This is a genomic window from Arthrobacter sp. P4_H3 (genome assembly GCF_056400885.1).
Genome location: NZ_JBFUKK010000014.1, coordinates 57,672 through 115,342, shown reverse-complemented (window position 1 = coordinate 115,342; position 57,671 = coordinate 57,672). Strand labels below are relative to the sequence as shown.

General features: G+C 64.2%; 46 protein-coding genes and 3 pseudogenes. 30 read left to right on the top strand and 19 right to left on the bottom strand.

Going from position 1 to position 57,671, the window contains the following annotated elements:
* Positions 1–642: 642 nt before the first annotated feature.
* Complete coding sequence (locus AC1DRE_RS17940; RefSeq protein WP_476985868.1) at positions 643–1,113, top strand: pyridoxamine 5'-phosphate oxidase family protein; 471 nt, start codon at positions 643–645, stop codon at positions 1,111–1,113.
* A gap of 530 nt (positions 1,114–1,643) precedes the next feature.
* Here the strand turns inward: AC1DRE_RS17940 and AC1DRE_RS17935 are convergent.
* Together AC1DRE_RS17935 and AC1DRE_RS17930 are read right to left on the bottom strand one after the other, a co-directional pair.
* Complete coding sequence (locus tag AC1DRE_RS17935; protein WP_476985867.1) at positions 1,644–2,006, bottom strand: hypothetical protein; 363 nt, start codon at positions 2,004–2,006, stop codon at positions 1,644–1,646.
* 45 nt (positions 2,007–2,051) lie between these two features.
* The gene (locus AC1DRE_RS17930) at positions 2,052–3,215 is read right to left on the bottom strand and encodes a cytochrome b N-terminal domain-containing protein (protein WP_476985866.1); all 1,164 of its coding nucleotides are present in this window, start codon (positions 3,213–3,215) and stop codon (positions 2,052–2,054) included.
* A 1,494-nt stretch (positions 3,216–4,709) separates the two neighbouring features.
* Between AC1DRE_RS17930 and AC1DRE_RS17925 the strand changes: the two genes are divergently transcribed.
* From AC1DRE_RS17925 to AC1DRE_RS17915, 3 genes are read left to right on the top strand one after another with little or no spacing between them, the layout of a single operon-like run.
* Positions 4,710–5,453 carry a glycosyltransferase family 2 protein gene (locus AC1DRE_RS17925; RefSeq protein WP_476985865.1) on the top strand — a complete coding sequence of 248 codons (744 nt, stop codon included), beginning with the start codon at positions 4,710–4,712 and terminating at the stop codon, positions 5,451–5,453.
* Positions 5,450–6,136, top strand: coding sequence for a TIGR04282 family arsenosugar biosynthesis glycosyltransferase (locus AC1DRE_RS17920; protein ID WP_476985864.1), 687 nt, complete (start codon positions 5,450–5,452; stop codon positions 6,134–6,136). Before AC1DRE_RS17925 ends, AC1DRE_RS17920 begins: the two co-directional genes overlap by 4 nt.
* Complete coding sequence (locus AC1DRE_RS17915) at positions 6,133–6,870, top strand: methyltransferase domain-containing protein (RefSeq protein WP_476985863.1); 738 nt, start codon at positions 6,133–6,135, stop codon at positions 6,868–6,870. Before AC1DRE_RS17920 ends, AC1DRE_RS17915 begins: the two co-directional genes overlap by 4 nt.
* Here AC1DRE_RS17915 and AC1DRE_RS17910 read toward each other — a convergent pair.
* Complete coding sequence (locus tag AC1DRE_RS17910; protein ID WP_476985862.1) at positions 6,810–7,283, bottom strand: hypothetical protein; 474 nt, start codon at positions 7,281–7,283, stop codon at positions 6,810–6,812. The two genes, AC1DRE_RS17915 and AC1DRE_RS17910, sit on opposite strands and share 61 nt — an antisense overlap.
* Entirely contained in the window at positions 7,280–8,452 is a 1,173-nt protein-coding gene (locus tag AC1DRE_RS17905) for a molybdopterin-dependent oxidoreductase (protein ID WP_476985861.1), read from the bottom strand. The genes AC1DRE_RS17910 and AC1DRE_RS17905 overlap by 4 nt, the downstream gene beginning before the upstream one ends.
* Positions 8,453–8,563: 111 nt before the next feature.
* On the opposite strand from AC1DRE_RS17905, the gene AC1DRE_RS17900 reads away from it, so the two are divergent.
* The 4 genes from AC1DRE_RS17900 (at position 8,564) to AC1DRE_RS17885 (ending at position 13,466) form a co-directional block, all read left to right on the top strand.
* Positions 8,564–10,045, top strand: a complete 1,482-nt coding sequence (locus tag AC1DRE_RS17900; protein WP_476985860.1) for a glycosyltransferase 87 family protein — start codon at positions 8,564–8,566, stop codon at positions 10,043–10,045.
* A 35-nt stretch (positions 10,046–10,080) separates the two neighbouring features.
* On the top strand, positions 10,081–10,962 hold the full coding sequence (locus tag AC1DRE_RS17895; protein ID WP_476985859.1) for an MTAP family purine nucleoside phosphorylase: 882 nt from the start codon (positions 10,081–10,083) through the stop codon (positions 10,960–10,962).
* Positions 10,959–12,020 carry an NAD-dependent epimerase/dehydratase family protein gene (locus tag AC1DRE_RS17890; RefSeq protein ID WP_476985858.1) on the top strand — a complete coding sequence of 354 codons (1,062 nt, stop codon included), beginning with the start codon at positions 10,959–10,961 and terminating at the stop codon, positions 12,018–12,020. Before AC1DRE_RS17895 ends, AC1DRE_RS17890 begins: the two co-directional genes overlap by 4 nt.
* 978 nt (positions 12,021–12,998) lie before the next feature.
* Positions 12,999–13,466: a hypothetical protein gene (locus AC1DRE_RS17885; protein ID WP_476985857.1), complete on the top strand. Its 468-nt coding sequence runs from the start codon at positions 12,999–13,001 to the stop codon at positions 13,464–13,466.
* 392 nt (positions 13,467–13,858) lie between these two features.
* Here the strand turns inward: AC1DRE_RS17885 and AC1DRE_RS17880 are convergent, their stop codons facing one another.
* Positions 13,859–15,520, bottom strand: a complete 1,662-nt coding sequence (locus tag AC1DRE_RS17880) for a CocE/NonD family hydrolase (RefSeq protein WP_476985856.1) — start codon at positions 15,518–15,520, stop codon at positions 13,859–13,861.
* A gap of 169 nt (positions 15,521–15,689) precedes the next feature.
* The gene (locus AC1DRE_RS17875; protein ID WP_476985855.1) at positions 15,690–16,118 is read right to left on the bottom strand and encodes a hypothetical protein; all 429 of its coding nucleotides are present in this window, start codon (positions 16,116–16,118) and stop codon (positions 15,690–15,692) included.
* A 418-nt stretch (positions 16,119–16,536) separates the two neighbouring features.
* Here AC1DRE_RS17875 and AC1DRE_RS17870 point away from each other — a divergent pair.
* Positions 16,537–16,804: pseudogene (locus tag AC1DRE_RS17870) on the top strand (ParB N-terminal domain-containing protein); the annotation flags it as partial.
* Between the two features lie 495 nt (positions 16,805–17,299).
* Positions 17,300–18,484, top strand: a complete 1,185-nt coding sequence (locus AC1DRE_RS17865) for an FAD-binding domain (protein ID WP_476985854.1) — start codon at positions 17,300–17,302, stop codon at positions 18,482–18,484.
* Positions 18,485–18,784: 300 nt separating this feature from the next.
* On the opposite strand, the gene AC1DRE_RS17860 is transcribed toward AC1DRE_RS17865, so the two are convergent.
* Both AC1DRE_RS17860 and AC1DRE_RS17855 read right to left on the bottom strand, forming a co-directional pair.
* On the bottom strand, positions 18,785–19,141 hold the full coding sequence (locus AC1DRE_RS17860; protein WP_476985853.1) for a DUF1254 domain-containing protein: 357 nt from the start codon (positions 19,139–19,141) through the stop codon (positions 18,785–18,787).
* Positions 19,142–19,432: 291 nt separating this feature from the next.
* Positions 19,433–20,035 carry a DUF1214 domain-containing protein gene (locus AC1DRE_RS17855; RefSeq protein WP_476985852.1) on the bottom strand — a complete coding sequence of 201 codons (603 nt, stop codon included), beginning with the start codon at positions 20,033–20,035 and terminating at the stop codon, positions 19,433–19,435.
* 354 nt (positions 20,036–20,389) lie between these two features.
* Between AC1DRE_RS17855 and AC1DRE_RS17850 the strand changes: the two genes are divergently transcribed.
* Complete coding sequence (locus AC1DRE_RS17850) at positions 20,390–21,526, top strand: FAD-dependent oxidoreductase (protein WP_476985851.1); 1,137 nt, start codon at positions 20,390–20,392, stop codon at positions 21,524–21,526.
* A gap of 627 nt (positions 21,527–22,153) precedes the next feature.
* Here the strand turns inward: AC1DRE_RS17850 and AC1DRE_RS17845 are convergent.
* Complete coding sequence (locus AC1DRE_RS17845; RefSeq protein ID WP_476985850.1) at positions 22,154–24,130, bottom strand: APC family permease; 1,977 nt, start codon at positions 24,128–24,130, stop codon at positions 22,154–22,156.
* A 433-nt stretch (positions 24,131–24,563) separates the two neighbouring features.
* Between AC1DRE_RS17845 and AC1DRE_RS17840 the strand changes: the two genes are divergently transcribed.
* From AC1DRE_RS17840 to AC1DRE_RS17805, 8 genes are all read left to right on the top strand, one after another.
* Positions 24,564–24,662, top strand: coding sequence for a potassium-transporting ATPase subunit F (locus tag AC1DRE_RS17840; protein ID WP_476985849.1), 99 nt, complete (start codon positions 24,564–24,566; stop codon positions 24,660–24,662).
* A gap of 7 nt (positions 24,663–24,669) precedes the next feature.
* On the top strand, positions 24,670–26,337 hold the full coding sequence (gene kdpA / locus AC1DRE_RS17835; RefSeq protein ID WP_476985848.1) for a potassium-transporting ATPase subunit KdpA: 1,668 nt from the start codon (positions 24,670–24,672) through the stop codon (positions 26,335–26,337).
* Entirely contained in the window at positions 26,334–28,469 is a 2,136-nt protein-coding gene (gene kdpB, locus AC1DRE_RS17830; protein ID WP_476985847.1) for a potassium-transporting ATPase subunit KdpB, read from the top strand. Before kdpA ends, kdpB begins: the two co-directional genes overlap by 4 nt.
* 10 nt (positions 28,470–28,479) lie before the next feature.
* On the top strand, positions 28,480–29,091 hold the full coding sequence (gene kdpC, locus AC1DRE_RS17825) for a K(+)-transporting ATPase subunit C (RefSeq protein WP_476985846.1): 612 nt from the start codon (positions 28,480–28,482) through the stop codon (positions 29,089–29,091).
* A 12-nt stretch (positions 29,092–29,103) separates the two neighbouring features.
* Positions 29,104–31,728 (top strand): DUF4118 domain-containing protein, encoded by a 2,625-nt coding sequence (locus tag AC1DRE_RS17820; RefSeq protein WP_476985845.1) that lies wholly within the window; start codon positions 29,104–29,106, stop codon positions 31,726–31,728.
* Positions 31,725–32,399, top strand: coding sequence for a response regulator (locus tag AC1DRE_RS17815; RefSeq protein WP_476985844.1), 675 nt, complete (start codon positions 31,725–31,727; stop codon positions 32,397–32,399). Before AC1DRE_RS17820 ends, AC1DRE_RS17815 begins: the two co-directional genes overlap by 4 nt.
* Before the next feature lie 442 nt (positions 32,400–32,841).
* Positions 32,842–34,134, top strand: a complete 1,293-nt coding sequence (locus AC1DRE_RS17810) for an APC family permease (RefSeq protein WP_476985843.1) — start codon at positions 32,842–32,844, stop codon at positions 34,132–34,134.
* A gap of 65 nt (positions 34,135–34,199) precedes the next feature.
* A complete protein-coding gene (locus AC1DRE_RS17805) occupies positions 34,200–35,564 on the top strand; it encodes a TrkH family potassium uptake protein (protein ID WP_476985875.1) in 1,365 nt (454 codons plus the stop codon).
* A gap of 150 nt (positions 35,565–35,714) precedes the next feature.
* Here the strand turns inward: AC1DRE_RS17805 and AC1DRE_RS17800 are convergent, their stop codons facing one another.
* The 3 genes from AC1DRE_RS17800 to AC1DRE_RS17790 all read right to left on the bottom strand — a co-directional run bounded on the left by AC1DRE_RS17800 (position 35,715) and on the right by AC1DRE_RS17790 (position 38,124).
* Positions 35,715–36,383, bottom strand: coding sequence for a DUF998 domain-containing protein (locus AC1DRE_RS17800; protein ID WP_476985842.1), 669 nt, complete (start codon positions 36,381–36,383; stop codon positions 35,715–35,717).
* Positions 36,384–36,470: 87 nt separating this feature from the next.
* Positions 36,471–37,733: a glycosyltransferase gene (locus AC1DRE_RS17795; RefSeq protein WP_476985841.1), complete on the bottom strand. Its 1,263-nt coding sequence runs from the start codon at positions 37,731–37,733 to the stop codon at positions 36,471–36,473.
* 100 nt (positions 37,734–37,833) lie between these two features.
* A complete protein-coding gene (locus AC1DRE_RS17790; protein WP_476985840.1) occupies positions 37,834–38,124 on the bottom strand; it encodes a DUF3040 domain-containing protein in 291 nt (96 codons plus the stop codon).
* 438 nt (positions 38,125–38,562) lie between these two features.
* Here AC1DRE_RS17790 and AC1DRE_RS17785 point away from each other — a divergent pair.
* A pseudogene (locus tag AC1DRE_RS17785) lies at positions 38,563–38,721 on the top strand (IS256 family transposase); the annotation flags it as partial.
* Between the two features lie 69 nt (positions 38,722–38,790).
* On the opposite strand, the gene AC1DRE_RS17780 reads toward AC1DRE_RS17785, so the two are convergent.
* Positions 38,791–40,059, bottom strand: coding sequence for an integrase core domain-containing protein (locus AC1DRE_RS17780; protein ID WP_476985839.1), 1,269 nt, complete (start codon positions 40,057–40,059; stop codon positions 38,791–38,793).
* A gap of 264 nt (positions 40,060–40,323) precedes the next feature.
* Between AC1DRE_RS17780 and AC1DRE_RS17775 the strand changes: the two genes are divergently transcribed.
* The 3 genes from AC1DRE_RS17775 to AC1DRE_RS17765 all read left to right on the top strand — a co-directional run bounded on the left by AC1DRE_RS17775 (position 40,324) and on the right by AC1DRE_RS17765 (position 42,171).
* On the top strand, positions 40,324–40,818 hold the full coding sequence (locus tag AC1DRE_RS17775; RefSeq protein WP_476985838.1) for a MarR family winged helix-turn-helix transcriptional regulator: 495 nt from the start codon (positions 40,324–40,326) through the stop codon (positions 40,816–40,818).
* Positions 40,819–40,939: 121 nt separating this feature from the next.
* Positions 40,940–41,746, top strand: coding sequence for an MBL fold metallo-hydrolase (locus tag AC1DRE_RS17770; RefSeq protein ID WP_476985837.1), 807 nt, complete (start codon positions 40,940–40,942; stop codon positions 41,744–41,746).
* Positions 41,737–42,171, top strand: a complete 435-nt coding sequence (locus AC1DRE_RS17765) for a nuclear transport factor 2 family protein (RefSeq protein ID WP_476985836.1) — start codon at positions 41,737–41,739, stop codon at positions 42,169–42,171. The genes AC1DRE_RS17770 and AC1DRE_RS17765 overlap by 10 nt, the downstream gene beginning before the upstream one ends.
* A gap of 509 nt (positions 42,172–42,680) precedes the next feature.
* On the opposite strand, the gene AC1DRE_RS17760 is transcribed toward AC1DRE_RS17765, so the two are convergent.
* The 5 genes from AC1DRE_RS17760 to AC1DRE_RS17740 form a co-directional block, all read right to left on the bottom strand.
* A complete protein-coding gene (locus tag AC1DRE_RS17760; RefSeq protein WP_476985835.1) occupies positions 42,681–42,986 on the bottom strand; it encodes a helix-turn-helix domain containing protein in 306 nt (101 codons plus the stop codon).
* 245 nt (positions 42,987–43,231) lie between these two features.
* Positions 43,232–43,375, bottom strand: a complete 144-nt coding sequence (locus tag AC1DRE_RS17755) for a hypothetical protein (RefSeq protein WP_476985834.1) — start codon at positions 43,373–43,375, stop codon at positions 43,232–43,234.
* Positions 43,376–43,510: 135 nt separating this feature from the next.
* Entirely contained in the window at positions 43,511–45,040 is a 1,530-nt protein-coding gene (locus tag AC1DRE_RS17750) for a glycoside hydrolase family 32 protein (protein WP_476985833.1), read from the bottom strand.
* Between the two features lie 207 nt (positions 45,041–45,247).
* The gene (locus AC1DRE_RS17745) at positions 45,248–46,297 is read right to left on the bottom strand and encodes a LacI family DNA-binding transcriptional regulator (protein WP_476985832.1); all 1,050 of its coding nucleotides are present in this window, start codon (positions 46,295–46,297) and stop codon (positions 45,248–45,250) included.
* A 12-nt stretch (positions 46,298–46,309) separates the two neighbouring features.
* Entirely contained in the window at positions 46,310–47,542 is a 1,233-nt protein-coding gene (locus tag AC1DRE_RS17740; RefSeq protein WP_476985831.1) for a Gfo/Idh/MocA family protein, read from the bottom strand.
* Between the two features lie 154 nt (positions 47,543–47,696).
* Between AC1DRE_RS17740 and AC1DRE_RS17735 the strand changes: the two genes are divergently transcribed.
* The 7 genes and pseudogenes from AC1DRE_RS17735 (at position 47,697) to AC1DRE_RS17705 (ending at position 55,051) form a co-directional block, all read left to right on the top strand.
* Positions 47,697–48,641 carry a carbohydrate ABC transporter permease gene (locus AC1DRE_RS17735; RefSeq protein WP_476985830.1) on the top strand — a complete coding sequence of 315 codons (945 nt, stop codon included), beginning with the start codon at positions 47,697–47,699 and terminating at the stop codon, positions 48,639–48,641.
* 12 nt (positions 48,642–48,653) lie between these two features.
* Entirely contained in the window at positions 48,654–49,559 is a 906-nt protein-coding gene (locus AC1DRE_RS17730) for a carbohydrate ABC transporter permease (RefSeq protein WP_476985829.1), read from the top strand.
* Positions 49,560–49,633: 74 nt separating this feature from the next.
* The gene (locus tag AC1DRE_RS17725; RefSeq protein ID WP_476985828.1) at positions 49,634–50,974 is read left to right on the top strand and encodes an ABC transporter substrate-binding protein; all 1,341 of its coding nucleotides are present in this window, start codon (positions 49,634–49,636) and stop codon (positions 50,972–50,974) included.
* Positions 50,975–51,067: 93 nt separating this feature from the next.
* A complete protein-coding gene (locus AC1DRE_RS17720; RefSeq protein WP_476985827.1) occupies positions 51,068–53,257 on the top strand; it encodes an alpha-galactosidase in 2,190 nt (729 codons plus the stop codon).
* Positions 53,258–53,388: 131 nt separating this feature from the next.
* Complete coding sequence (gene galE, locus AC1DRE_RS17715; protein ID WP_476985874.1) at positions 53,389–54,369, top strand: UDP-glucose 4-epimerase GalE; 981 nt, start codon at positions 53,389–53,391, stop codon at positions 54,367–54,369.
* Between the two features lie 13 nt (positions 54,370–54,382).
* A pseudogene (locus AC1DRE_RS17710) lies at positions 54,383–54,625 on the top strand (LacI family DNA-binding transcriptional regulator); the annotation flags it as partial.
* A gap of 141 nt (positions 54,626–54,766) precedes the next feature.
* Positions 54,767–55,051 carry a type II 3-dehydroquinate dehydratase gene (locus AC1DRE_RS17705; protein WP_476985873.1) on the top strand — a complete coding sequence of 95 codons (285 nt, stop codon included), beginning with the start codon at positions 54,767–54,769 and terminating at the stop codon, positions 55,049–55,051.
* 2,200 nt (positions 55,052–57,251) lie between these two features.
* Here AC1DRE_RS17705 and AC1DRE_RS17700 read toward each other — a convergent pair.
* Positions 57,252–57,557, bottom strand: coding sequence for a DMT family transporter (locus AC1DRE_RS17700; protein WP_476985872.1), 306 nt, complete (start codon positions 57,555–57,557; stop codon positions 57,252–57,254).
* Between the last annotated feature and the right edge of the window lie 114 nt (positions 57,558–57,671).

Below are 57,671 nucleotides of genomic sequence, written 5' to 3'. Positions count from 1 at the left end.
TCTTGCCAGTGAATGTTAGAACGTGAGGTGGGTTGGTTCAGGCCCCTGTTTCCCCTGTTCAGGCGCGGTTCTCGGCCTTCAATGGGCCCCTGGCACGGCGATCAAGTCGATCGGGCCGAGCTTGACCGGAGGACGATAGCGACCTTGCGAGAGACCATCTGAGAGGAGCTTCATTGACGAACGTTCAAGGACGAGGTGGGTCGGCATATGCCCAGGTCGCATCGTTCTCGCTCGACCAACCAGCTCCGACTGACGGACGAGGAATCGGGCGCATGGTTGGTCCACTCGTGGAACGCGGGCTCGAGTTCGGTCACGATTACCCGTGTCCGGCGGAGGCCGCCGTCAACAAGTGCGCCGCCAATTGTCTCCCGAAATGCTGTCGCTCGGGAGTCCGAGTGGACAGACTCGAAATGGTCACCGCGGCGCGGCGGCGTCGCGATCGGGCGAAGTTCTCCGCCCCACCGATCGTGCATCGTCTTGCCTACTCCCGGAGGAGTGTGTATCGGCCCGAGTGCCGGAAAGAGTGACTTTCGGCCCACATCAGTGTGAGTGCCTGAGTGGACTCATGCTGGGAGGGGTCTTCTTAGGAGCGCTGTCTTTGGGCCCTGTTTGTGGCGAGCAACCCCACCGTAGGATTGCTACATGACCGACAAGAACATAGTGCCTGAGGCAGAGATTCTCGATCCGGACGATTGTTGGAGGCTACTTGGTGAAACGACCGTGGGACGGCTCGCGGTCATCGTCGACGGCCATCCCGACGTCTTCCCGGTGAACTTCACAGTGGACAACCAGACACTCGTCTTCCGCACCGGCAGCGGAACCAAGCAGCAGGCGATTGAAGCCGACGCCGTCGTTGCCGTGGAGGCGGATGCTGTGAGCGCCGAATTCGGCTTGGCCTGGAGTGTTGTGGTCAAGGGCCGGGCCGAGGAGACAACGCCCACCGGGCCAGCCAAGGACGAAATCCGTCGCGCACTTTTTCCTTGGCAGGGAGTTGGACAAGACCATCTGTTCCGGGTCGTTCCCCAGTCGGTAACAGGCAGGCGCTTCAGCGTCACCGCTCCCATGATGTGGCGCACATCCTTGGACGACGTCACCCGCGCGGGACTGGAGTAGCACAGCGGGACTCCAATTGATCAGCCGAATGCGGCAGAACCTGGGCCGGTCCGTCGGTTACAACACCGTCCCCCTTCCTATCGCCACGAGTGTTTTCTCCTTCGCCGTGCTCGTCCTAAGCCCGAAATCTGTGCATGTCGGGGTTCAAGCTTCCTGACGGCGGTCAATGCTCTGCCGCTCAAATGGCTCCGTCTTCCCCACCCCGGGACATCCGAGCCCACAGCACCGGCGCCGTACGTCTCGTCGCTGCCACGATCCAGCCGCCGTGAATCGTCGCACGAGACGCAGCGGCCTTGGCAATGGCGATGCCGAACCCAAACGCACACGAAGCGGTGCTAGTTGCCTCGACATCGTCAATAGGCGGACCTAGATGTGCGCGACGGGGCTGGACTTCGCAGCAGACATTCCAGGCTGAGGGAAGCATTCATGATCTTGGGGGGAAGGGGCATAGGCGAACATGTCCAAGAACCGCCCAGCAGGGGTGCCGATCTGAAGGACGCCGGTTATCGACAGCATTACTCTGATGTCAGTCAGCCTGTTGCAAACAGTCGAAGAAGAATGACCGATCCGAGCATCCCGCTGGCGCACGTGGTTAGGGCGCGGTTTCGGATGCTCCATTTGCTGGCGATGGTGTCCGCAGTTACCACGGTGCCGAACGCGAGAAACGCATACATCAGGTGCAGCCACTGATGGGGCTGGCTACCTGTGACGAGGAGCGCCTGTCCTGCCGCGGCTGTGACTCCAATCAGGAGCAACATGGCATTCACTCCCCGTGCGGCCCATTTGCCGGGCGCTCTTGCTCGAACGGCGCGGATGCCTCCCTCGAGGGTGACCAAAGCCATTGCTACCACGCTCAGATAGGCGAGTGCGAGGTGGAGGTCAATTGCGAACATGGCGCAGCCTGGACTTGCTGCCTCTGTCCCAAAGCACTGGTCTGATCATCCGACCGGTGTCACCTGGTTGACGATGATCCCGGTGATCATGGTTGCCCAGAATACGGCGATCAGCAGAAAGGCCCAGCCACGGGTCCGTAGATCGAACGCCGCTTTCCAGCTTCGCGGCTCGGTGCGTGGACGGTCAACGAGCGGAATGAGGAGAAGCGCCAGCGTCATGACCGCCATGGCTATCACGGTGCCCCAGATGTCCGGCTCCATGTTGAAGAAGATGCTGACAAACCGGTTCATCCCGTGCGTCCAGCTGATCGGAAATGTTGAGGTCACTCCCAGGCCACCCGGTCCGTGCTCAGCGCCGTAGTAAGGGGAGATCGGAAGGTTCTGGGGTGCGGGTCCAGGATCACGGTTCCAGACGAACGCCAACACCACGACGGCGCCGATAATTGGGACACCGTACATTGCCCAAGCCTTCATATGGCTGCTGAAGGGATCCTTCCGACCGCTGATCTTGTGCCAGAAAGGCAGGGAGATCCCCTTCTTCTTGATGAGGTAGTAGTGGAGAACGACGAGCATCAAGAGCAGCGCCGGCAAGATCAAGATGTGGAGCGCATACAGCTGGATCAGCTTGGGGGTGGCAAAGGCGACATCCAGCAGGCTCTTGTGGTTATAGTCAAATACGCTGGCCAATCCGATGGCTTCGAAGAACTCCCCGACATGCCACGGAACTGCGAATCCACGCTCATCCCAGTGCAGGGTCTCGCCCGTGACACTGAGTGCGAAGACGACCCCCGCCAGCGCAACCCCGATGGTCCAGAGACCCTTTTTCGCACCACGATAGGCAGCGCTGATGAAGACGCGCATCATGTGGATCATCACCAGTCCGAAAATCAGGTAGCTGTTGTAGAAGTGGAAGTTTAGGATGGGCGCCCACCAACCACTTTCCAGCAGCGACTTGGTCGTCTGATACGCGGTGGCCGCGTCAGGCGTGTACGCGAACAGCAGGATGGCCCCCGTGACCAGTTCCAGCGCAAGAGAAATGCCGAGAACGCCGCCGAGCGCGTACCAGAAGGTGTTGGTTTCGTGCGGTATCAGGTATTTACGGACCATCGTGTTGAGCAGCGAGGTGATACCAAACTGTTCACCCCAGCCGCGGCCAGAGTCGGCAGAGGCACGGCTGTCGGCAGGGCGGGAAGGCGATTCTTCGCTCATGATGGCAACATAGCTCATCCCTTCCCCTGCGTCGATGGCCAAGCCAATTGATGCCGCGGATGGTGCTTCCGGCGTCGGGCCCATGCCGGGGGTCCAGCCCAGTCCGAAGACGAAACCAACAAGGTTTAGGAACAGGCTCTAAGAAATGAGACAGACCGGGACGCAACCAACGTGCCTTGCCTTGAAATCCTGGGCCCACCTGCTCAAACGCCGCTAGAGGGCAGATAATCCGGCTCGGATCCTCCACCTCGGCGCTGCGGACCTTCGAGTTGCGACGCGACCCGTTGTCGGAGAAGTGGCAGCTGCAGTCCATCACTGACAATTGAACGGTGGGGCCAGGGGATTCATCTGGCGTTCCCTGCCCCTTCGTCTAGTCGATGTTCACTGCACGGCGGCTGTAGCGTGGCGTGCTGAAGGCCTGCCGGTCCCCCATCGGTGGGCCTTCTTTTTCCCTCGCTGCGTGGCACGATAGGCAAATTCTTGGCCGAAGTCGACCCCTGAAGTCGCTACTAGGCTGACGAAACAACCGCTGGATATCAGTCTCCAAGGGTGCGGAGCTTGGCGGCGCTGAATCCCTCGTCAGAGAGTGCGCCCTTTGCATGGAGCTCTGCAAAGAGAGCCGGTTCTGCTGCCAAGGCCCTACTGCCCCGCGTTTTGCCAACCGGTCAGCAGAAGTACGCGGCCGATTGAAGTCTCATCGGCGCATCGAATACCTCAAATTGAACATTGGTGGCCACAAACAATTAGCCTGAGATGGGTAGTAAAAATGGCCTTGAGCTGCAGAAATACGCGAAATTGCCCTGTTTTGAACCCATATAAAATTGCAGATTTTCGTGCCAGTTAATGATGAGTTAAGAGGTGGGTACTTCTTAGGCAGAATCTCCCTTGCTTGCCTAGTCCCAGCCGTACGTGGTTCAAGGTATCGTCCCGCGATGTGCTTGTACTGAATTGGCCGGTCCTCACACCCGCTGGGTCCGCTCTTCGAGACTATTCTGGAGCATGGGTCCGCTTCCCGTTGCCCATGGCCAAGTCACTTCCGAAGCCACCTCGAGTTCCTGGGCCTCCACATCAAGTCGGTACCGCAGCGTCCAAGCCACCATAATGCCCTGGAGCGGGTTACGCCTGGCACCGGGTCGCCCTGGAGGGTCTGAGCAGCTAACGTGCCAGCCGGGTCTCCTCCTCCAAGTGGCCGAGCTTGTCCGGGTTCCGCATGGCGAAGATCCGTGCGATCCTGCCGTCCTCCACCATCAGGCTGATGACCCGGCAATCCGCACTGTGCCCGGATGGAGGATGCGCGAATTGCAGTCAGCTCTCCCGGTTGGTCCTTGTCGTGCCAATGTCGGCATGGAATATCGGATGATTCGAGCCACGATACCGCGATCATTCGGGGGACATGGTCGTGTGGTCCGGCAGGGCGCAATGGCTCCTTCGCCTGTCCGTATATCGTAAGGAAATTCCGGTGTTCTTGCCGACGGTAATACGTAGCTTGGAAGGGTGAATGAACTGACCGCCGCCGTGGATGTTGTCCTGCCGTGCCTGAACGAACGGGGCGCCATCCCCTGGGTGTTGTCCCGGATGCCGGAATCGTACCGGGCCATCGTGGTGGACAACGGCTCTACCGACGGTTCCGCCGAGCTCGCCCGGGATCTTGGGGCCGTGGTGGTCCGCGAGGAACGCCGCGGCTTCGGAGCGGCTGCGCATGCTGGCCTACTCGCCGCCACGGCAGACTTTGTGGCCTTTTGTGATTGCGACGGATCCCTGGACCCGGCCGAACTGCCTGCGCTGCTGGCCCCGGTCATTGCAGGGAAAGCGGACCTCGTGCTGGGCAGCCGCCGTCCCCAGCGCGGATCCTGGCCGCTGCATGCCCGCATCGCCAACATTGTGCTGGCCCGGCGACTGCGCCGCCTGACGGGCCAAACCCTCACTGATCTTGGGCCGATGCGCGTGGCCCGGCGTTCAGGACTGCTGGCATTGGATCTCCGGGACCGGCGCAGCGGATACCCGTTGGAAATGTTCCTCAAGGCGAGCCTGTCCGGCTGGAAAATCAGCGAAATGCCTGTGGCCTACGCTCCGCGGACCGGCAAATCCAAGGTCACCGGGACTGTCAGGGGAACGCTGACCGCCATCCATGACATGTCAGCGCAGTTGCAGTGGGCGGCCGCTGAGCTCCGGGTCGCTCCCGTCCCCGGTCCCGGTGAACCGGTCCGCGGCAACGTCGATGGGGAACAACAGACATGAGGAACATTATGGGACTGACGGTGGTGGTCATCGCCAAGGAGTGCCTGCCCGGACGGGTCAAGACACGGATGTCTCCCCCGCTGACGCCTGCACAGGCGTCCGGCATCGCCCAGCTGAGCCTGTCGCGGACGTTGGAGACTGTGCGGCACTGGCCGGTCTCGGACCGGATCCTCGTCATGGAGGGGACCCCGCTCGCCCGCGATGCCGCAGGATTCAGGCTGCTCCCCCAGGCGGGCGGTTCGCTGGATGAGCGCCTGGCCGCCATCTGCGACAACGTCTCCGGTCCGTTACTGATCATCGGCATGGACACGCCGCAGGTATCAGCCAGCCACCTGGCACCGCTTTTCACCGACTGGGCATCCGCGGGCAGCACACACGATGCCTGGCTGGGTCCGGCATCCGACGGCGGCTTCTGGGCGCTGGCCCTGCGCAACCCCAAGGGCTCTCTTATCCGCGGCGTCCGCATGTCCAGGGACACCACCGGTGCCGAGCAGCTGGCCCGCCTGGCCGGAGAGGGACTGTCCACAGGCCTGCTGCCGGTGCTGCGGGACATGGACTATTTCGCAGACGCCGTTGAGATCGCCGCCGTCATTCCCCGGACGGACTTTGCCGCCTCAGTGACGGCAGCCCTCACGCAGGAGCCCGAGTATTCAGAGCAGCGACCTGCCGGAGCATCACGGTGACGGGCCCGGCCAGCGCGCCCGCGGACGTCTTCGGGCAGGGCCTAACTGAACCGTACGCGCGGGCACTCCGGACGGGCCGCGGCCGGCTAACGTTGCGCCCGCACGACGCAGGCAGTCCCGACGCCGATATGCCCGGCAGCGCCGCTGCCGGCTGCGAGGTGACCTACGACGTCCTCAGCTGGTGTGCCGAGGCCAGCCCGCTGGAACGGCAGCTGCTGCAGAATGTGAACGGGCCGCTCCTGGACATCGGCTGCGGCCCCGGCCGGATGCTGTCCGCGGCCCGGGCAGCGGGCCTGGCGGCCATCGGCGTCGACACGAGCCGCGAAGCAGTCAGCCGGGCATTGGCGCGGGGAGCCCGCGCCCTGCACCAGTCCGTTTTCGCTGCGGTTCCGCACCCCGGCCGGTGGCAGTCAATCCTCCTGCTGGACGGGAACATTGGCATCGGCGGAAACATCCCGGTGCTGCTGCGCCGGTGCCGGCAGCTGATCGCCGATTCCGGAACGCTGCTGGTGGAACTCGAGCAGGAGGACGACGTTGACACGGCCTACGTGGCGGTTCTGGAAGACGGCGACGGAAACTGCAGCGACCCGTTCCCGTGGGCCAGGATCGGACTGTCCGGACTGGAATCGCGGACGCGGGCTGCCGGGTGGACAGTGACCCAGTCCCAACACCTTCAGGGCCGGGTATTCTGCCGTTTGTCCCCGCTTCCGGGGCCCGCCCGTTCAGCACTGTAAATCACTATGGCGGCCAGGAGGGCGAGAACGGCCCAAAACCACGCAAGGTTGGCCGCGTAGTCGGCTTCCAGGACACTGGTGTTCCGGGCCTCGGACTGTGCCTTGAGCAGGACTCCGGCAACTAGCGAGACGACGGCACCGGTCATCAGGGCGCCGCGCAACACGGCGGCGGAGACCGGACGGAGCCTGGACCCAAAGCGGGTCAGGCCCGCACCGGCGAGGGTGGACAGCGGAACAACGACGCCGTCATGGAGCAGGATGGCAATGGCCATCCACGTTAGGAGCCCCACCAACTGGGCCACCCCCAGCTGGGTTGGCAGGCCCAGGATGCCGTAGGCGGCGATGCCGGCGCCCAGGGCGCCGAGGCCTATCCTGGCTGATCGCATTGGCGTGAACTTTGCTTCCGGTTTCACAGTACCTCCACGGTCTTGAGCCACTTGGTTTGTAGGACGCCCGGGCGCCCCGGCGCGATGATCCTCGCCGGGAAGCCGTGGTCCAGGTCAAGGACGTCGCCGTTGAGCTCCAAAGCCACCAGTGTTTGGTCATCACGGACGTAGTCGGCAGGCATGGTCATGATCCTGTACGCACCCTCGGGCTCCAGGCTGGTCACCCGCACTGCGGCATCGTACGGGCCGCCCACAGCGCCCACCAGGTCCCGCATCCGGACGCCCCGCCAGCGGGCCAGCTGGCTCCAGCCCTCAACACACGCGATGGGGAGCTCGTGCTCGAACTGGGGCAAGGCCTTCAACTCCGCCAGGCTGAAGGCCCGGCTGGTTCCACCGTAGCTGACCGCCAGCGCCCAGTCCTTGGCACGTGCGGCTTCCTCCACCCCTGCCTGGGCAGCTGTCCGGTTGACCGGCACCGATTGGGGTCCCGTTCCCATCCGCCGCGGCGCGCACAGGTTCAGCGGATCCAGCCAGGACCACGACTGCCCTGCCGTGGTCAAAACCAACGCCCCCGCGGTCGCCCCGACGGCGGCCAGAAACGACCGGCGTGACCAGCGCCCAGGGGCAGGGGCGGCGGAACGGGACCCGCCGCCGTCGTCGGACCCCTCCGTTTCCCGGGCCGGACGTGCCCGCCAGTGCGCGGTAGTTAGCGGCAGCTTCACGGCAATGTGAAGCAGCAGCGAACCCCAGATAACCCAGGACAGCCAGTAATGGGTTTCGCGGAAGGGGAAGGGCCACGGGTACCACTTGTAGGTGTTGATCAGTCCGGTGGTGAGCTCAATCAGGGACGATCCGATGAAGAGGGCAATCGAGCCGCGCTCGAGCGCCTGGCCCACCGATGCGACCGGCGGCCACTTGAGCAGCTCGGGGTAAACGGACCAGAGTTTCGCCAGCAGCAAGGGAATGGACGCCAGCCCGGTCGTTACGTGGACCCCCTGGGTCAGCTGGTAGATCCACACCGGGCGGGTCAGGAAAAACATCCACGACGGCGGTTCCTGCAGCCCGTGGCTGAACAGACCGGTCAGGAAACAAACCGTGAAGCTCAGTGCCAGCCACCGGCCCAGGATCACGGTGAGGCGGGTGCTGCGCGTGGGCGAGGCAAACCTGGCCGCCAATGCATCAGTAAGCTTCTGCATGCTTTGATCACACCACTGTTCCCTGGCCGGCGGGCGCTTCAGACCTTACGAAATGCGGAAGCCTTGCTGTGCCGGCACCGCAACCTCCGGGGATGGGGCAGGATCAGGAGTGTGGACTCCGATACAGCCAAACCGGCACCCGCCGCTCCACAGCGCCCGTGGGCCCTGGTGCAGGCGGCCCTGCTTCTGATCACGTCCGCCATATTGCTGTGGTGGATGGTATGGCCCGCCAATCCCTTCGCCTCGGCCCCGGCCGTGGGAACCTGCCTGGCGTGGGTGCTGCTGCTATTCGCCGTGCCCGCTCTGCGCCGGGTGCCACGGAAGCAGGCGGCCACGGTGATCCTCGCGGGGTCAGTGCTGCTGGGGCTCGCCGCCATGAGCGCCCCGCCCCGGACGAGCAACGACTCCGCCCGGTATGCGTGGGACGGCATTGTGCAGAAGGCCGGACTATCCCCCTACGCGTACGTTCCAGTTGATGAGACGCTTTCTGGCCTCCGGCCGGACTGGCTCTTCCGCCCTGGAGCCACCGGGCCCGACGGGCAGACGGTCTGCGCCGGCGATCTGTTCGGCACCGACGCCGTGCCTGCCTCGGGGTTCCCTTCCGGGAACCCGCTGTGCACGGCCATTAACCGCCCGCACGTGCCCACCATCTACCCTCCGACCGCAGAAATCTACTTCTACACCGCACGCGTGGGTGTGCCGGACAATGTTGGTTACCTGCCCTTCCAGCTGGGCGGGCTGTTGATCGGAACAGCCGTCACCGTGCTGCTGCTCAGGGCACTCCCCCGGGCCGGGCTGCCGCCGCACCTGGCCGCCGTCTGGGCCTGGAGCCCCTTCCTGCAGCTCGAAGCCGTGAACAACGCGCACGTCGACGTCCTGGGTGGCGCCCTCCTGGTCGCCGCCGGGATGCTGCTGTCCACCGGCAAACCGCTCCGCTCCGGCGTCGCCTTCGGGGCAGCGGTGGCCACCAAACTCATTCCGGTGGTTGCCGCCCCGGCGCTGTTGTTTAAGCGGCCTGCAGCCTTCATCGCGGCCGCCGTCGGCACCTTCGTGCTGCTCTACGTCCCCTACATCCTGGCGGCCGGCAGCAGTGTTTTGGGCTTCCTGCCCGGGTACCTGAAGGAGGAGGGCTACAGCCAGGCGGGCGGCATCCGGTTCGGCCTGGCCCAGATCGTGTCGGCAGGTCCGTGGCCGCCGCTGCTCAGCGCAGGGGTCCTGGCCGCCGTCGCCCTCTATGCCTTACGGACCACCACCCCCGGCAACATCTGGCACCGGCAGACGATGATGATCGGGCTGTTCCTGCTGATCATCAGCCCCAACTATCCCTGGTACGCCCTGCTGCTCCTGCCGTTCATCGTCCTGAGCCGACGGTGGGAATACATCGCCGTGATACTCGCTCTCGACGTCATCTACATGGTCCCGGCCTCTGCAACGGAAGGCAATTGGATGAACCAGGCCATCCTGGTGGCGGCCGCGTTCGTGATTGCGGCCGGTGCCTGGCTGCGCCGGCGCGCCCTGATCGATGCCAGCGCCCCGACGGAGCTGGTGCGTTCGGAGCAGTCCGCCACCGCGAGTGGCTCGGACACACGGTGACCGGGACCGCTCCGGGCCAATGGCATCATGGCCCTATGACACCAACCTCGCACGGCCATCCCCGCCCCCGCATCGGCATCATCGGCGGCTCGGGCACCTACCGGATACCTGGAGCGCAAGTCCTCGCCGTGCTGGACATCGCAACCCCCTACGGGCCGACGTCGGCCCCGGTCACCCTGGCAACGCTGGCCGGGCGGCCGGTGGCCTTCCTGCCCCGCCACGGTGACGGCCACGCCCTTCCACCGCAGAAAATCAACTACCGCGCCAACCTGTGGGCGTTGAAGAGACTTGGTGTGGAGGCTGTGCTGTCCTCCTCCGCTGTCGGCGGGCTGCGGACCGGGTACGGGCCGGACACGTTCGTCGTCACCGACCAGCTGATCGACCGGACGTGGGGGCGCGGGGACACGTTCTACGACGGCGTAGCGCCCGAGGGTGCGACGCCGTCCGGGGTGCAGCACGTCCCGGCGGCCGAACCGTTCTGTCCCGGGCTCCGTGCCCGGCTTCGGGACGCACTCGAGGCCAAGAGCCTGCCGTTCGTACCGTCCGGGACCGTGGTGGTCATCAACGGGCCCCGATTTTCCACCAAGGCCGAATCCGCCTGGTATGTGGCCGGCGGCGCCGACATCATCAGCATGACCCAGTATCCGGAGCCCGTCCTGGCCGCCGAACTCAACATGGGTTTCGCCAACCTGGCCTACATCACGGACTCGGACACCGGCCACGACGGATCCGAACCCGTCACGGCCGCCGCCGTCTTCGCCCGGCTCAAGAATGTCCAGCAGCACATCCACGCGGTCCTCGAATCCGCCGTCGCCGCCATCGGGGAAGAATACCGCAGCCCCAACCTGATGGGCCCCGCCGCGGTGAAGGCCATCATGACCCGGCCCGTCCCCGGCGGCACGGCGGGCCTCACATGAAGGTCCTGGTGACGGGCGGGGCCGGTTTTATCGGGTCCCACATCGTAGAAGCGTTCCTGGACCAGGGCTGGCAGGTGCGGGTGCTGGACTCGCTGGATCCGAAAATCCACCCCGGGCCGCCCCGGTTCGATCCCCGGGTGGAGATGATGACCGGCGACGTCACGGACCCCGCCGCTGTCGAGCGCGCTTTGAAGGGCATAGACACCGTCTGCCATCAGAGCGCGAAGGTGGGCCTGGGGGTCAGCTTCGCGGACGCACCGGACTACATCCGGAACAACGACTACGCAACAGCGGTCCTGCTCGCTGCCATGGAGCAGCACACCGTCACCCGGCTGGTGCTGGCGTCCTCGATGGTGGTCTACGGCGAAGGGGCCTACACGGACCCGGATACGGGATCCATGGTCCGCCCCGGTCCGCGCACGCCGGAGGACCTCAAGGCCGGAATTTTCGACCCCCGGGACCCCGTCACCGGCAACATCCTGGCCCCGGCGATGGTCACCGAGGATGCCCGACTGGATCCGCGCAATGTCTACGCAGCCTCAAAAGTCAGCCAGGAGAATCTCGCCGCCGCGTGGGCGCGCAGCACCGGCGGCATTGCCATCGCCCTGAGGTACCACAACGTTTACGGTCCGCGGATGCCCCGCGACACACCCTACGCCGGTGTCGCCTCGCTGTTCCGCTCGGCCCTGGCCCGCGGTGAGGCGCCCCGGGTCTTCGAGGACGGCGCCCAGCGCCGCAGCTTCATTCATGTCAGGGACGTAGCCGCCGCGAACATCGCCGCCGCCGAGGCTCTGTCCGCGGACGGCGGTGCCGGATTCCGGGCTTACAACGTCGGCGCCTCCGAGGTGCGCACCATCGGCGATGTTGCTGCGGCGATGAGTAAGTTCAGCACCGGGCCAGCCCCGATCGTGACCGGCGAGTACAGGCTGGGGGACGTACGTCACATCACCGCGTCCTCGGAGCTGATCAAGACCGAACTGGGCTGGGAGCCAACCGTGGGCTTCGAAGAAGGCATGCGTGAATTCGCCACCGCTCCCCTGCGCGGCGAACCCGGCTGACAAGTGCCGGGGGTCGGGATACGCCGCTTCAGAGACGCCAACATCGGCGAGGAATAGAACGCGCCGCGGCCGGCTCCACCGCTCAGACTACTTGCCCCGGCATTCCGCAGCCGAGCAGCACTCAGCATCGAGGGATCCTTGCTGCCCTCAGCCCCCTATTCTCCAGCTGAATCCAAGAATGCGAAACCGAACCGTGCGCGCTGGACAGCCCGCGAGGATTGAGTCAAGAATGAGCCAGCGGGTGTCGGCGGGACTCCTGCACCCCCGACCGGGTTCCTTCGTGCCCGGCTGATCCGATCGTTGGAGGCAGGATATGAAGGCCGTGGTTGTCGGGGCGGGCATTGCCAAGGTCCGGGGTATCCCACTCTGCATTGTGTTTAGTGCTCCTAGCCGCCGAAGTTCAAGGCGTCCAGTGCTCCGTGCGTGATGGTGCAGATGAGGTGAGTTATAGCACCGTGACGTCCTGGACGTGGTCTGTTCTCACGCCCCTCTTGCGTGTTGAACCGTGGCCGCCACGAGTCGCGTCTAGGTTTGGATGGAGCGGCGAACTGCAGATTATTGGCGGTCCCGGCCGTTCAAGACAGTGGCTCGGCGGAGGGAATGCCCGTCAAAGGCATCACGGGCCCTCCTTGCGTTGTTTGATTTGGCCGATGAACACAGGACGCCTCCCTGCCGCTACGCTTGTGGCACGCCGGACGGCTGCAACGAAGCCGGCGTTTCCGTCATCGGATTTACTGGGCAAAAAGTCGGGGGTGACCCGTTTGGGATTCGCACTGTTGTTGAATTTCTTTGAGCTCGAGGCCCTTTTTCCGCGCGCAGGATCGGACTTTCCTCACGGGGCCGTGGGGACATTGCGGACCAGGTCAGAGTCGCTCACGAAGAGGCTGTCTCCCGAATCCTTGCGATCGACGGCACGGTCCGCCTCGTCGACCGCGAGATCATCGTATCCTGGGCGGATCGGGAAGCTGGAGGCTCCTGATGGCCATGGTCGCGACGATCGTGCTTACGATCCTGCTAGTGCTTTACTCGCTTCAAGCCCTGGCGAAGTTCACCATCTGGCTCTTCGTGCCGTACTCGGCCCGGATCCGCCGGATCTCGTCGTACTACGACAAGGACAGCCGCACCATCAGCATCTATGACACGGTAAGCCTGCTCAGCCTTGTGCTCGCGGTGGCTCTGCTGCTCGTGGTCGGGGCAGAACCGATCAGCTTCCTCACCGGCCTGATCGTCGGCATGCTCCTGATCCAGACCTTTTTCCACCGTTTCGACCGTCCGCTCGCGCCCGAACGATCCCCGGCTTCGCCGGCGCCCGTCCGCAAGATGCTTTCCTTCGCGATCCAGGATGCGCCGCTGCTCGCGTGGCGCGAGATACTAGTGATCGCAATTCTGCTCGTCGGCGGCCTGATCGGGCTGGGGTGGGCCGTCGTGTCCCGGCTATCCGTCTGAGAGTTCCTCATGCCGCCTAAAAGAAACCGCCGGATACTGACAGTCATCCCCGGCGGACACGCCCCAGCGCCGGCAGCCCCGGCTCCTGGGGCAGCAATGAGATCCGTTATCACCGGATCGTACGGGTCATCAAAAGACCACGGCGTCTTTCGTCGGAAAATGCCGGAAAAGGTCATCTTCACGACTGCGGCCGCCGCCGCGATCTGCGCCACGGTCGCTTCGTCGAAACCTTTGAACGAACAGGGACATGGCCTGCTCCTGCAGGAGTGCCCGGGTGGCCGGGGCCGCTAAAGCGCCCGCTCCCGCACTAGGAGGGGGACAGTGCGGTGCCCTCTTAAAGAATTGCCTGTCGTAGGGAGTGGAAGCCCCGATGGGAGTCCTGTCGCCTGAGATTACGGGGCGCCGCCTTCGTGAAGGACAACCCGGAGGTTCAGTGCTGAGGGGTGTTCGGGGTCGTGGAGAATTTCCTGATGGGCCACACGCAGCTCGATGGCAGCGGCCAGCGGCTGGCCTGTCCCGGGGTTGCGGTTAAAGCGCGGGTGGGCGCCGCTTGAAACTTGTAGCCGGATACGGTGGCCGCGGCGGAAGCGGTGGGCTGTCGGCCAGAGCTGGATGTGGACGGTTCTGACTCCCTCAAGGTCCGGTCGGGCGTTTCCGGGGTGCAGGCGGATGATCCCGTCGCAGAGATTGAGTGACCGGCCGCGCGGATCCACGTCGCAGAGCCGGGCGTGAAAGTCTGTGTGTCCAAGGCTGGAGCGTATGAACAGTGTCACGGTGACGGGGCCGATGACGTCAAGATCGGTCTCCAGCCGGTTGCTGGTGTAGGTCAGGACGTCCGGACGGGCCTCAAGTTTGCGGTTGTCTTTGCTGCCGGCTCCCAGACCGACCACGGCGCCGCCAACCGTCGGCGTCGGGTTGGCCGGGTCGTAAACGTAACGGGATGCGGGCGATGGCGGGGCCGGCCGTGTGTCAAGCATTCCGGCGGGCTGCAGGTACCACGGAGTGGGACGGCCGGTCGCCGGGGGCCAACCGGGCAGATCCGTCCAGCCGCGGGTGCCGGTGACCCGCACCCTGACCGGCAGGCTCGGTTCGGGCCGGTGTTGTTTCCCGAGCGCGCGGTCAAGGGTGGCGAACGCGTCGCGCTGGTAGGCCCGGAGCGCCATGTTCCGGCCGTGTGCAGCCGAGCTGATGAATAAGCGCACAGATCGGTTTGTACGGCTTAGCGCCGCGTAGTCGGTAAGGACGTTGGGGAGGAAGAAGTCCCACCACCCTCCGGCCAGATGCACGATCGCAGGCATGTTTGATGCGTTGAGGCGGTAATCCATTGCCGCCCAGTATTCGTCGTAGCGCTCATGCCGGATCCATTCCTGGAAGTATCCGATCCGTTCACCGGTGGCGATCCTGTCCGCTTCGCTGACCGGCATCCGGTTCGCGGCGCGCGCGAGACGGCCTTTGGCGGTGAGCGCGGACATGGTTTGGGTCCTGATGGATTGGTCCGGGTTGAACATGCTGTTGACCAGTTGGGCCCATCCGAGGGCGTTGCCAAGTGCGAAGACCCCTCCGGGGTACATGAACGTGTGATAGAAGTCTGACGGGCCGACGTCGATGATTGCTGCTTTCCATTCGGGTATCGGTTGGGATGCCAGGTCCCACTGGGAGTACCCGAGGTAGCTGGCGCCCCAGGTTGCGAACGCGCAGGGGAACCAGTCCTGGCCCCGCATCCAGTCGATGGTCGCCGGGCCGTCGTCGCGGTTCATCACGAATCCGTTGAAGGTCCCGCCGGAGCCGCCGGTACCGTGCAGGCTCTGGATCAGGACCTGGTAGCCGCGCTCGGCGATTAGCCGCGACACGAGGATGTTGGCTGACCGTCTCCCATACGGTGTGCGGATCAACACCACCGGCGCCCGCTCATCGGCCGCCGGGAAATACCGGTCCGCCAACAGCACGACCCCGTCCCGCGCAGGGATCGCCAGATCACACTGCACCCCTACGGATGGAGAACGCACCGGCGGAAGCCCGAGCAGCCAACCCAGAAGCCGGCCTGACGTACTCATCGGCTCACCCTCAGAATGTTCCACGGGAAAATCAAAGCGACCGCCAAAACCACTGGCACCAAAACCCGGTGCCCTTGGATCCGCCTCGGCTGATCATGGCCAAGAGCCCCCGGCTGAATCCGGCAACGGCCGGCCGTGCACCCATGAAGCCTGCCGGTTCGCAGGGGTGTCATACGGTGCGCCTCGGGATCCCGTCGGCAACGCCTGCGGCGTTTTCATACGAGGAGGGCCTGCTGTTCCGGAAAGCAGCATCCGCGTCTTCGCGGAGGACATCTTTGGCCAGCACCCGGACGTGGACCGCCTCGCCGTGCCTGGCGCTGCAGGCCAGGACATCCCCGCGGATCTCGGCGCGGCGGGATTCCTTGCCGGGCGCGGGTTGGAAAACGATCCACCAGGACTCATCCGAGCTGTCCGTAAACAGGTAGCCCCGGGGTGAACTGTAGGCCTCACCGTCGACGCCGCGACCGCCGTAGCCGTCGACGGATCCCGGAAGAGCGGCGAATCTGGCCCCGGCCCGGCCGGCGTAGCCGTGCGGGATCATCCCGGCCCTGCCCGGCACAACCGGGGGCTCCCGCAGGATTCGTAGCTTGCTTTGCACCCGGGCAGGCTTTCCGGCCAACGAGATAGATCCACCGGCAGCTGCACCGCTTTCTACTTGGTCGATCGAATGAAGGAAACCACAAGCCAGATCAGCAACACGGTCATGCCGACGAAGAACAGGGCCGCCCCTACGCTGTCGCCGCTCATGTCAGATCCACCGGTCCTTCCCTGGTCCAGGGCGCGCGCTGCGCCCGCCTGCAATTGAGTACATGGAACATCCATTCGCGGTTCACTGGGCGAATCGGCCGATAATCTTGACGTTTCTTTAACGCCGCTAACGGTCCGTGCCACGGCCGCAGCTCATGACCGTGCAGGTCACGGGCAGACGGGTTCATTGCAGCCGAAAGCCGGGTGTTCTATTGCAACCTGGGGTGGAAACCGATGGCGTGAATCCCGGGCGGCATAAGAGCAACCCCATGAACGCAACACACGCTCGAAATGATCGACCCGGCCACCCTGGCCGTGGACAACAACGTCCGCAAGGACGACGGCACGGTGCCCGTGCTCATGGGGCCAGCGACGCACCCGCGCCGCCTTCGAAGCCGGACGCGAGGCCATCCCGGTCATGATCATCGACAGCCCCGAAGAAGCCGAACGGATCGTCACGCAGGTCGTGGAGAACATCAGCGCACCGAGCTGAGCCAAGCGGGCGAGGCCGAGGCCTACCACCAGCTCTCTCTGATCGAGTGGGGTCTGCGGACTTTGATGTTGTTCCGCCGGCGCCGGCCAACACATGGGCATCAGCCTTAGTCAGCGTACGAGCGGCGCCAGACTGATCGGCTTAGCGCGCCTGCACACGGTCGATAGGTCAGGGCTGGCCTCCACGGGGCACTACCGATCAAAGGCCCCTGTTGTTCGCCGACGGGAGCTGCACCACGCCCCTTCGGCACCGTCCCGTCGTCAGTGAGCCCGCGAAACAGTCATGGTCGTGGCGATGCTCCTGTGGGCTCGGGCCTTTATTTTCGCTCATACCGGAATCGTCTCACTAGGAATTCCACAACCGGAAGGAAAAGTTCGGTATCGGGCCGGCGCCCCTGAGGGCGCGTGCCTGGTGGCCGTGAGGCACAGGTCATCCCGCAGTTCGTCGATGGAGCTTTGACCCTCCACCTCCGTCCTTACGGAACGTTTTTCCCCGGCCGGTTTAGACTGTTGGCTAATCTGCGCGGGAAGGATCTCACTGTGAGGATCTTAATTGTCGGTGCAGGAATTGCCGGTCCTACTCTGGCGTACTGGCTTCAAAAGTCGGGTCACGAGGTAACGATCGTGGAGCAAGCACCCGAACTGCGGAGCGGCGGGTACCTCGTCGATTTCTGGGGTGCCGGTTTCGACGTGGCGGACAGGATGGGCATTGTGCCTGAACTGCGACGACGTGGATATGTCATGACCGAAGCGAGGGCGGTCAATCGCTACGGTCGTCGGGTTGCCTCGTTCAAGCCCGAAGTCATCATGGAGTCGGCGAAGCGTTACCTGAGTCTCCCCCGGTCCGACCTTTCGGCCGTGATCTACGAGGCAATAGGCGGCGCAGTTGAGCTAATCCTTGGTGACACTGTCGGCGCACTCGAGGACGACGGGAACAGGGTTCGGGTCACATTCGATAGCGGCGCAACCCGGGACTTCGACCTGGTGGTCGGTGCCGACGGCCTTCATTCCCGTGTGCGGAGGCTTGCCTTCGGCCCGGATGATCGATTCGAGAAATACCTGGGCATGGTGGTGGCGGCGTTCGAATCCGAACGGTATCCGGAGCGAAACGAACTTGTCGCGTTGATGTACGCCGACGTCGGCTTTCAGGCAGTCCGGCTTTCTCTTCGCGACGATGCCACACTGTTCCTCTTCAGCCTTCGACATGATGGGGACGTGCCGACCGGCCGGGCCGCGCAGGAGAGTCTGCTGCGAGACAAGCTCGGCGGCAAAGGCTGGGAGGTGCCCGCCATGCTCGACCTGATGGCTCAGGCAAAGAACTTCTACTTTGACTCCGTGAGCCAGATCCGGATGCCGTCCTGGACGACGGGGCGCGTTGCGCTGGTGGGCGATGCGGCAGCGTGCCCCTCATTTCTGGCCGGCCAGGGCTCGGCCCTGGCCATGGTCGAGGCCTACACCCTGGCAGCAGAACTCGCACAGACCGGTGACCATCGTGTTGCGTTCGCACGCTACGAGGAGCGGCTCGCTCCGTTGCTGCACTCCAAGCAGGATGCCGCCGATGGTTTGGGTTTGGCTTTCGCGCCCAAGAATCGATTCCAGCTCTTCGCAAGGAACATGGTGATGCGAATGATGGGACTGCCCAAGGTCGCCGACATCGTGATGGGCAGGAGCTTCCACGATGCCATCGAGCTCCCACCGTTCCCCGATCCCGCGTCGGCCCGCTGAGCGGATGGCTCGACGACGATTCGCAAAACTGCCGGCCGACCAGCAGCAGGCCATCCTGCGGATGGCCCTCGACGAGTCCTCCGCCCTCGGGTTCCACGATGCCACGTCCACGATGCCTCGTTCCATCGGGCGATTGATGCGGCCGGTATCTCCAAAGCCACCCCTAACGGATGTCCTAGACCTGAGACAGTCCCACCCAAGGCTCCTCGGCGACTGTCGCCAGGGGCCGGCGAGGATCATCGACGCTAGCTGGTGACGAGCCGTTCGCGGTCGAACATCCGGGCTGGTTCCCGTCGACCGCTACTGTTTCAGCGGCGCGAGCTGTATTTGCTTCGCAAGCGCGTAAGCGATCGGAAGATCGCTCTCGCTCTCGACGAAGACACGGCCAATGACAAGCGCTGAATCGGTTGGCGAAGAAATCTGCGTCATGCCGTTCGGTACGCTTCCCTCCCAGCCGGGCCCGCTAAGAACATAGTCACCGGCTTCGGTTCCCGTCGTCCGTTTGCCGACATAGGCAAAGTTGGCGCCCGTCGACGGGTCAGTGAACTGCACACTGAAGTAACGGCCGGCCATGTCCGGTACGTGCAGGACTTGCGGCCCCTTGCTCATATCAAGCCAGCCACCGACGTAGAGCAGATCGTCAGCCCCGGTTGCCATAAGGCTCCCGCGCCACGCCGACGGGGAAGAGGTGTCGGGCACGGCGTGTTGACGGGGATCGGGCCATCCCCGAAGCCATGCTTGACGATCGCCCTCTTATATCCGTTGACCGTGAGACGCGGCCAGAGGTAGATGAAAGCCGGCGCGTCGAGCCCCCATACGATGACTGCCGCTATGGCGAGAGGAATGATCTCCTCCCCGCTGGCGATCCGCCGGTAGATGACCCAGGCGAAGGCCGCAAGTATGACGGCCGTGAGGGGACGTCCGTATTTCAGGATGAGGTGGTTCATATCACCGCGCCCTGACAACGGGCGGCAATTGGTACGTGCCGTCGAGTATTGCCGCTCCAGGCAGATACACGCGGAACATCAGCTTGAACTTCCCGGAAGGAGTTGGCAGCCAGTTCTGCTTGTGCGTGCTCGGAGCCTGATGCTGGAGACAGATATCGACTGAACCGTCTGCGTTCTGCGCGAGAGGCGAACGGTCACCGACGCTATGGCGATTTGTCGGGTTCTTCACCATGTACCCGGCAACATCAGTCGGAGTGGGCGACCAGAAAGCGTCATTCGGCGGGAGTTGCCCGGCAGGGAAATGCAGGAGGTATCTGTTCCCGCCGTTCAGCGTTTGCCCTGAGCCATCTACAGTGGTCGTCCAGTATGCGGCCTCTTCAAACACATTGACGAGGGGCAGGGCTTTGGCGCAGGCGGCCCGCACGAGGACTCCGTTGCCAGGCTGGCCGCATTTGCGGATGGCACTCCAACCGTTGCCTGTCGTTGTTATCGCCCTGCCCACGGCATTCATGATGAGGATCGCCATCAAGAAGGCCATCACGCCACCGAGAAGTACGCCCTGCACCACACCGGACTGCGAGAACCAAGCGAAGGCATTCACCATAACCGCAAACTACCACTGCGTTCGATAGCTGGGTGCTGCTCCGCACCGACCCGGCGAGCGGAGAACCAGCGAGGCCTCCGGGTGGATGTAGGTGCGTAAATTCACTGAGAGCGCGTCAACCGGCGTGGTGCGTCATCGGCATGGACGCTCCAGCAGAATCAGTAGCTCAAGCCGGCGATCAGAGAACATCCATTCCGGGACGTAGCGGAGTCCTAAATCGTAGGCGTGCCTCAAACCGGCTGTGATTGCGGATAGCCAGGTCAACCGCGCTCAGCTTTGTCGCGTTCAAGGTTCCCGACGTGGATTCCCCAGCGATGCGGACTTAGCTGTGGTGTTGAGTGCTTGAATGGGGGCATGGTGGATCGCAGCGTACTGGTTTCCGGCGGCGGCATCGCCGGCTCGACCGCCGCGTACTGGCTGGCGAAGGCCGGTTGGTCGGTAACGATTGTGGAACGAGCGGCCGGCACACGATCCAGCGGCAACCCGATCGACGTACGCGGAGGAGCGGTCGCTATTGCACGGCAAATGGGCATCTGGTCGCGCCTGGAGGAGGCTGCCACCGGTGTCGAACGCCTGGTCTTCGTCGACGCCGACGGGCGGCCACAGGCCACGATCCGCACGCGCCACCGCGTCGACCCCCACGAGGAGGTCGAGGTCGCACGCAATGAACTCGTCGGCCTGTTGCTCGAGAAGGCCCGGGAGACAAGCCTCATCATCCGGGACGACTCGATCACCGCCTTGCACCAGGACGGCGGCGGAATCGACGTCGAGTTTCAGCGGACCCCCTCCCGTCGCTTCGACCTGGTCGTCGGATCCGACGGACTCCACTCCACCGTTCGGCGCTTGGCATTCGGCCCCGAAGAACGTTTTTCCCGCCCATTCGGCATGTTCGTGGGCACCGTGCGCGCCCCTGCACCGATCCAAGACCCGCGTACCGTGCTGTTGTACAACGAACCGGGAACCTCCTTGACCATCCATCCCGCGGGCGGGAAGCCCGGGTTCGCATTCATCTTCCGGGCGCAGGACGATTTCGACTACCGCGACGCGGAACAAGGCAGACGCCTCGTCGAGTCCACCTACGCAGGCGGCGGATGGCTCACCTCACTCGCGCTCGAGGAATGGGGCGCGTCCGACGACAGGTACTTCGACGCCGTCACCCACGTGGACGTACCGCGGTGGACTGCCGGCCGCGTGGTGCTGCTCGGTGACGCGGCGAGTTGCATCTCGCTGTTCGGTGAAGGATCGAGCAGTGCGATCGTTGGAGCCAAGACCCTCGCGGACGCGATTGTTGCCCACCCGGAGGACCACACCGCCGCTTTCGCCGGCTATGAACACAGGCACCGCAAACACATCCGACCGCTACAACGGGGCGCCGGCATCGCATCGCGCCTCCTCGTGCCCAAGACCCGATCAGGCATCACGATGCGCAATGCTGTGTTGAACACGCTCCCCTTTCGGAACAAGCGACGAACCCCAGATTCGCAGCGATAACTGGCGGACTCTTCACAGCGCTAATTTGGGCCGCCGCCCGTCCCCGCCCAGGCCGTGGATGCGTCCTATTCTCAGAGTGCTAAAGGGCCGCTCGGGGGATCCCGGAGGCAACCTCTACTGCTTCTTCATAGCTGGAGGGTGCGTTCTTCCGGAAGGCAGCATCAGCGTCAGCACGGTTCACGTTGGAGGCCAGAACGCGCCCGTGAACCAGGTCATCATGAGATTCGCTGCAGCCAAGGATATCTCCGTGAACCCGGGGGCCCTGAGAAAGAATCAGGAAATTCTTGGAAAATGATCCACCAGGTGTCACCGGACTTATCCAGGAAGAGGTAACCACTCGGTGGTCGATAAGCAGTGCCGTCCACGCCGCGGCCGCCATAACCTTCCACGGCCCGTGACACTACCGCGAACCTTACCCCGGCGCCTCCGTGCTCTTCTTGCCCGGTCATCTGTTGGCCCTGCTAATCACATTTGAACGAATGGGATGCAAGGAGGCCAGGGGCCCGTCACCCCGGCTCTGGGGACGGTAGGACGACACCATACGGCCTCCCGCGCTGTTTGTCCTTTGCATCGGATCGGTAGAACTGGAGCTTCTGCTCGTTGGCGATTGCATGTGCCCGGATGTGGTCAGCCGACGTGGACCCAGGGGCGTTTTGTGACGTCGGGTTCGGCCTCGCGGAGCACTTCGCGGGTGACCGGGGCGATCTCGCCTTCGCCCAGGAACAGGAAGCGCAGGAGGTTGATGACGGGGTTGCCTTCGGTCCAGCGGAAGTAGATGTGGGGCATTAGGCCGGTCACGTCCCGGATGTGGAAGAGCACCGAGGCGATGGTGTTGGGGACTACCGGGCCGTGGACTTCCAGGATCCGGTAGCCGTGCCGGACCACCCCACGGACTTCGAGTTCGGTTTCGAAGTCGGAGGAATCATCCACGATTACTTCCAGGAACAGGGCCTCGTAATCGACCGGAATATGGCTGACCTCGATTGCCGAGGTGAGCTTGTCCCGGTAGGCCTCTGCGGTCAGGCGAAGCGGCTCGTGGGCGATCAGCGCGATGGGGCCGCTGAGGTTGGAGGACATGAATTCCAGCGCCTCCCGGTCAAGGTGGACGTGGGTGGCGTGCAGTTCAAAGGAGCGCCGGACGCGGGACAACAGGGAGATCACGATGATGCCCAGGATGAAGACTGCCGCGATCCGGATGCCTTCGGGACGTTCGAAGATGTTGGCGATCGTGGTGTAGCTGAAGACCACGGCAATCACCCCGAACCCTATGGTGCGTTTGCGCTGCCTCGCCCGGCGGGCCGAGAGCGTGACGGCCACGGCCGCCGAGGTCATCAGTACCAGCACGCCGGTGGCGTAGGCACCGCCCTGGGCGTCGACGTCGGCGTCGAACAGGAAGGTGATGAGGAAACCGACGAGGGTGAATACCAGCACCAGGGGTCGGACAGCCTTGGCCCATTCCGGGGCCATGCCGTAGCGGGGCAGGTACCTGGGAACAAGGTTCAGCAGTCCCGCCATGGCGGAGGCACCGGCGAACCAGAGAATGGCGATGGTGCTGATGTCGTACACGGTACCGAAGCCGACGCCTAGGTACTCATGGGCCAGCAGGGCCAGGGCGCGGCCGTTGGCTTGGCCTCCTGGCTGGAACTCCTGCTCCGGGATGAGCACCACGGTGATGAAGCTGGTAGTGATGAGGAAGCAGCTCATGATCACCGCGGCGGCGGTCAGCATGTTGCGGGTTCCCTGGATGCGGCCCACCGGGTTTTCCTCGGTATCGTCCTCTCGTCCGCGCACCTGGGGCATGACGGCGACGCCGGTTTCGAAACCGGAGAGTCCCAGCGCCAGCTTGGGGAAGACGAGCAAGGCGATCCCGACGACCATCAGCGGGTCGCCGTGGGCGGTCCACAGGGTGCTCCACCAGTCCCCGACGGCAACGGGGTGGGTAAACACCTCGAAGAGTGTCGCGACGACCACCACGACGTTCAGTCCCAGGTAGAGGGCGACCAGGGTGACGGCGACGCCGATGGCTTCCTTGAATCCGCGCAGGAACACGGCGGCGAGCAGGGCCAGCAGGACAAGGGTCACGGCAACGTTTTGTCCCTGCAGCCAGGCGGGGACGATCGGGTTCTGGATCACGTGTGCGGTGGCGTCCGCGGCCGACAGGGTCATGGTGATCATGAAGTCGGTGGCGGCGAACCCGAGGAGCACCAGGACGAGCAGCTTCCCGCCCCAGCGGGGCATGAGGCGCTCCAGCATGGCGATGGAGCCCTCGCCGCGGTGGCTCTCGCCCGCGACCCGGCGGTAGACGGGCAGGGCACCCAGAAGGGTGACGGCCACCAGGACGATGGTGGCCAGTGGGGAAATCACGCCGGCGGCGAGGGCTGCGATGGCCGGCTGGTAGCCCAGGGTGGAGAAGTAGTCCACGCCGGTCAGGCACATCACCTGCCACCATGGATGTTTCTTCAGGTGGGAGTCGCTCACGGCGCCGGGCCCCTGGTGTGTCCCCTTGCTGTCCTGGAGTCCGAACAGCAGCCAGATCTTCAGGGCTGCCATGCCCTTGGGTCGTCGTGCCGATGGGTCCGCGGGGGGCCTGCTCAACGTCGTCATGGATTCCTTTCCGCGCGACACACCGCGCCGCGACCACAGCCGAAGATAGCACCGGCCACGAAGGCTTCCCCCGGAGCAGGAGGAATCTTGACGATTCCTTAACGTCGGTGCGACTGCGGGAAAGGCAGGGGCACTGCGCGCCAGTTTGCATGATCAGGGCACCAGAATCATTGCGGCATTAGGGAATCGTCAAGATCCGGCCCTGCCGCGTTAAGAATTCGTTAGGGACGGCTCTTTCACGACTCTTTCACGACTCACCGGGGGTTGACTGGGCCTGTCCCGCAGAAAATGTTGCGGGCCGATGAAAGGAACGTGTCGTGGCCGATCTGGCTGTTGTGGGCATTTTTGTGGTGTCCATGGGTTTCGTGATGTGGGTCGGTCAGCTCCTGACCGGGATGGTTGGCGGTGCCAGTGATGGGCCGGTGACGGACCAGTGAGCGCTGATGCCATCATGTGGACTGTGCTGCTGATCGCGGGCCTGACCCTGCTGGGCTACCTGCTGGCCGTGCTCATCCACCCGGAAAAATGGTGAGGATCCAGTGAGCTTCAATACTGCCTCGTTCCTCATCCAGGTCACGGCCCTTGTCGTGGCCCTGGCCGCCGTGCACAAGCCGCTCGGGGTGTATCTGGCCCGGGTTTTCGAGGGGAAGACCTCAACCAGGGCGGAGCGGCTGTTCTACCGGCTCGCCGGTGTTGACGCCGGGACCGAGCAGACCTGGTCCGTTTATCTGCGCAGCGTCCTGGTGTTCTCCGCCGTCTCAATCCTGGCGGTGTTCCTGCTCCAACGTCTGCAGAGTGTCCTGCCGGGCAACAACGGTCTGGCCGGGGTTGATCCCTGGGTGGCGATGAACACGGCGATTTCCTTTGTCACCAACACCAACTGGCAGACTTACGCCCCGGAGGCCACGGTCGGGATGTTCGTGCAGATGTGCCTTTTGGCCGTACAGAACTTCCTCTCCGCCGCCGTCGGCATCGTCGTCGCCGTCGCCCTGATCCGGGGCATAGCCCGCACCCGGACCGACAGGCTGGGAAACTTCTGGGTCGACCTGGCCCGGACCTCGTTCCGTGTCCTGCTGCCGATGGCGGCCGCCGTGGCCATCGTGATGGTCCTCGGCGGGGTGGTGCAGAATTTCTGGTCCACCGACGTCGTCAACCAGGCCTCCGGGATCAGCCAGACGATTCCCGGCGGGCCCGTCGCGTCCCAGGAAGCCATCAAGGAGCTCGGCACCAACGGCGGCGGCTATTTCAACGCCAACTCCGCCCACCCGTTTGAGAACCCGAACGTGTTCATCAGCCTGTTCCAGGTCTTCCTGCTCCTGCTGATCCCCTCGGCCCTGCCGTACGCTTACGGCCGCTTAGTGGGCGATCAGCGGCAGGGCTTCACCGTTGCCGCCGTTATGGGCTCGCTGTGGCTGGCCTCCGTTTCCCTGATGGGCTGGGCGGTGGCCTCCGGGCAGGGAACTGCGACGGCGGCCGCCGGGGGCCTCGGCGAAGGATTCGAGCAGCGCTTCGGGCCGGTGCCGGGCGCGATCTTCGCCGCCTCCACCACGCTCACCTCCACCGGGGCCGTGAACACCGCCCATGATTCCCTTCCGCCGCTGGCAGGCGGGGTGGCCATGGTGAACATGATGCTCGGCGAGGTCGCCCCCGGCGGGACGGGCTCCGGGCTGTACGGCATGCTGATCCTGTCCATCATCTCCGTCTTCATCGCCGGGCTCATGGTCGGGCGCACCCCGGAATACCTGGGGAAAAAGATCGGCCCGAGTGAAATGAAACTCACGGCCCTGTACATCCTGGTCACCCCGGCCCTGGTGCTCGCCCTGGCCGGCATCTCAGTCCTGCTGCCGGACGTTGTGGCCAACGCCCCGTCCTCGGGCCCGCACCAGTTCAGCGAACTGCTCTACGCCTTCACCTCCGGAGCGAACAACAACGGCTCGGCCTTCGGAGGCATCACCACCTCCGGCCCGTACCTGTCGGTCATGATGGGCATCGCCATGCTGCTGGGCCGCTTCCTGCCCATTGCGCTGGTGCTGGCCCTGGCCGGCTCCCTCGCCCGGCAACAACGCATCCCCGCGTCGGCCGGAACCGTCCCGACGCACGGATGGCTGTTCGGCTCGCTGCTCCTGGGCGTGACGGTCATCCTGACCGCCCTCAGCTACTTCCCGGCACTTGCCCTCGGGCCCCTCGCAGAAGGACTCCTCAAATGACCCCGTCCCGGACGGACACAACCGCCTCCGCCGCCGAAACCTACGCCGACGGCAACCCCCTCGGCACCCCCGGGGAGCACAAGCACCACACCAAGGCCCCGGCGAAACTGACGCTCTCCACCGTCGCGGCCGCACTCCCGGTCGCGGTCCGGAAGCTCGCACCGCGGCAGATGATCCATTCCCCGGTCATGTTCACCGTGCTCGTCGGGGCCGCCCTGTGCACTCTGATCAGCGCCGTCCGGCCGTCGGTGTTCGGCATCGCTGTCACGGCGTGGCTGTGGCTCACCGTCCTGTTCGGCACCCTCTCCGAAGCCATCGCCGAAGGCCGGGGCAAAGCCCAGGCCGACAGCCTGCGGGCCAGCCGCAAAGGCGTGCACGCCAGGCTGCGGCTGCCCGACGGCAGCACCAGGGACGTCCCGGGCACGGAGCTGCGACTCAACGATGTGGTGATCTGCGAAGCCGGGGACGTCATCCCCTCGGACGGTGAAATCATCGAGGGTCTGGCCAGTGTTGACGAATCGACCATCACCGGCGAATCGGCCCCGGTCATCCGTGAATCCGGAGGGGACCGCTCCTCGGTCACCGGCGGAACCAGGGTCCTCTCGGACCGCATCGCCGTCCGCATCACCGCCGAGCCGGGCCAGACGTTCATCGACCGGATGATCAAGCTCGTCGAGGGCGCCGTGCGGCAGAAAACCCCCAACGAAATCGCGCTCCACGTGCTGTTGGTCTCCCTGACGATCGTGTTCCTCATCGTCACCATGTCCCTGGCACCGTTCGCGTCCCTTGCCGGTGCGACGCCGTCCCCGATCGTGCTGGTCGCGCTGCTGGTGTGCCTGATCCCGACCACCATCGGGGCGCTGGTTCCGGCGATCGGCATCGCCGGCATGGACCGCCTGGTCCAGCACAACGTGCTGGCCACCTCCGGCCGGGCCGTGGAGACCGCAGGGGACATCACCACGCTGCTGCTGGATAAGACGGGAACCATCACCTACGGCAACCGGCGAGCCGTCAATTTCTTCCCCGCCAATAACGCGGAGCGGACCGAACTCATCGAAGCGGCCCGGCTCTGCAGCCTGGCCGACGAAACCCCCGAGGGACGCTCGATCGTGGATCTCGCCGCGGTCAAGGGAGTGACCGGGCCTGATCTGGCCGCACTCCGAAAGACCTCCGGCGAGTTTGTGGTGGTCGAGTTCAGCGCCAGCACCCGGATGAGCGGGCTGGATGTTGACGGCAAGCAGATCCGCAAGGGTGCGGCATCCGCGGTAGCAGCGTTCGTTGAAGAGGCCGGTGGCCACACCCCGGCCGAGGTGGACTTTAGAGTGCAGGAGATCTCCGCCCAGGGCGGCACCCCCCTGCTGGTCGCCCGGATCAGCGCGGCCAGCCGCGCCGAGGTCCTCGGAACAGTCCATCTGGCCGACGTCGTCAAGCCCGGCATGCACGCCCGGTTCGCCGAACTGCGAAAGATGGGCATCCGGACCGTGATGATCACCGGGGACAACCCCATCACGGCGAAGGCGATCGCCGCCGAGGCCGGCGTCGACGACTTCGTCGCCGAAGCCACCCCCGAAGACAAACTCGCCGTCATCAAAAAGGAACAAGCGCAGGGTCGGTTGGTGGCCATGACCGGGGACGGCACCAACGACGCCCCTGCCCTGGCAGCCGCCGACGTCGGGGTCGCGATGAACTCCGGCACCCCGGCGGCCAAGGAAGCGGCCAACATGGTGGACCTCGACTCGGATCCGACCAAGCTCATCAACATCGTGGGGATCGGTAAGCAGCTGCTCATCACCCGCGGCGCGCTCACCACGTTCTCTGTCGCGAACGACGTCGCCAAGTACTTCGCCATCGTCCCGGCACTTTTCACCGCCGCCTTCCCCGGGCTGGAGCTGCTAAACATCATGGGCCTGGCCACACCGGCCTCGGCCATCCTGTCCGCGGTGATCTTCAACGCCCTGATCATCATTGCCCTGGTGCCGCTGGCCCTGCGCGGAGTGAAGTACCGGGCCGTGTCGGCCAACCAGGCGCTGGGCCGGAACCTCCTGATCTACGGCCTCGGCGGGCTCATCGCACCGTTCATCGGCATCAAGATCATCGACCTGCTCATTTCCCTCATCCCCGGCATCGGCTAGGAACCTCCCCATGAAAACTCTCACCGGTTACCTCCGCCAGGCCGGAACGGCCCTGCGGTTCCTCATTCTTGCCACCGTGGTTCTCGGACTGGTCTATCCGCTGGCGATCTTCGGCATCGGGCAGGCCATCGCCCCTTACCAGGCCAACGGATCCATTCTGAAAGGCCCGGACGGCAAGCCCGCAGCTTCGGCGCTGATGGCACAGGTCTCCGCCGACGATACCGGCGTCCAGGACCCGAAATGGTTCCACGCCCGCCCCTCGGCCGTGAAGTGGGACCCGGCCTCGTCCTCGCCCAGCAACCTCGGCCCCAACGATCCCAAGCTGCTCGACGCCGTCACGGCCAACCGGTCAGCCGTCGCGGCCGCGGAAGACATCAACGGGGCGGAGGTCCCCTCGGATGCCGTGACCGCCAGTGGATCCGGGCTGGACCCGGACATCTCCCCGGCCTACGCCAGGATCCAGATCCCCAGGATCGCCGCAGCCAGCGGCCTCAGCCCCGAAGCGGTCCGGTCCATGGTCGACCGGCACACCAGTACAGGTCTGGAGGCGCTCCTCGGACAGCCCTCCGTGAACGTCACAGCACTGAACCTGGACCTGGCCGCCGCGGTGCAGTCCAAGTGAAAGAATGACCACATGGCACGGGCAACGCTGCGGATCTTCCTGGGGGCCGCACCCGGGGTCGGCAAAACCTACGCCATGCTCGAGGAGGGCCACCGGCTAAAAGGACGCGGCGAGGACGTTGTCGTCGCCTTCGCGATGGACCACGGCCGCGCCGACACCCGTGACCTGCTCGACGGGCTCGACGTCATCCCGCCCCGGCGACTCCCGTACCGCGGCACCGAGTTCGAAGAGATGGACCTGGACGCCGTCCTGGCACGTCGGCCCGGCACCGCGATCGTGGACGAATACGCGCACTCCAACATCCCCGGCAGCCGCCACCCCAAACGCTGGCAGGACATCGAGGAACTCCTCAACGCCGGCATCAATGTCCTGTCCACCGTCAACATCCAGCACCTGGAATCCCTCGGCGACGTCGTCAATGCCATCACCGATGTCCGGCAGGCCGAGACCGTGCCCGATGACATTGTCCGGCGGGCTGACCAGATCCACCTGGTGGACATTTCCCCGGAACTGCTCCGCCAGCGCCTCGGCGACGGAAAAATCTACGCCGCCGAGAAAATCGACGCCGCCCTGTCCAACTACTTCCGCCTCGGTAACCTCACCGCGCTGCGGGAACTTGCTCTGCTCTGGCTCGCCGACCGGGTGGATGAGGGCCTGGCGAAATACCGTGCCGAGCAAGGGATCGAGGCCAGCTGGCCGGCCCGTGAACGGATTGTCATCGGCCTCACCGGCGGCCCCGAAGGCGAGGCTCTGATCCGCCGGGCCGCCAGAATCCTCAAGCGCGTCAGCGGCGGAGACCTGCTCGCTGTTCATGTGCGCGCCGCGGATGGCGTCGCCGCAGAATCCCCGCAGGCCCTCGAAGCCCAGCGCCAACTGATCAGGGATCTTGGCGGCAGCTACCACACCGTGGCCGGAGAAGACCCGGCCACGGCCCTGCTGGAATTCGCCCGCAGCGTCAACGCCACCCAGATCGTCGTCGGTGTCTCCCGCCACAGCAACCTCAGCAGGCTGTTTGGCGGCGGCGGAATCGGCAACCGGGTGGTCAGGGACTCCGGCGACATCGACGTGCACATGGTCTCCCATGCGCTCGGCGGGCGCGGCATCGACCATCCACGGGAACGGGACCTCGGACGCGTCCGGGTTGCTGTCGGCTTCGCCCTGGCGGTCCTGCTCCCGGTGCTGCTGCAGCTGCTGCTGGCCGCCAGCCCGGCCCACAATGTTGCGACGGCAGTCCTGATCCAGCTCACCGGATCGATTGCCGTCGCACTGGTCGGCGGGCTGTGGCCGGCATTGCTTGGAGCACTGTGGAGCAGCCTCCTGGTGAACTTCTTCTCCACTCCGCCGGTCGGGACTTTTACCATCAGCGACCCCCAGAACATCCTCGCACTCCTGGTCTTCGTCGGCGTCTCCGCAGCCGTGGCAGCCGTAGTGGACGTTGCGGCCCGCCGCTCGAAGGAAGCCGCCCGCGCCCGGGCGGAGGCCGCAACCCTGGGTGATCTGACGCGCGGGGCCGTCAGCGCCGAGGACACGGTCAAGGGATTGCTCGAGCAGGCGCTGGACGTGTTCCAGGTACGCGGCGCGGCCCTCTTCACCGCAGCCGCCGACGGCGCTGACAACAGCTGGCGGCTCGTGGCCCACGCAGGGGATATCGCCGCCACCGGGCCGGACGAAGGCGAGAACATCGAAGACGTGAATCCAGGGACCCGTCTCGTCCTCTCAGGCAGGGTCCTGCCGGCCGCCGACCGGCGCCTGCTCGGCGCGTTCGGCGTCCAACTCGCGGCCCAACTCGAACGCCGCCAGCTCGCGGCGAGCCGCCGCGAAGTCCTCCGCCTGGCCGAAAGCAACACCATGCGCACCTCCATCCTCCGTGCCGTCTCCCACGACCTGCGCACACCACTGGCCGGCATCAAACTGGCAGTCGGCGGCCTCAGACAGCCCAACATCCACTACACCGCAGAGGAGGAACAGGAACTGCTCGCCACCATTGACGAGTGCTCGGACCGCCTCGACGCCCTCGTGGGCAACCTCCTGGACATGTCCCGGATCACCTCGGACTCGGTGAACCCCCTGATCCGGCCGGTCCGCTGGTACGAAGTCATCCAGCCAGCCCTGCACGGCATCCCGGCCGGCAGGGTCCGGGTGGACCTGCCGCCCAACATGCCCGAAGTGGATGCCGACGCGGGAATGCTCGAACGGGTCATTGCCAACATCGTGGAAAACGCCGTCAAATACGCCCCGGATTCCGACATCGTCCTGGTCGGGGCCGCCGGCGGACTCAGCACCACCACACTGGCAGGGCAGCCGGCAGGGGAACTGCGCATCATCGACCACGGCCAGGGCGTCCCCGCCGAAAGCGTCGTGCAAATGTTCCAACCGTTCCAACGGCTCGACGACGTGCCGGCGGCCACAGGCGTCGGGCTCGGCCTGGCCGTGGCGAAAGGCTTCACCGAAGCGATGGGCGGCACGCTCACCGCCGAACAGACACCCGGCGGCGGACTCACGATGGTTATCCGCCTGCCGCTCTCCACCGGCGTAGCCTTCACCGACGACGGCGCGCAGGCGCCGGTAAGCGCACAGTCCGCGCTCCTGCGGCGGCAGCACACCCCACCCCTCCCAACACGGAAGCAGACACCATGAGCAACGTACTCGTGGTGGACGACGACGCACACATCCGGAGCGCACTGGGGATTACCCTTCGCGCAAACGGCTATACCGTCTCCACCGCACCGGACGGTGAATCCGCACTTGTTTCAGCCGCCCAACACCCGGTCAATGTCATCATCCTCGACCTCGGCCTGCCGGACATCGACGGAACCACAGTCATCACGCGTCTGCGGAAGTGGAGCGGCGTGCCAATCCTTGTCCTTTCCGCCCGGCACGGTTCCAACGACAAGGTCCAAGCCCTGGACGCCGGCGCGGACGACTACATCACCAAACCGTTCGGATTCGACGAGCTGCTCGCCCGCCTCCGCGCCCTGCTGCGCCGCAGCCTTGGACCCGAGGAAACACCGGTGATCACCACCGACGCGTTCACCGTGGACCTGTCCTTGCGCCGCGTCCTTCGCGACGGAAAGGATGTGAGCCTGACACCCACCGAATGGAACATCCTTGAGCTTCTGGTGCGCAATCCCGAGAAACTCATCACCCAGCAACAGCTGCTGACCGAAGTGTGGGGGGCCGCCTACGGGAAGGAAGCCAACTATCTGCGGGTCTACATGGCCCAGCTCCGCCGAAAGCTCGAACCCGAACCCGGAAACCCCCGCCACCTCCTGACCGAATCCGGCATCGGCTACCGCTTCCAACCCTGAGCTCCGTGATCCCGCCCCGAACGGTTGTCCGCTCCCCCACGCGCCCCACCACGGTCTTGCTGTCCGGCCGAATACTGTGGATCATTGGCTGCCGGCGCGCTAAGTGGGACCTGGCGAATGCACACCCCTCGGCCCGGATGTGTGCGCAACGCAGTGGGCCAGGTCGGTCAAGGGGTACAGCACCCCCGGAACTGGTGGCGTTAAGGATTCGTAAAGACCGGCCCTTAGCTGGTGGTGCGCCGGATTTCCGGTGTTACGCTCCGTGATGGTCTGGCCGGTCCGGCCGGGTCACGGCCAGGACGCGCAGGGCTGTCCGACGAGCGGAAAGGACCATCCGATGCCGGCACCTGAAAGGGTAGCGCCCGGGCGCGGCCTCGCTGGAGCACTGCGTTCCCGGACGGCCTTACTGCTGGCATTCTCTTTTGCTGTGATGGCCGACCCCGTGTCTTCAGTCGCGTACGCCATTGAAGCAGCCCTCCGGGCGCTGAATGGCGACCTGGGCCTGCTCGTGCCCACGATGGGTCTCGTCGTGGCCATCATCGCCCTGGTGATCCTCAATTACCGGCAGCTGGTCATCCGCTACCCGCAGGGCGGCGGAGCGTCGGCAGCAGTCGGGGAAGCCTTCGGGGACCGCTGGTCCTTCATACCGATCGGCGCGCTGGTGGTCGATTTCGTCCTCACGATCGCCATCAGCGTATCGGCCGGGGCGTCAGCGGCAATCGCCTACTTTCCATCCCTGGCCCCCTGGCGGCTGCTGCTCGCACTGGCACTGGTCATCCTCGTCGGAGCCGGGACATGGTTCGGGCACCTAGGGCGCCTGGTCTTCGCCGCGATGACCGTGGGATTCATCATCGTCTCCGCCCTCGTCCTGCTCTACGGCCTGGGCGCCACCCCCCAACCGGTGGGAACCATCACCGACACCCCCGGGCACCCTCCGGTCATCGCCGTGGTACTGGCCTTCCCCGTGGCGATGGCCCTGGCCACGGGCGTGGAAGCCCCGTCCTCGGCGATCGCCCAGCTAGGCCAGCTCGATGATGCGGGCCGGAGCCGCTTCGGCAGGGTCACGCTGTGGCTGACGCTCGCCATCGTCGGATCGATCACCCTGGGTCTGACTCTGGAAGCGGCGCACCTGCAGGTCGGTATCCCGCCCGAGGACAGCACCCAGATCGCTGAACTGGCCCGGCTGGCGGCGCCCGGTCCGGTCTTTGCCGCCTTCCAGCTCGTTACCGCCCTGTTGCTGCTCTCGGCCGCCAGCTCCTCGTTCCAGGCGGGCCCCGGTCTGCTCAAAGCCCTCGCCCGCCACACCAACAAACAGGGCGATACCGTCGGCATCCTTCCTCCCCCGCTGGGACACACCAACACCCACCACACGCCCTACTGGGGCGTGGTCCTGTTCATCGCCCTGGCATGCGCTGTCACCGCCGCGGCCGGCGGCGTTGACCAGGAACTCGTGCTCTTTTACGCTGTGTCGGTTTTCCTGAGCTTCCTGGCCGGGCTGCTTTCCATGGCCCTTTTTTCCCACCGGGACGGCCGCCGCGGCTACCTCATCATGAACATCGCAGGCGCCGTGGTGGTGGCGTTCACCCTGGCCGCCAACCTCTCCAGGGGCCTGCCGATCATCAGCTTGGCCGCGGCCCTGATCATCGCGGCCGTCCTCTACGGGGCCTGGGTCAGGGCCGGGCGGCCGCGGGGTATCCGCAACGTCGCAGCAGAAGCCGAGGAGGTCTCCGAGTGAGGACCAGCGGAAGAGAAAAGGACGTCAAGATCCGCAATGCCGCCCCGGTGAATGGCAGCCAGCGAATCCAGTCTCGGATCAGAGCCCACGGAGACAGTATCGGACGGGCGCTGCTGCATCCGGTCCGTTCAGTGCCCCTGGCGTTCCTCGCCGTGATACTCCTGGGCTCCGGACTCCTGATGCTGCCCATCGCGCGCACGGCCGCAGAAGCAGACCCCGTACTCCCCGCCCTGTTCACAGCCGTCTCCGCCGTCTGCGTCACAGGCCTGATCACCGTCGACACCCCAACGTTCTGGACGCCTTTCGGACACGCCGTGATCCTTGGGCTGATACAAGTCGGCGGGTTCGGCATCATGACCTTGGCGACCTTGTTGTCGCTGCTCGTGCGCAAAAGCATCGGGCTCCGGGGCCAGCTGGTCGCCCAGTCCGAAACACACACCCTGAACTTCGGCGACGTCCGCTCCGTCCTTTTCCGGGTCGCCCGGATCATGGTCGTTTTCGAAGCCATAACGGCTGCCCTCCTCACGCTCCGCTTCTGGTTTGCCTACGACGACAATCCCGGCACAGCCCTCTGGCACGGGACGTTCCACGCTATTTCAGCGTTCAACAACGCCGGATTCGCCCTCTACAGCGACAGCCTGATCGGCTTCGCCGACGACCCCTGGATCATCACCCCCATCTGCCTGGCGGTGATCGCCGGAGGGCTCGGGTTCCCCGTGCTCATCTCCCTCCTGAAGGGCGGCGTCCGGATGAAGGACTGGACCGTCCACCTTCGTCTGACCGTCTACGGCACCCTGGTCCTCCTCGCAGCAGGGTTCGTGCTCTTCGCCGCCTTTGAATGGAACCGGGATGAGACGCTGGGCCCCATGTCATTGGGCGGGAAACTCCTGGCAACCCTGGCCGGCAGTGTCTTCCCGCGCACGGCAGGGTTCAACAGCATTGATTACGCCTCCGCGTCCCCTGAGACCCTGATGATCACCAATATCCTGATGTTCATCGGCGGTGGCAGCGCTGGAACCGCCGGTGGCATCAAGATCACCACGTTCCTGGTCCTGGGGTTCGCGATCTGGAACGAGATCCGGGGCCGCGACCAGGTCACCATCGCCCACCGCTCCATCAGCTCCTCCGTTCAACGCCAGGCGCTCTCGGTCGCGCTCCTTGGAGTGGCCGCCGTGGTCAGCGGCACGCTGCTGCTCCTGATGTTCACGGACTACAGCCTTGAGAAAGTCCTCTTCGAATCAATTTCCGCGTTCGCTACCGTGGGCGTCAGCACCGGAATCACCTACGACCTGCCCGCCAACGCCCAATGGGTACTCATGGTGCTGATGTTCACGGGCCGCATCGGCACTATCACCGTCGCGTCCTCTCTGGCCCTGTCCGCCCGCCCGCGGCTCTACCGGCTCCCGGAAGAACGACCCATCATCGGCTAGCCCGCGCCCACCGAAACCCTGGACGGGCTCCCGTTGCAGGACCTCCAACAACTGCGGGGAAATCCAGCGTTGGCAGGAGAACACGGCAGTACTAACGAACGCCACCGACGCGCCTAAAGGTCCTCGCAGGGAGTCCAGACAATAGGGCGCCTACGTGATCGCACCGACAGGTTGGGTGCGGCGGTAGAGGATTCCGATTGCAATAAGCCAACTGTAGGCGGCGAGGAGCGATAGTTGCTCAAGGATCCCGGCCGGTGCAGGCTGCCAGATCCCGAGTGAATCCAAGCGGTAAGCGATCCCTGCCGCAAACGCGAAAACGATGATCAGAGTGCCGGTCACGACCGAGAAGGTCGCCGGCCCCCGGGCCTCAGAACGGAACCGTCTGGCCAGGATGAATGCCGCAGCGGAGAGGCCACCGAACACAAGGGTGCCGGCGCCTTGGTGGATGCGCCCGGCAAGTGTTGCGGTCGGCGGCTCCCCCGGCGGGTAACCCAGCGCGGGATCTGTCGGCACCAGGCCGCTGATGATAAAGCCGACAGCGGCGACGGCGATCACGATGGGACCCCACGTCGCTCCACGACCGGATCGCAGCACGCGCCGAAGTCCGAGGGCGAAGAGCCCGAGGAGAACTCCGCTGAGAACGAACGCGACTGCGAACACCCATGCCCCGTCTCCGGTCCCCAGTTGACTCACACCATTGCGCCACACGCTGTATCCCTGGCGGGTGGCTCCGGCAACTCCGAGGATGACGGGCAACGTCGCTCCCGCGATGACGCCGCTCGCGAGCAACGAACGCGTGAGAGCAATATGGGCGGGCATGGTGTTCTCCTTTCGACGGGGATCCAACCCTGGCTAAGAAAGCGCTAACCCGTGCGAATAATGGGGCACCTGCAAAAGCCCCTGGGCTTATGGCACCGCGAGCAGCTCCAGCGCGCTCACCGCTGCGGATATTCCGTCCTCGGCGCATACCCTGTGGCCCAGCACTTCGGCGGCACGTGCCAATTCCGGGTCTGTGGCAGCGGTGGTGATGGCCGCGGCGAGGCCAGCGGCCGTGAGGTGGCGTTGCGGCTGTGGCGCGGGAGCGACACCGCGGGTATGCGCCAGCCGGGCCCAGAACGGCTGGTCGGCGATGAACGGGCACACCACTTGCGGGCGCCCCGAGGCGAATGCGGTGCCGACCGTGCCAGCGCCCCCGTGGTGCACCACGGCAGCCATACGCGGGAACAACCTCAGGTAGTCCACATCCTCCACAGCAAGAACGTCTTCACCTGACACGCTGCTGTCCAGTCCGCCCCAGCCCGCGCCGATCACCAGGCGTTTTCCTGCACGGCGTGCCGCTTCCACGACCAGGGCCGTGCTGCGCGCGGGGTCACTGCCGGACATTGAGCCGAACCCGACGAACACCGGCGGGTCACCGGCACGAAGGAAGTCCTCGACCTGCGGCGGCAGCGCATCGCCCGAGGGCCGGAGGAACCAGTAGCCGGTGGTATGCACCGAGTCCGGCCAGTCCGGAGTCGGGGGCAGCACCGAGGGACTGAATGCGTGCAGCACCGGAGCCTGGCCGTTATCCGGTCGGCGCAGCGGGTCGTGCCGTCCGCGGCGGCGCGGGAGACCGAGGGTGTTTTCGCGCCACCGGTCGACGACCCGGCCGAATATTGCCGCCGGGGCCTTCATCCCCACGAACGTGGCCCGGTTGGCACCGGCAGGCAGCCAGGAAGGCATGCCCACCCCCGGCCAAGGAAACTCCTTTGTCGGCAGGTACATCGGTATCGACAGAGCCAGCACCGCCGGGATACCGAGCTTCTCGGCCACGTGCTGTCCGGCGATGATCTGGCCGTTGTGCACCACAATATCCGCGCCGGCACCAGCGCCTTCCGATGCGATGGCCCAGCAGTCGGCCAGCAGTTGGGTGAACATGGCCGGCATGGTCCGTACCTGCCTCAGCCGCGCGCGCACACCGCCCTCGATCACCATTGCCGGGTCGTCCATCAACCGCATCGGGCCGTCATCCACGCCCGCGAACGGCACCTCATGACCAGCGACGAACCCGGCGAACCGTTGCGGGGCGGTAAGCACCACTTCGTGCCCGGCAGCAAGTAATCCCCGTGCCAGCGCAACGAACGGCTGAACATCACCGCGCGTCCCCATCGTCATGATCAGTACTTTCATCGGTCAAACTCCTGTCAGGTGAGGCCGCGGTGCTGAAAGCCACACTCCGCGGGAAGCATGCAGCGCTCAAAGGGGCCATGGTTCCCCGTCGGCCCGGCGTTCATGGCTGCCGCCCGGTCGCCTCCCCCGGGTGGAGGCCGCTAAGGAACCAACTGGCTCCCGCGACCATCAGCAGGAAACCAGCGGCGCCGATGACCGCAAGCTGTGTGATGATTCCGGCGATGACCAAAGCGAAGCCGGCAAAAGCGGCCAGGACACCGTAGAGCGTCCGTGGGGATGCCAAATTCCGGGACAATCCGGCCTGCAGCTGCTGGTCCAGGTCCGGGTCGGTTGCGGCCAGTTCCTGTTCGAGCTTTTCAAGGCGCCTGCGCTCTTCATCTGACAGGGCCATGGCGGCGGCTTCCTGCCCTTCTGGGTATAACCGTGAGCCGGAGGACTGCAATATCCCGGTGCGTCCCGGCGGCATCGGCCCAACGATCCAACCCGAACATCCGGACAGTTCCGGCCGCCGAGCGGATGAGCCCAGGAGCAACCCTCAGGGTGATGGATTTGCCGGCACCGTTGGGGTCCAAAAATTCGCGGACTTTACCGGCGGCGACGCTCGGGCAAGGGCTGCACGGTGCACGTGTCCTGCCGAATTCTCCGACATGACCGAATGTTTCAACGACGGGTCTATTTGCTGCAGTCATGAGCCGTCCGCTCCTCAGGTCATCACGCGAACGCCCGAGGCCGCTGCCAAGGCGTTCCGCAGGCATTGCCCACGGGCCGACCAGGCTTCCCGGCTCTCCAATCCACAGCATACAAGCACCCGAACGGCCAAGGAAGACCAGCCAGAGGCCATTTCCCCACCGAGCAGGCCGCCCTGAAATGCCTCTACCTCGCCACCAGAGCACTAGACCCCACAGGCAAAGGCAGGGCACGATGGGCCACACGATGGAAACCGGCGCTCAACGCCTTCGCCATCAGCTTCGACGGAAGAATCAACTAAATGCCAACCGTAGATCCACCGAAAATCGGACAGTCCCTGATGTCTCTGGACATGGGTGACGGTTCTGTATCAGGAGATCGGTGACGTTTCGTGTATCAGGACTTCCGTGACGGTTGTGGGTTGTTTCATGGTGCGTCCTGGGGGCTTGCCGTTGCCGACTGATTTGGTCCCGGCCGGCGGGCAGGGGTAGGACGTGATGTGGGTGCCTTGGTCATCGAAGAACTGGATTGTCTCGGTGTCCCAGAGTGCGTGGATGGCCTGCCGGGCGTAGGGTCTGCCGATCATGTAGACCACGCTGTTGATGGTGACTCTGCCGTTGGGGTAGGCGGTGCGGGTGGTCTGGCCGCTGCCGCGGGTCCCGTCCTGTGTGGAGGCCGGAGCGGGTTTGGGGTGTGGTGGCTCGGCGGCCGGTGTGGCGTCCCATGCTTGTCGCGGGGTGATCCGTCCGGGCAGGCCTTGGTGCGGGCGTTCGGTGTTGTAAAGCTGATCGAACGCGTCGACCTGCTCTTGGAGCTGTTCAAGGGTCCCGGCGAGGGGTTGTTTGTCCAGGAACCGGAAGAGGGTCTGATGGAAGCGTTCGTTCTTTCCCTGCGTGGTTGGTTTGTACGGTTTCCCGGTGATCGCCTCGATCCCCAGGGAGGTGACGTACGTGAGGAGCTGGCCTTGATGGCCCCGCCTTGAAGGGTTCAACGCGGCACCGTTATCCGTGAGCAGTTTCTGCGGTACCCCGTGCGCGGTGATGCCCTTCTTCACCACCGCGATCGCGGCCTCGGACGTTTCCCCGGCGGCGACGTGGGAGGCGACCGCGAAGCGGGAGTGGTCATCGATGAGCTGGAAGATCACGCATATACGGCCACCGGTGAGGACGTACTCGGTCGCATCCAGCTGCCACAGACAGTTCGGGGCAGGGTAAACGAAGCGGCGATACGCGGCCCGGGGCTTCTTCCGTGGCTCCAGCCTCGCGACACCGCTTTGACGGAAGATTCTGGCCAGCGACGCGACCGAGGGCACCGGTTCCAGGCCCATGGATTTCATCTTCTCGAACACGCTGATCGGTCCGTGGTCCAGGCCCGAGCGCTCCAACGCCGCCCGCACCCGGAGTGCCTGCTCCTTGGCCTCGTCACTGATCCTGGACGGGCTTGTGCGCGGTCGGCGGGACCTCGGTTCCAACGCCGCAGCCGGGCCCTCGGCCCGGGCCCGGCCGAGCAACACGTAAAACGTCTTACGGGAGATGCCATGCTCGGCACAGAACGATGTCACAGCACCACGCGGCGCATCAGCCGGCCACTGCGAGATCGCTAAACGGACACGAGGATCAACAGGCTCAACTCCACTCATCCACCAATCAGATCGGCAAAAGTGTCACTACCAAGAACCCCTGAACTGTCACCGATGTCCTCATGTAGAACTGTCACCCATGTCCAGAGACATAACACGACGCGATCCTAAGCCTGAAGTGTGCACAATGTGCACACTTCCTTTTGATCCTTCCCTGAGCCTGCCGGTTGCGTTGAGGGCCAACGACGACGACGGCCGCACCGGAGCTAATCGCGTCCTGTTTCGGACAACACCCCCGGACCGGATGCGGTTTAGTGTTGGACTGTGAGCGGTGTAAAGGAATTCGGGTCCGGCCAGGAAGCTGCCAACGATTATCGAGTCCTGGTCTTCGGGCGTCTCCTAGGCGCGGCGAACCGACTTGAGTACCTCTTGGGGCGCGACCTGGAGCAGGAATTCGGCATCAGTCACTCCGTCTTTGAACTTCTGCTGCTGGCGGGGAGGGCAGGCATTCAGGGAATCCCGGTGCGGGACATCGCCCAGGCCCGGGTACTGACCTCCGGCGGAGCCACCCGGCTGGTGCAGCGCGCGTCAGCGCTGGGTCTGATCGAACGCGAAAACTCTGCTTCTGACGCCCGCGTCCAGCTGATCCGACTCTCTCCACACGGCGAAGACGTGCTCCTTCGCGCCACTGCCCGCCACGTAGAAAACATCGAACGGCACCTCCTCAACCTGCTCTCCCCCACGGAGTCGGAGGTATTCTCGGCGGCCGTGAAAAAGATCAGCAAGAACGCCGCGCAGGAGCTGCCGATCATGCCGTGATCGAGTAGGACACAACCTTCGGGAATAGCTGACTGGTCAGCTATGTTGGATCTGAGTGAGCGTGCCTAGCGCGACTCGCCCCGGACACTTTTCCGGGGACATCCGAGAAAGGTTCACCAACATGTCACTGAATTTTGAGGTTTTCGATCTCGACTTCCCCGCAGGTTCACCCAACAAGTCAGCAACGTTGATTACTGGCCCCTCAAAGGCTCTCCTCGTGGACGCCGGTTTTACCCGGGCTGACGGCCACCGTCTCGTTGCGGCGGTCCTGGACTCCGGCAAAGACCTGGAAACAGTCTTCATCAGCCACGCCGACCCCGACTACTACTTCGGCCTGGAAGTCATCGCCGACGCATTCCCAAATGCCACAATCCTGGCGACCCCCATCGTGATTGAACACATCCAGGCAAGCTACGAGGGCAAGCTCAAGGCGTGGGCGGCGTTGGGGGCCAACCTTCCAACGCGTCTAGCCACGATCACTCCCCTGACGGCGGACGCCATCGACCTCGAGGGCCACCGCTTCGAACTCCGGGGCGGCTCCGAGACCCTTCCCGACAGGCACTACCTCTACAACGCAGACCAGAACGCAGTCGTCGGTGGAGTCCTGGTCTTCCAGGAGGAACACGTGTGGACCGCAGACACCTCAACTCCCGAACAGCGCTCAGCGTGGATCGAGCTCCTTGACCAGATGCAGGCCCTGAAACCAGAGCTCGTCATCGCAGGACACCGCCTGCCGGGAACCGCCAACGACGCCTCCGGGATCGACTACACCCGGTCTTACCTCCAGGAATTCGAGCGGATCCTCACCCGCTCAGCCGACGGAGCTTCTGTCACGGCTGCCCTGAAAGAAAGCTATCCGAACTCCGGGATGCTCATTGCCGCGCAAATCGGGCCCAAGGTCGCCAAGGGGGAAATGACATGGGGCTGAACGACACCACCGATCCTCTCACCTCAGCCTCGCCCCGCGACGTCGTCCGCCGGCAGTACATTGCATCGGCAGCTGGTGACCTCGAAGCGCTCCGTGCCACAATGGCCCCGGATGTCGAGTGGACGGAGATGGCCGGCTTCCCCCTCGCCGGAACCTACCGGACACCCTCGGGCGTCACATCGAACGTCATGGAAATCCTTGGCCGGGATTGGGATGGCTGGGCTGCCCACGACGATACATACGTCGTAGACGGCGAAAACGTGGTGGTCCTGGCCAGATATACCGCCAAACACCGGGCCACCGGGAATCCCTTAAACGTACGGGTCGCCCACCACTTCATCGTTCGCGGCGGACTCATCGTCCGCTTCGAACAATTCGTTGACACCGCAAAAGTCGCCGAAGCAAGCCAGCCCACAGCCAACTGACTTAGCTGCGATGAGAGGGCAACCATCAAGGGAGTCCCCTTATCGCAAGCATGAAAATCCGCCTACATTTCAGGGCGAAGTACAGCGCGCCTGAAGTGGGGCTCCACATAGGCTGGCGTGGCTGTGCCTACAAAATGATTGTGTCGAGCCTCTCTGGGCGCGGATCAGCAATTGAAATCTGGCACGACGCTGTGACAATGGTGAGCTTCCGAGGCCGACGGACTGTGACCGTCAAATGCCTTCTGCGGCGATCTGGCCAGAAGTTCATTGTTCCGCGGCCACCCCTCGAATGAGCCAGCAGCAGATTCGGTCGGATGACTTCAACCTTTCAAGCAGGGACGGTTCGACGGAATGGAGACACTGGACGTGCACTGGGCGCCAGGCCCGCACACTGGCCGACCTCGGCCAACTGCAGGAGTGGCTCGCGTCCCACCAGGAAGGCGAACCGGCAGCGAGAAGTCAGCCTTGAGGGCGATGAGGGCCTGGACCTTCACCGTTGTTTTGAGCCCTCAAGGCCCGTAATTTTCCCAATAGGCCACTTCTGCCCGCCACCGTTCGTTTTCCCGGCGCAATCGCTCCAGCTCGGATGTCTCCGCCGGCGGTGGGGCGTGGGGATTCCGGGGTCGGCCTTTTGGCTTCGGGCGCAAGGCGTCCGCGCCCTCGGGACGATACGCACGCACCCACGTTTTCAGTAACACAGGCGAAGACAGGTCAGCCTCGGCAGCGAGATCCGGGACAGTCTCACCTGCGAGGAACCGTTCGACCAACGCGAGCTTGAAGTCGAAAGAGTATGACTGTTTTGTCGGCTTGGTCACCAGCGCTCCTTGACCACGAATCCTCCACCGCCGATACAGCCTCTTAACCGGCCAACGGGACACGCCCAGCAGGTTGGCTGTCGCCGTATCTGCAAGGCCTTTCTCAAACCACGCTCCAGCGGCCTCGCGCTGGACTTCAGACAATGATCTACGTGAACGCAAAAAACTACTCCCCGGGAGCCTGAACTGAATTTCTCAGTCCAACTTCCGGGGAGCAGTTCAATGTTTGAACGGGGCGCTGTCGTTTAGTTGGAGAAGTGACTATCCGATGCGTTCAGTGAGCCATCGGCGGAAGCGGTGGCCGTGGACGACGGGGCGATGAGGAGGAGTTTGGTGCCGGGTTCGTTGCCGGGGCCCTGCCGGCACCATGCGACAAGTTTTTTGGACATGGCGGTGCGGGCAACTTGAATCACAACGACGTGAAGAAGTTCGAACATCTTCAGGTCCGACGCCGCCCGGCACCAAATATCCGAAGAGGGCTAACTTCCCCGGCTCATTGACCCTTCGCCACTACCTGCCCAGGACTACGGTCCCTGCCTTCTGGGTGGCTCCACGAGGCCCGTCACTTTCAGGCTGGGGGCAGTGGTGGTCCCCCTTTCGGCATAAAGCGACAGACGGGTGCTGTCCGGCCCCGGAAATATAAGGCCTGTCATGGTGACCCGGCCGTCTTGGGCGAAAACTTCCACTGAGCAGTGGTCGATAAAGAGGGTGAGGGTGTATGACCCGTCGGAGGCCGGTTTTAGCGGGGCTGTATCGATGGATGCAAAGGCGTCATGGAATTCGGTGTTACCGGAGCGGGTCCGGTCCATGATGAGCCGGTTCTCGCCGGGGCGGATGCCGATGCGTGTGCCGTCGGCGCCATTCCCCCGAATGATGAGTCCGAATTCCTCTGCAGATCCCGGGATGAAGGTCACCTCGATTATCTCTACCGGCGCACCCGCGTCCAGGTGGCGTATTTCTTCATCGATAGCAAGATCTGACCAGCTGTTCACAGGCAGCGAGTCGCCGGTTCGATATTCGTCGGCGACCCGTTGGGACAGACGGGGCTGGCCTTGGTCTGTGACCAGGGCAATTTCACGTACGAGTGACATGGAACTGCGCCATGGCCAGGTCGGGATGGCGGCGCCGTATTGCCAGTTGTTCATCCAGCCGACCATGAGACGGCGCCCGTCGGGTGCGTTGTTGAAAGAGACGGCGGCGTAGTAGTCGCGTCCCCAATCGAGCCAGTGGTAGGTGTCGAGCTCGGCCGTTTGGCTTCTGCCGTCGGTGACGGTTGTTTCGGATGTGAAGACCACGCCGTCGAAGTGGCCGACAAAGTATTGGCCCCCGGACCCGCCATTGGGCCCGCCGGGGTTGAGATTCACGGTGAGAATCCACTTGGTCTGCTCTTCGTCGCCGTCCAGTGGCAACGGGAAAAGGTCAGGGCACTCCCAGACGCCGCCGGTGGCGTTGGCGGGTCCGAAGCTGCTGAGGTAGTGCCAGTCCCGAAGGTTATCGGAGCTATAGATGACCACTTTGTGATCGTTGGCTTCGACGGCCATCATGACCCAATAGCTGCCCGGGGGTCCGTTGTAGCGGAAGACCTTCGGATCGCGGAAGTCTGCGGAGTTCCTGTCGAGGACGGGGTTGCCTTGGTGCTTGGTCCAGGTGTAGCCGCCGTCGGAGCTCCAGGCCAGGGACTGTGCCTGCGTGCCGCGGCGGGCGGAGCTGTCTTTGTAGGCGCTGGTGTAAATTGCCACAAGTGGGACTGTGTGTCCGTTGCCGAGGCCGCTGGTGTTGTACTGGTCGATGACGATGCTGCCGGAGAAGATGTCCTCTTCAGCGTCGCAGAGGATGGCCACGGGCTGCTCGTCCCAGTTGACCAGGTCGACCGAGGTGGCGTGGCCCCAGGACATGTTGCCCCAAACGTTCCCGAAGGGGTTGTTCTGGTAATAGAGGTGGTAGATGCCGTCGTGGTAGACGAGTCCGTTCGGGTCGTTCAGCCAGGTGTTTTTAGCCGTGTAGTGGATGGCGGGCCTGAAGATGGCATCCTCGTGGGCGGAAATGGCAGTCATGACGTTGGGTGCCTTACTGGGTAGTCGATGGTTCGTCTGGGGCAGGTGGCAGCCACGGCGGCTGCCGGGTGGCTTCCGGGCAGCGAGGAAGCGCAATCACCGTCCGGACGAACGTCGGGCCCGGAGGGGCCGGGTCTCGCAGTGTTGCGGATGCCTGCCCTCCACCGGCAGGTGATCGCCCTAGCGCAGCCGGAGAGGCTGTTTGTGTCAGTGGCAGCCGCAGGACGCGCGCAGTACCAGCTCGGCGGGGAAGATTTTGGTTTGGGCTTCCCCGCCTGGCTCCGGCTCCAGGAGGGCTTGCAGGCCTGCCTGCGCCAATTCCTTTAAGGGTTGAGCGACTGTACTGAGCCGGGGCCAGGTATATTCAGACTCGGGCGCGCCGTCGAAGGAGAATACGGCCAGGTCCTCCGGTAGGCGGAGGCCGCCCTCGTGGAGGGCGCAGAGGAGACCGACCGCTTGTTGGTCGGAGCTAACGAAGACGGCGGTGGGCCGCTCGGAACGGGCCAGCAGCTCCTGTCCGGCATGGAAGCCGCCCTCGCGGGTAAACGGCACCCGAATGATCGGGCCGGCCGTGAGGCCGGCCTTTTGGATACCCTGATGCCAGCCGACCTCGCGTGCGTCAAGCTCACTGTCGGCATTGCCGCCGATGACCAGTCCGATCCGTTCGTGGCCGTGGCTGATGAGGTGCTCGACGGCCGCGCGCGCTCCGTCCTGGAAGGCCACTCCAATAGCATTTGCACCGTGACCTCCAGTGCCGCCTTTCATGACGGCGTCGGCAGGATGGTTCAGGAGCACAACAGGAATGTCTGCCTGTTCAAGGTCGATTAGATCAGGCTCGAACAGCACGCTCGAGAGGAACAGTCCGTCCACCCTCCTCGCGGCGAAGTTCTTGATGAGGCGGCGCTCTGTGCGTAGCGAATCCTGGGAGTCTGCCAGCAGGAGGGTGTATCCCCGCTCGGCTGCGGCGTTTTCGACGGCGCGGGCGAGCGAAGCGTAGAACGGATTGATGGCGTCGGGGACGATCATGGCGAGCATTTCGCTGGAACCCAAAGCAAGTGCCCTGGCTGCCGAGTTGGGCCGGTAACCCAGCGCCCTGATTGCCTGCCGCACCTTGGCCTCGTTCGCCGGGGAAACGGCCCTGGGCCCGCCGTTGACCACGTAACTCACGACGGCGCTGCTGACCCCGGCCAGTCGGGCGACGTCGTCGCGTGTAACAGCTGGTTTGGCGTGTGAGGTCGGGTGCGGCATGGCAACCATGCTATCGGCGTTTCACGTGGCGGACTCGCGAAGTACCGGGCGGGGCAGCTCTGCCGGGGCGTCGCCGAAGTCGGGCACCGGCAGGCGTTCGCCGCCGCGCAGGGCGGACTGGTGCGCCACGATGCCGGGCAGCGTGTAGCGGGCCGCTTCCCAGGCGTTGACCGGCGGCAGGGTGCCGGTGTTGATGGCGGTGACGAAGTCGTCCACCAGGAAGTGGTGGCTGCCCTCGTGACCGTTGGGCAGGCCCCGGAATTCCGCCGGCAGTCGTCCGGCGTCGTGCACGGAGGCCATGCCGGAAATAAAGGCATCCCGCAGTGCCGGAGCCACGTCGGCCAACATGGGGTCATCCGCGTCCATGGTGGCCTGGGTCTCGAGCTGATCACTGATGTCGGTCACGGCGTGCTTGTCCTGCCAGACGCTGACCACGGCGAGCTGTTCGAAGCTGGCCTCCGTGCCGAAGTAGCGGAATCGGCTCTCGCGCAGGTGGGAAGGGTAGCCCACCCTGCGGAACTCGTTGATGCGCATGGACCCGCCGCCGGAGAGTTCGAACAGGGCGCTGGCGTTGGAGAAGTCGTTGGCGAACATGCTTACCTCGCGGTCAAAGACGCCGTCGCCGCGCTCATCCCGGTAGCCGACGCAGCTGACGCTGACGGCGTGGGAGCCGGTGGCTCCCAGCACCCCGCCCACGGAGTGGGTCGGGTAGAGCATGGGCGGGTAGCTGGCGGTGCGCTTCCAGCTTTCTCCGCCGCTGTACTGGTAGGCGTCGTAGAAGCCGAGGTCCATGTCGTGGACGTAGTCGCCCTCAGCGTAGAAGATCCGACCGAAGGCGCCCTCGGCATTCTTCTTGCGGGCAAAAACGGTTGCCGGGTTGTAGTAGCTCGTCTCACCCATCATGTACGTCAGCCCGGTCTCGCGGACCGCTTCGATAATTTCTGCGATCTCCGCTTCTGAGATCGCCATCGGCACGGCGGAGTAGACGTGCTTACCGGCCCTCAGCGCCTGGAGCACCAGGGGTCCGTGGGTCCAGCGCTGGGTGAAGATCGCAACAGCGTCGACGTCACTTTCAAGCATTGCCTCGAAGCTGTCGAACGTCCCTGCCGCACCGGCGCTGCTGCTTTGGGCCTCCGCACGCTCACTGATGAGGTCGGTGAAATAGATGTCTGAGATTCCGGGGTGGGCGGCGAAGAGCTTGGCGAATACGCCTGCGAACTGTCCGGCACCGACGATTCCAATTGAAGAAGTCATGGAAAAGAGTATGCGCAGCAAATCTACGCGCGTCAAGAATATTCGTCGACCAACCAAAAATCCCTTGTTTTTCATGGAAAAAGTTGCGCTCTTCTCAGCTACGCGCGTAGAGTGACGGTCAATTGTTACCTGCCTCACAGGAGAGGGATCAAAGATGACCACCATTACCAAGCACCCACCCGCCGCAACTCATAAGATGCCGCAGCGTTCAAACCCAGGCCGTCGGATGGCTAAACTGCGCGACTTCAGGATCGCGCTGCTGTTCATCCTCCCGGCGATGATCGGCCTCGTTGTCTTTTCTCTAGTGCCGACCATCCGCGGCATCTACCTGAGCTTCACCGAGTACAGCATCCTCGGAGAGCCCACCTGGATCGGCGTCGACAACTACACGGCGATCTTCAAGGATGAGCTCTTCTGGAACGCGATGGCTGTGACCATCCAGTACGTTGCAATCAACATCGTCTTCCAGACCGTCATCGCCCTCGGCCTGGCGCTGCTGATGCACCGCGTCGCCAAGTCCACGTTCGTCCGCGGTGCGTTGCTGCTGCCCTTCCTGGTGGCCAACGTGATCGTGGCGCTGCTGTGGTTCTGGATGCTCGACTACCAGATCGGCATCGTCAACGAAATCATCAGCTGGATGGGCCTTCCCCGCATTGCCTTCTTCGGCAGCGAGCAATGGGCCATCCCCACCATCGCCTTCGTCAACGTCTGGCGCCACATGGGCTACACCGCCCTGCTGATCTTCGCCGGCCTCCAGGCCATCCCCCACCACGTCTACGAAGTGGCGTCCCTGGACGGGGCCTCCCCCACCCGGACATTCTGGAGCATCACCATGCCGCTCCTGCGCCCGGTCCTGGCGCTGGTCCTGGTGGTCACCGTCATCGGATCGTTCCAGGTCTTCGACACCGTCGCGGTCACCACCGGCGGCGGTCCGGTCAACGCCACCCGCGTCATCCAGATGTACATCTACCAAAAAGCCTTCGGCGAATCGGACTTCGGCTACGCCTCCGCCCTGTCCGTCATTCTCTTCGTGATCCTCGCACTCGTGGCCTTCATCCAGATGAAGTTCCTCAAGGGCAACGAATCGGATCTGGACTAAGGAACCCCAGCCATGACCACCACTCAAGCACCCGCCACCCGCAAAGCACTCGACTGGCACCGCATCGGTGCGTGGGCCGTCATCGCCCTCGCGCTGGCCGTCACCATCTTCCCGTTCCTCTGGATGCTACGCACGGCCCTCTCCAGCAACCACTCGCTGGCCTCGAACTCCGGGAACCTCCTGCCGGCTGACTTCTCCTGGGGCGCCTTCAAACGTGTCTTTGGAATGCAGACCACAGAGGAGGCCATCGCCGAAGGAGGTTCCGGGGCAGCCATCGACTTCTGGCTGTACCTGCGCAACTCCATACTCTTTTCCACCGTGACTACCGCAGCCCAGGTCTTTTTCAGCGCACTTGCCGCCTACGCCTTCGCCCGGCTCCGCTGGCCCGGGCGTGACAAGGTCTTCTCCGTGTTCCTGGCCACCATGATGATTCCGGGGATCTTCACCGCGCTGCCCAACTTCCTCATGATCAAGAACCTGGGTCTGCTCAACACGTTCGCAGGACTGACGCTGCCCTTCCTGTTCATGTCCGCGTTCGCCATTTTCTTCCTGCGGCAGTTCTTCCTCAGCATGTCCCGCGAAGTGGAGGAGGCAGCCATGCTCGACGGCGCCAAGCACCTGCGGATCTTCTTCCAGATCGTCCTGCCCAACGCCGCCGCACCCATGGCCACCCTCGCGCTGCTGACGTTCATCGGCCAATGGAACGAATACTTCTGGCCACTGCTGGTCGGCAACGACGAAAGCATCCGCGTCCTCACCGTGGGCCTAAGCGTCTTCAAGTCCCAGTCCCCCCAGGGCGCCCCGGACTGGTCCGGACTCATGGCCGCCACCATCGTTGCGGCAGTGCCCATCCTCATCCTGTTCCTCGCCTTCGGCAAAAAGGTGGTCAACTCCATCGGATTCTCCGGTATCAAATAGACCGCCAATCCCAACCGCTCACCCTCACCAAACTCCACTCCGGGCATCTTCATGCCCTATTCGAAAGGTCCATCATGAAAAAAACTCTCGGTGCCGTCGCTGCCGCCGCAGCCATCGCCATCTCCCTCTCCGCCTGCGGCGGCGGAAGTCCCGCCTCCAGCGAAGCCAAGGGCGAGATCAACTATTGGTTGTGGGATGCCAACCAGCTCCCCGCTTACAAGCAGTGCGCGGATGACTTCACTAAAGCCAACTCGGACATCAAAGTTAAGATCACCCAGCGCGGCTATGGGGACTACTGGACCACGCTGACCAACGGCTTCGTGGCCGGGAACGCACCGGATGTCTTCGCCAACCACCTGTCCAAGTACCCAGAATTCGCCGCCAAGAAGCAACTCCTGCCCCTCGACGACGCCGTCAACAAGGACGGGGTCAAACTGGACGTCTACAACGAGGGCCTCGCTGACCTCTGGGTGGGCCAGGACGGCAAGCGCTATGGGCTGCCCAAGGACTGGGACACAGTAGCCATGTTCTACAACAAGAAGCTCGTCAAGGACGCCGGCTACACCGAGGAACAGCTCGGAAACCTGGATTGGAACGCGCAGGACGGCGGCAGCTATGAAAAGGCGATCGCCCACCTCACCGTGGACAAGAGCGGCAAGCGCGGCGACGAGGCCGGGTTCGACAAGAATCAGGTGGCCGTCTACGGCCTGGGCCTGGAAAGCTCCGGTACCGGCCAGGGCCAGACCCAATGGAGCTTCCTCACCGGCACCACTGGTTGGACCCACACGGACAAAAACCCGTGGGGCACGAAGTTCAACTACGACGATCCCAAGTTCCAGGACACCATCAAGTGGTGGGCCGGCCTCGCGGACAAGGGTTACATGCCCAAGCTTGAGACCACCGTGGGCGCCAGCGTGGCTGATGCCTTCGGCGCCGGGAAGGCAGCCATCAACACCAACGGATCCTGGATGATTGGCCAGTACACCAGCTACAAGGGCATCGACACCGGAATCGCCCCCACCCCCAAGGGACCTGACGGCAAGCGCGCGTCCATGTTCAACGGCCTTGCCGACTCCGTCTGGGCTGGCACCAAGAACCCGGCAGCATCCGTGAAGTGGGTCGAATACCTGGCCTCCAGCGCCTGCCAGGACGTCGTGGCCTCCAAGGCAGTCGTCTTCCCCGCCATCAAGTCCTCTTCCGAGAAGGCCGCCGCGGCCTTCAAGGCCAAAGGCGTCGACGTCAGCGCCTTCACCACGCACGTTACGGACCGCACTACCTTCCTCTTCCCCATCACCGAAAACGCGGCGAAGGTCGAGGGCCTCATGGGCCCCGCAATGGACGCTGTCCTGACCGGCAAGAAGGACGCCAGCACCCTGACCGAGACCAACGAAAAGGTCAACGCCCTCTTCAAGTAGGGCCATCCGCTATACCGACGGCGCGCCGCGGGCATCGTCTTCCCCGCGGCGCGCAGCCCACCCCTTACTTCCACACCGCAGAAGGACACAATTATGGACCCGCTCCACCTCCGTTCCGCCGGCACCAGCCTGGTGGTCAGCTTCGACAGCGGAGAGGCCGAGATCATCCACTGGGGCGCGGATCTTGGCAGCACGCTGCCGGGTCTCGCTATCCTCACAGCCGCTATTCCGCCGTCGTCCATCGACGCCGCTGTGCCCACTGGCCTCCTTCCTCAGGCTTCAGCCGGATGGCGTGGCCGTCCCGCCCTCCGCGGCCACCATGTCGCCGACGGCGTCTCCGGCCTTGATTTCTCGGCCCGACTCCGCGTCGTGACAGCGAGCACCGAGGGGAATTCCGCCGTCATCGTCCAATCCGATCCCGACGCCGGCCTCACCGTTACGTCCGCTCTGACGCTGCACGACGGCGGCCTGCTGGAAATGCGCCACACCGTCACCAACGACGCCACCACGCCCTACCAGGTCGACGAACTGGCAACAGTCCTTCCCGTTGCACCCGACGCCACCGAACTCCTCGACCTCACCGGGCGCTGGTGCCGGGAACGCCACCCGCAACGCCGCCCCATCCAGCAGGGCACCTGGGTCCGCACCGGCCGGCACGGCCGCACCGGCCACGACTCCTCACTGCTATTCGCCGCCGGCACCGCCGGTTTCGGCAACCGGCACGGGCGGGTCTGGGCCACTCACCTGGCCTGGAGCGGCAACCACGAGCAGTTCGCGGACAGCATCGGCGATGGCCGCACCATGATCGGCGGCTCCGAGCTCCTCGGCCCGGCCGAGGTCATCCTCGCACCAGGCGCCAGCTACACCACTCCGGCGCTCTTTGCCGCGTACTCGGACCACGGCTTGGACGGCATCAGCGAGGCGTTCTACAGCTGGTTCCGGTCCCGCCCCCATCACGTTTTGCCCGCAGCCACCACCGGCCTGCCCGCCGGCAAGCCTCGTCCGGTGGTGCTGAACGTCTGGGAAGCGGTCTATTTCGACCACAACCTCACCACCCTGATGGAGCTGGCTGAGTCAGCCGCGGAGCTTGGCGTTGAGCGGTTTGTGCTCGACGACGGCTGGTTCCGCGGACGCCGCGACGACCGCGCCGGCCTGGGCGACTGGTACGTCGACGAATCGCTCTGGCCCGACGGCCTCACGCCACTGATCAACGCCGTGACGTCCCGTGGCATGGAGTTCGGCCTCTGGGTGGAACCGGAAATGGTCAACCTCGATTCCGACATTGTCCGCGCACACCCCGATTGGATTGTTGGTCCTTCCGCCGCTTCGTATAAGGACGGCGGCCGGCTGCCACTCGAGTGGCGGCAGCAGCACGTCATCGACCTCGTAAACCCGGATGCGTGGCAGTACATCTACGATCGCATTGACGCTCTTCTGAGTGAAAACAACATCAGGTACCTCAAGTGGGACCAGAACCGCGACCTGCTGGAACACGGGCACGCCGGACGCTCCTCCGTTCACGAACAGACCCTCGCCGCCTACCGCCTGTTCGACGAACTCCGCAAGGCCCATCCCGGCGTCGAAATTGAGAGCTGCTCCTCCGGCGGGGCACGCGTTGACCTGGGCATCCTGGAACGCACTGACCGCATCTGGGGCTCGGACTGCAACGATGCGCTGGAACGGCAGACCATCCAGCGGTGGACCGGTGTGGTGGTTCCGCCCGAGCTGGTGGGCGGCCACATCGGGCCCACCACGTCACACACCACGGCGCGCACGCACGACCTGTCCTTCCGTGCCATCACCGCCCTGTTCGGCCACTTCGGCCTGGAATGGGATGTCCGCAGCGTTCAGGGCGCCGAAAGGGAGGAACTCAAGCGCTTCATCGGGCTCTACAAAGAACATCGGAACCTCATCCATAGTGGCCGGATGGTCCGTGCCGACGTCGCTGATGACTCGCTCATGCTTCACGGCGTGGTGGCCCAAGAGGATGCTGATGAAGGCACGGCGGCGCTGTTCGCCTTCGTATGCACGCGGACATCATTCGCAGAGCAGCCCGGACGGATCACGATTCCTGGTCTAGACGGCGGACGTACGTACCGGGTTGAGGCGATCTTCCCGGCACCGGGTGACGCCGACTGCTCGCACACGTTCACCCAGGTCCGCCCCCCGACCTGGCTGGCGGACGGGGCCGTAGCCAACGGGCGGTTCCTTGCCGAGGTCGGGCTGCCCATGCCGGCACTCAACCCGGAACATGCCCTGGTGCTGAAGTTCACGGCGCTCTAACAGCCGAATAGACCAAACTGCAGACTGCCCCGCCGTACCCCAACTCCCAGGAATAGCCGGGACGTCGGGGCAGTCTTTGCCCAGGCAGAGGAAGGCACTTGAGAATTCTGGTCACGGGCGGCACCGGGTAAATCGGGTCGCACACAGTACTGTCCCTGCAGGAAGCCGGCCATGACGTGGTGGTCATTGATAACCTGGTCAACTCGAGCGAGGAGTCGCTGCGCCGCGTGGCCGAGCTCAGCGGCAAGGAAGCGGTGTTCCACAACGTTGACCTCGTGGACGAGCCGGCCGTCGACGCCGTTTTCGCGCAGGACCGGATCGACGCGGTGATCCACTTCGCCGGCCTGAAGGCTGTGGGCGAATCGGTCCGGGAGCCGCTGAAGTACTACTACAACAACCTCGTCGGCACGCTGAACCTGATCCGCGTCATGGACAAGCATGACGTCCGCTCCCTCGTGTTCAGCTCCTCGGCTACCGTGTACGGCGAGCACAACCCCATCCCCTATGTGGARAAGATGGAGATCGGCGCCAACAACCCCTACGGCCGGACCAAGGAACAGATCGAGGACATCCTTTCGGACCTCGGCGMCGCGGACAGCCGSTGGCACATCGCACTCCTGCGCTACTTCAACCCGGTGGGCGCACACCCGTCCGGCCGGATCGGTGAAGACCCCCAGGGCATCCCCAACAACCTTGTCCCGTTCATTGCCCAGGTGGCTGTGGGCCGGCGGGACAAGCTCATGGTGTTCGGCGGGGACTACGACACCCCGGACGGCACCTGCCTGCGTGACTACATCCACATCGTGGACCTTGCCGAAGGCCATGTGGCAGCCCTTAACCACGTGGCTGACCGTACTGGTGTCTTCCGCTGGAACCTTGGTTCCGGCAAGGGCTCCTCGGTACTGGAAGTGCTTCGGTCCTTTGAAAAAGCCGTGGGACACGAAATCCCTTACGAGATCACCGGCCGCCGCGCAGGGGACCTCCCGGCCTTCTGGGCCGATGCCACCTCCGCCCTGGCTGACCTGAGCTGGTCCACCACGAAGACCGTGGACCAGATGTGCGAGGACCACTGGCGCTGGCAGAAAACCAACCCCAATGGCTATGCCGGCTAGAACAGCAACTCCCATGATCACGCCGAGCAACCATACGGTGGGGGCGTCGGAAGCACATCCGGGCCAGTCTTTCCTGGCGCCCGCCACGGGCATCCGGGAGGTAGCGGCCGCCGCTGGAGTGTCGACCGCTACAGCCTCACGTGCCCTGCGTGGACTGCCAAACGTCGCGCAATCCACTCGAGAACGAATTCTGTCTGTCGCAGCCAACCTAGGCTACGTTGCTTCTGCGGCAGCATCGGAGCTGGCACGGGGACGGGGCGCCCTAAGGGCCCCCATCACCGAGCAGCTTACGCAGGTTGCTTCGACCACGGCCGCATGGTCCCTGGCGCGACCCTTCGATCTTGCCGTCCACCCGCCGGTACCCAGCCGAGGAACCATCCACGTTATCAACGGGCCCTTGGCTAATCCGGACAAACACGACCATCGCCGGGCCCGTACCCGCGCAGAGATCGAGCAACTTGTCCAGTCGGCTGCGACGGCACACGGCTTCACCGCACGCATAGAGTCCTGCAATTTAGCCAGCATCGTGGATTCTGTGCGGGCATCCGCGGCCTCGGCCGTCGGGATAGTCATCAGCACAGGGGGCCTAGGCCATTCCTTAGCCGAGCTGCACAATGCGCTGGCTTCCCTTTGCATTCCCGCTGTCGAAATCCTCATCAACAACGACTACACCCGAAAGTAAAAAGATCCCCACCTCCGCTTGCACCGTCATGATCTCGGGTGCGAGCATTTACGGCTACAAACTGGCCATCGACTACCTGAGCACTGCCGTCTAGCCACAAGTCACCGCTAAACCCACGAGATCTGGCCACAGCTCTTGCCCAACTGGCCAGGCTCAGCGGCCTAAAGATCGGCTCCGGAATGGTGGCTGGCTGGAACATGGACAAAGACCGGGCCTTCCGGCCCTGGGGCCTCGAAGCGTCATGACCCGGAGTCATAAGGATGTGGACGACGACGGCGGGACGTTCCGGAGCCAGCCCTCCACCGCCGCGTCCCACTCGTCCGGATCGGAATTCCACTCCTCCGTATGCTCGCGGACGGAAAAGTGAGCAGCGTTGCCAGCTCGGGGCGCCAAAGTCAGGCGTGATCAACCAAGCAGGGCTGCCCGGAAGAAAGTCCGGATCCCACACACCTCCGCTCGGTGGACGGATCGGACGCCACTGCCGCAGATACCCCCAAAGACGTCCCCGCTGAACCCGGAACGTCCAACGACACCGACGATCCAGGCCGCAAAGTCATGCCCCCTGCAACAGAGACCTGCATGAAGTGGTGAAGGCAGAACCATGAGGAAGGACCGAAATGCAGGTCGAAAAGCCGCCCGTGCACACGGGTGTGCACAATGTGCACACCCCCTTTGGCCGGACAATACGCGATGAGCGCACCCTTTCTGGCTCGCGAACGCAGCTATCCGAGAAAGATCCTCGAAGAAAACTCGTCTTGGTCATGTCGTCACCACAACTCCTGACCATGAATGAGTGAGGGCCAACCACTGGCCACCGGAACAGCCAGATAGGACGGCACATACCCTAGATTCCAGCAAGCGGGAGGCCCGCAGGCCAGGACCCGACCCCGACCCACACAACCGAACAGGCGACCGCGGCGCCAGGCACAAACCGCGGACAGTGTCAGAGGGACCCGCGGAGGGACAATGTCCACACATTAAAGCAAAAACCCCTCTGCCGAGGGGTTATGCGTGCCCGAGGTGGGACTCGAACCGGACTCCGGCCCTTGAATTTCCGCCACTCCCCCGAAAACCTCCGCAATCCGGCCCGCTCCGCCACCAGTACGACCCGATCCGAAGCCCAGAGTGTGCACATTGTGCACGCTCTCTCCTTGCCCACTTCGGTGACCCCAATCGGGCTGGTTAAACCCGTCCGGGCGGGGCGCGCTTCCGCTCGAATGTGACAAGCAGGCCTCCGGCTCCGAACTGGCACCCAATAGGCACCGCACTTCGGGGCGGCTCTCCTGCTGGAAATCGACGAACATCATGGTGGCGGGTCCCTCCTCTCCGAACGTCTCATGGAGAAACGAACATGGGCCTACATGACAAACCCACGCGGCCTCCAGGAAGTGAGCACGGACCACCAACCGCGCAGCAGAGCCGACCGTTATGTCCGCGTGCTCTCCGGGCCAAGAGGCGCTCGACTGGCTGGCGGCTGATCGCGGAGATTAGGTAAGCCCAAGGGCAACAGGGGGTTCTGGTCGGGGTTCCCCAAGCCTGGCCACAATGTCGCTTTACGTGCAGAGTGGAGCGTTCAGCCAGCATTAACCCGGGCAACTTCCCGCAGCAAGCCCCGTTCCGACAAGCACTTCACGTGTGGCCTTTCCCGACCGAGTTCTGTGTGCCAACCCGATCATCAACTGCACGTCAAGCGACGATACGGAGGACGACAACGGTCGGGGCTTGCTGCTGGTGGCGCCAGCGAACGTCAGCGTCACTTTGTTCACGGCGGTTTCTGTGCCATGCGTGAATCCACACTCGGTGCTGTTCAGCGTCGCACCTGTAGCAGAGTGGCCGACCGTACCGCCGACCAACTGGTCTGGGCTGACTGGCCTGCTGTTGCGACACCGGCGCCGGTGAAACGCGGAACCTGCGGCAACAGCGAGGGCCGCGGCGCAGGGACTCCCATCCGCCCGCATCGGCTTTACGGATTTGCACGTCGAGTTCTAGTGGGAACTGGCCACGGCGCTCGAGCACGCAGTTCCTTTCCTACTTTTCCGGGACCGACGTCGTCGCCACAACAATCAACCTCGTCATCACGATCCGCGGAGGCATCCATGGCGCTTTCGCTAAGAATGCTCCGCTCGATGTTGCGATCCAATGCGCTGCCAAGTAGCAGGATCGTTGGAGTCCTTGTTCAACCTAGTTCCAAAGACTGCTGTTAGTGCGTGCTGGTCACGTTAAGTACGACGACTCCGGAAACGACTAGTCCGACTCCGACGATCTTCACAGTGCTGACCGCCTCCCCAAGAAATAGTGCCCCGATAGCAACAATGGCGATGGTGCCTAATCCCGACCAAAGAGCGTATGCCACTCCAACTGGGACGCTCTTCACGACCTGTGCGAGCAGCGCGAAGGCTATGCCGTACGCTCCCAAACACCAAATGCTCGGCCAAAGTCGACTGAATCCTTCAGTCGACTTCAAAAGGCTTGTACCGGCAACTTCCGCAGCGATAGCCAAAGTCAAGTAGATATAGCCCAAAATGCGCTCCTTTCGGTCTTGCAGCCACTTTCACCGCGATACAGGCCTCTAGAACAGCCAGCGTTTCGCCGGTCCTGAAGCTACGTGCTGTATGGAACG

Bases quoted from the DNA above. Each gene is read 5' to 3' on its own strand.
- AC1DRE_RS17800 (WP_476985842.1), bottom strand. From the start codon at position 36,383: ATGCCCGCCCATATTGCTCTCACGCGTTCGTTGCTCGCGAGCGGCGTC.
- AC1DRE_RS17855 (WP_476985852.1), bottom strand. From the start codon at position 20,035: ATGGTGAATGCCTTCGCTTGGTTCTCGCAGTCCGGTGTGGTGCAGGGC.
- AC1DRE_RS17845 (WP_476985850.1), bottom strand. From the start codon at position 24,130: ATGACGACGTTGAGCAGGCCCCCCGCGGACCCATCGGCACGACGACCC.
- AC1DRE_RS17745 (WP_476985832.1), bottom strand. From the start codon at position 46,297: ATGGTTGCCATGCCGCACCCGACCTCACACGCCAAACCAGCTGTTACA.
- AC1DRE_RS17905 (WP_476985861.1), bottom strand. From the start codon at position 8,452: ATGCAGAAGCTTACTGATGCATTGGCGGCCAGGTTTGCCTCGCCCACG.
- AC1DRE_RS17895 (WP_476985859.1), top strand. From the start codon at position 10,081: ATGACACCAACCTCGCACGGCCATCCCCGCCCCCGCATCGGCATCATC.
- AC1DRE_RS17860 (WP_476985853.1), bottom strand. From the start codon at position 19,141: ATGGCAACCGGGGCTGACGATCTGCTCTACGTCGGTGGCTGGCTTGAT.
- AC1DRE_RS17935 (WP_476985867.1), bottom strand. From the start codon at position 2,006: ATGTTCGCAATTGACCTCCACCTCGCACTCGCCTATCTGAGCGTGGTA.
- AC1DRE_RS17740 (WP_476985831.1), bottom strand. From the start codon at position 47,542: ATGACTTCTTCAATTGGAATCGTCGGTGCCGGACAGTTCGCAGGCGTA.
- AC1DRE_RS17890 (WP_476985858.1), top strand. From the start codon at position 10,959: ATGAAGGTCCTGGTGACGGGCGGGGCCGGTTTTATCGGGTCCCACATC.
- AC1DRE_RS17850 (WP_476985851.1), top strand. From the start codon at position 20,390: ATGGTGGATCGCAGCGTACTGGTTTCCGGCGGCGGCATCGCCGGCTCG.
- AC1DRE_RS17885 (WP_476985857.1), top strand. From the start codon at position 12,999: ATGGCCATGGTCGCGACGATCGTGCTTACGATCCTGCTAGTGCTTTAC.
- AC1DRE_RS17930 (WP_476985866.1), bottom strand. From the start codon at position 3,215: ATGAGCGAAGAATCGCCTTCCCGCCCTGCCGACAGCCGTGCCTCTGCC.
- kdpC (WP_476985846.1), top strand. From the start codon at position 28,480: ATGAAAACTCTCACCGGTTACCTCCGCCAGGCCGGAACGGCCCTGCGG.
- AC1DRE_RS17765 (WP_476985836.1), top strand. From the start codon at position 41,737: ATGGGGCTGAACGACACCACCGATCCTCTCACCTCAGCCTCGCCCCGC.
- AC1DRE_RS17880 (WP_476985856.1), bottom strand. From the start codon at position 15,520: ATGAGTACGTCAGGCCGGCTTCTGGGTTGGCTGCTCGGGCTTCCGCCG.
- kdpB (WP_476985847.1), top strand. From the start codon at position 26,334: ATGACCCCGTCCCGGACGGACACAACCGCCTCCGCCGCCGAAACCTAC.
- AC1DRE_RS17815 (WP_476985844.1), top strand. From the start codon at position 31,725: ATGAGCAACGTACTCGTGGTGGACGACGACGCACACATCCGGAGCGCA.
- AC1DRE_RS17755 (WP_476985834.1), bottom strand. From the start codon at position 43,375: ATGTCCAAAAAACTTGTCGCATGGTGCCGGCAGGGCCCCGGCAACGAA.
- AC1DRE_RS17750 (WP_476985833.1), bottom strand. From the start codon at position 45,040: ATGACTGCCATTTCCGCCCACGAGGATGCCATCTTCAGGCCCGCCATC.
- AC1DRE_RS17940 (WP_476985868.1), top strand. From the start codon at position 643: ATGACCGACAAGAACATAGTGCCTGAGGCAGAGATTCTCGATCCGGAC.
- AC1DRE_RS17735 (WP_476985830.1), top strand. From the start codon at position 47,697: ATGACCACCATTACCAAGCACCCACCCGCCGCAACTCATAAGATGCCG.
- AC1DRE_RS17720 (WP_476985827.1), top strand. From the start codon at position 51,068: ATGGACCCGCTCCACCTCCGTTCCGCCGGCACCAGCCTGGTGGTCAGC.
- AC1DRE_RS17795 (WP_476985841.1), bottom strand. From the start codon at position 37,733: ATGAAAGTACTGATCATGACGATGGGGACGCGCGGTGATGTTCAGCCG.
- AC1DRE_RS17820 (WP_476985845.1), top strand. From the start codon at position 29,104: ATGGCACGGGCAACGCTGCGGATCTTCCTGGGGGCCGCACCCGGGGTC.
- AC1DRE_RS17790 (WP_476985840.1), bottom strand. From the start codon at position 38,124: ATGGCCCTGTCAGATGAAGAGCGCAGGCGCCTTGAAAAGCTCGAACAG.
- AC1DRE_RS17920 (WP_476985864.1), top strand. From the start codon at position 5,450: ATGAGGAACATTATGGGACTGACGGTGGTGGTCATCGCCAAGGAGTGC.
- AC1DRE_RS17730 (WP_476985829.1), top strand. From the start codon at position 48,654: ATGACCACCACTCAAGCACCCGCCACCCGCAAAGCACTCGACTGGCAC.
- AC1DRE_RS17780 (WP_476985839.1), bottom strand. From the start codon at position 40,059: ATGAGTGGAGTTGAGCCTGTTGATCCTCGTGTCCGTTTAGCGATCTCG.
- AC1DRE_RS17725 (WP_476985828.1), top strand. From the start codon at position 49,634: ATGAAAAAAACTCTCGGTGCCGTCGCTGCCGCCGCAGCCATCGCCATC.
- AC1DRE_RS17770 (WP_476985837.1), top strand. From the start codon at position 40,940: ATGTCACTGAATTTTGAGGTTTTCGATCTCGACTTCCCCGCAGGTTCA.